The following is a 54,316-nucleotide window of genomic DNA, read 5'->3' on the forward strand; positions in this document are numbered from 1 at the left end:
AGGCGCAGCAGTGGCGCCTGAGCAAGGAGACCCTCCAGGCGTTCGGCAAGTGCGCCACGTCCACCGGCGGCGCGGTCACTCTGTCCGCGTGCAGCGGCAGCGGAAACCAGAAGTTCGTCTACCGCTCCGCCGACAAGACCCTCCACCACCCCGCCACCGGCAAGTGCGTGGAGGTCCCCGGCGCCAATTCGGCCAACGGCACCGACCTCACACTCGCCCCCTGCTCGGCCGGCGCCACGCACCAGCAGTGGAGCTTCACCGACACCACCACCTACCTCTACGACGCCGACGGCAACCGCCTGATCGAGAACACCGGCGCCACCCGCACCCTGTACCTGGGCGACGCCGAGGTCACGGTCGACTCCACGGGCAAGGCGATCGACGCCCAGCGCTACTACGCAGGCCTGGGCGGCCCGACGACAGTCCGCCACACCTTCGGCAAGACCATCGGCCACGACCTCAAGCAACTCCTGTCGGACCACCACAACACGGCCACCACCTCGGTGGACCAGGGCCCGGGCCAGGCCCTCGCCCGCCGCAAGTCGGACCCGTACGGCAACCTGCGCGGTACCCAGCCCACCGGCTGGCCCGGCAACCGCACCTTCCTGGGCGTGGGCGTCGACGACACGACCACGGGCCTCACCCACATCGGCGCCCGCGAATACGACCCCACCACGGGCCGCTTCATCTCGGTCGACCCGATCATCGACAACACCGACCCGCTCCAGATGAACGGCTACACCTACGCCAACGGCAACCCGATCACCAACTCGGACCCGTCTGGATTGCAGCTCGCCGACATCGGCGGCAGCAGCCGGCCCGCCAGGGGTTGGGTGGACGAGATCGTGGTGGACGATTCCGGCTCCGGCAGCGGCTCCGGAGGCAGCAGCAACAGCGGCAACTCAGGGTACAGCGGCCTGCAAACCGGCAAGACCACCGTCGTTATCAACAACGTCAAACTCCTGACCGAAAAAGAGCTCCACGCCCTCGGATACTCCCCGAAGAAGTCCTACGAGCAGAATCTCCAACGCTGGGCCGACAATAAGTGCTACCGCAGCCACCCCTCGACTGACGAGTTCTGTTCAACAGCGAAGGAAATCGGTCTCCGCGACACCACGACCGGTGACTGGATGGAGCTCCTGGGTATTCGGAACGCCTACAACTGCGCCACCAATCCTGGTCTCAAATCATGTGCTTGGGCAGCAGCCGAGGTAACGATCACCGTAGCGACGCGCGGTGGCAGCAGGCTCGTCAAGGGAATCGCCGGCGGTTCCAGGGGCAAGTACCAGTACGCCATCGACTGCCTCAACAGCTTCGTACCTGGTACTGCCGTCATGACGGCAGATGGTTCAGCGAAGAAAATCGAGGACCTGACCACCGACGACCAAGTGCTGGCGACCGATCCCGAAACGGGGGAGACCGCAGCCAAACAGGTCACAGCGACCATCTTCACTGCAGATGACAAGGACTACGTCGACCTTGCCGTCCAGACCCCGGACGGCATAGAGACCATCACGACGACGGCCCACCACCCGTTCTGGTCGGAATCCTCCAAGGCCTGGTTGGATGCCGCCGACCTCAAGCCCGGCATGACCCTCCGCACGGACTCCGGCACCACAGTCTCCATCCATGCGGTGCGTGCGTACCAAGCCACCCTGGACACGTACAACCTCACGGTCGCGGACCTCCACACGTACTATGTGCTGGCGGGCGCCACTCCGGTCTTGGTGCACAACTGCAATGGATTCGACCCAGATTTTCCGACTATCGCGCTTGGAAATTATCGCGGTCGATTCCAAGCCACGTTGAACAAGAACGGCTTCAAGCGTCTGCCGGATGATTGGGATGCACATCACGCCATTCCGCAGGAGTACAGGAATCATCCGGAGTTTTCGGACTTCGATTTTGATGCGCCGTCCAACATGCGCGGCGTGCCGGGCAGTCGAATGAAGTCCCGGGGGGCTAATGTTCACCAAAACATCACCGACCAGTGGCGCTACTTTCGGGACATGAATCCGAATCCAACTCGGGCTCAAATCGAGGACTTCGCCGGACAGATTGATAGGGGTTATGGTGACTATTTCTGGAGAGAGTCTAAGTAGCTGGATCCGGGAAATGGCTGACCTCTCCTCGAAATTCATGAGAGATTTCGAGGAGAGGAACGGCTACGAACCAGGAGAGAATTGCGTGGTCGAGGCAGCAGTGGGCGGACCCGGTGTACTCAAAAGACACCCTGCTTTTAGGGACTACGGTGACCTCCTTGATTTCTACGCGCGCATCGAGAAGGTGACGCTCCCCGATGTGGGCAACGGTTTCTTCGTGGATTCCGTCGACGACGTAGTCGAAGGTAGAGGGGATTGGCAGCCGGCAGAGGTTAGGGGTGCTGTCAGTGATTCCGTTGTTGCCTTCGGGTCTGATGGCGGCGGTGGTCTGTTTGCTGTCAGCCTTACATCTGGCAAGGTGTATCGGCTAAGTGGCGGTTCAATGGAAGGTGCGGCCTATGAGGTCGGGGAATCGAACGTGGAGGTGATTGCAGATGATCTCTGGGGATTTCTGCAATACTTGCATGGAGAGTTGCTCCGGGCTGTTCGGTGATTTCGATACGAATCACGCGCTACACCTCACGGATCTCAACCTCGCCGCCACCCCGCTGGAGGTCGCACCATTCGCACGTCGGATGGAGGGTGAGGTGTAGCCTCGCTGCCCGATCCCGGCACCTTCGTGTTGGATAGCAGCAGCAAATTTGAAGCCCCGCCAGGTGCGTCCTGGCGGGGCTTCTACGTTGGGTGACGGCAGTAGTTGACGGCAACGTCAGTGGACGGTGGCTCCGCACAGCGGCGGGTCGTCGCCTTCGTCGCGCGTCGACCGGTCGTTGGAGGGGCCATCAAGGGCGGCGCTAAGGGAGTCGATGGCGTCGCGCTGGAGGCGGAGTCGGACGTGGGCGTAGACAGTGGCGGTGACGCCGATGTGGGCGTGGCCGAGGAGTTCCTTGATCACGACGAGTTCGACGCCCTGTTCCAGGAGCAGCGTGGCGGCCGAGTGCCGGAGGTCGTGAAAGCGGATGCGGCGGAGTCCGGCCTTACGGAGGAGCGTGGTGAAGGTGCGGGTGAGGTTGGTCGGGTCGATCGATCCGCCCAGAGCAGTGGTGAACACGTGCCCGCTGTGCTGCCACGCCGTGCCTGCGGCCTTGCGCTCACGCTGCTGCTGTTCGTGGTGGAGCTTCAGCGACTGGACGCAGCGGGCGGGGAGGGCGACGCGGCGCTCGGAGGCCCGCGTCTTGGTGGGCAGCGTGGTGAGCCCGCCAGCGGTGGTGCGCTGAAGGGTGCGGCGGATGGCGGCGGTGCCAGCGTCGAGGTTGAGGTCTCCCCAGCGCAGGCCGAGCAGTTCGCCCTTGCGGAGTCCGGTGTGGAGGGCGAGTTCGAACAGCGCGTGCAGCCGGTGACTTCGCACGGCGGTGAGGAGCTGACGGGCTTCATCGGCGGTGAGGGGTTCGAAGCGTCGGGGCCGGGGTGTGCCGGTGCGGACGTTGCGGGCGACGTTGCGCGGGATCTCCTCCTCTAGGACGGCGTGCTCCAGGGCGGACTTGAGGACGGAGTGGATGTACGCCAGCGTCAGCGGAGAGAGCCTCTTGGAGCAGCACGATCCCGCGGCGCAGCAACGGGGCTGACCACGCCTGGCGTCGATGCCGCGCGCGCAGCACTGGCAGGTGGTGCGGAGCTGGTTGAGCCAGGTACGGACGTCCTTGGCAGAGAGCTTGGCGAGCTTCTTCTTGCCGAGGCCGGGGATGAGGTACCGATTGACGCAGGCGGTGTAGCGCGTGTGGGTGTTCTCGCGGAGCTGGTGGACAGCGACGGCCTCCAGCCAGTACGTCAGGTACGCGGCCACGCTGCCCTGCACGGAAGGGAGAGGGAGACCGCGGTTGCTGGCGGCGATCTTCTCGGTGAGCTTGTCCAGGGCGTCCTTGCGGGTGATGCCGTAGACGCGGACGCGCTTGCGGGTGTTGCCCGGGGCGAGGACGTAGCCGGCGGCTTCCCAGCGTCCGTCCTTGCGCTGGTAGACGGTCCCGTCTCCGTTCGCGCGGACGCGGTGAGAGGGGCTGGAGTCGCGGGGCGTGGTCATCAGGCGGCTTCCTGGTCGAGTCGGGCGCGGACGAAGTCGGTGAGGGCGTGGGCGGGGATGCGGCGGGCGCGGCCGAGAGTGATCGAGGCAAGCTGGCCGGTGCGGAGCAGGTCGTAGACAGCAGAGCGGCCGATCTGGAGGCAGGCCATGACCTGGGGGACGGTCAGCAGTTCCTGAGAAGTACTCGGCGCCTGGTGGGGCGCAGCGGGACGGTACGAGGTCATCGGCAGGCCCCTTCCGCCACGAACTGGCGCTCCAGCTCTCTGCGGTGCCAGACGTCAGCAGAGAGGAGTCCGGCGCCGGGGCTGTATCCCGAACCGAGGTAGGACCAGTGGTCGAGGACGAGGGTTGTCGTCGGGTCGAGGTCGGGAAGGCCGGCCTGGGCGCGGGCCTGCTCGGTACGCCAGGCGCGCCGGGCGTCGCGGAGCGCGCCGAGCGTGACCGAGTAACAGCGGGACTTGGTGGAGAAGTGACCCCGGAAGCCGAGCATGTGCGCCCACTTCCAGAGCTTGAGGACAGTGAACTCCGGCAGCTTGCCCAGCTCCCAGCAGGTGCGGATCATCTGCCGCACGTGCCGGGCCACGGCGAGCCGGGGCAGCGGCCGGGCCTGTCCGGTACCGCCGCAGGCGGTGCAAGGGAGCGGGGGCCCGTGGGGGAGGACGGTGGCGCGTCCCTGGCAGGGGCGGCAGAACAGGCGCGGTCGAGGGCGCCGGAGGCGTCGGCTGACTTGGTGGCGTACTTGGCCACGTAGGCGGCGACCGCCTGGTCGGTGAATTCGGCGTCGGTGCCGAAGGCGTTGATCTCGCGTACGTTGAGCTGTTCGCCCCAGGCGAGTTCGCGTTCCCCGATCGCGTCCGACACGATGGAGATTCGGACGCGGGAGGCGGCGGCCGGGATGGCGTCGGCAAGCAGGGCGACGGTGGCATCCGGCGGTGGGGGTGGGTGCCACCGTCGGGGCCGTCGAGCCGGATGACGGCGTGGAAGTGGACCAGGCCGCGCTTCTGGTACTCGGCGACCTTGGCGAAGGAGAGCCGCAAGACCTCGCGGGCGGCCTTCTGGGTGAGGCCGAGCCGGGCAGCGATCCTTCCAGACTGACTTTGCGGTCTCTCGCTCCCTGTCCTGCCGCTCCTTGTGATTCTTGAAGGAGCGGAGGCATTCGGCGGGGAGGGCGATGCGGCGTTCGGAGGCGCGGGTCTTGGTGGGGAGGTGGGTGAGGCCGCCGGTTCGGGTGCGCTGGAGGGAGCGGCGGATGGTCGCGGCCCCACTGTTGAGGTCGAGGTCTTCCCAGTGGAGGTCGAGGAGTTCCCCTTTGCGGAGCCCGGTGCGCAGGGCGAGTTCATACAGCGCGTGGAGCCGGTCGGCGCGGGCTGCGCCGAGGAAGTGGCGGGCTTCAGCTGTGGTGAGGGGCTGGAACCGCCTGGGCCGGGATGTGGTGGTCTTGACGTTGCGGGCGACGTTGCGGGGCAGCTCGTCTTCGCGGACGGCGTGTTCCAGGGCCGACTTGAGGACCGAGTGCACGTAGGTCACGGTCAAAGCGGACAGCCGCTTCTGGCAGCATTCGCCGATCGTGCAGCACTTCTTCCGTTTGGTGTCCAGGCCCTGGGCGCAGCACTGGCAGGCAGTGCGGAGCCGGTCGAGGAAGGTGCGGACCCTTGGCGGTGAGCCGGACGATCCTCTTGGTGCCGAGGTCGGGCATGAGGTGGAGGCGGACGCAGGTGGCGTAGCGGGTGTGGGTGTTCTCGCGGAGCCGGTGGACGGCAATGCTGTTCTGGGGATTGAAAAATCCCGACAGGCTGGGATCGATTTCTCTCCCGGGAGTGTGGAACTGAGGTTGCGGAAGCCGAGGGCGGAGCCGCGCAGCTGCGCCAGGCGGCCGTTGATCGCTTCGGTCGGCTTTGGAGCGGCTCGGGATGATGTACCGCCCAGGCCGGTCCACGACGCGACAGCCTGGCCCGCGGCTCGGCGGCGCGGCTGGTGTCCTGGCGCCACGCATGCCCACACCCGGTGCACCGGTACCGGCGGATCGTCACCAGCAGGGTGCTCGGTCGCCGGCCCAGCGGCTCGTGCGCCAGCTTCCGCGTGACGGTGTCCCGGGGTCTTCCTGCACACACCTGACCCAGGAGCCGGCTCTGGCGCGTTGGGCGGCGTCCCGAATAAGTGATTCGCTCTCTGGCGCGCTGTTTGGTGTCCGATGATGCGCGGGAGGTAAGTCGGGGCGGCGGCGATCGGGTGCATGCGTTCGGGCGGTCGAAAATGTTTCCGGGTCGCTCGATGGGGTGATGGGGGCCGGGCATATGCCGCCAACTGCGGTACGTTCGGCGCAAGTTGTCCCGTGCCGGAAATCGGGGCGGCCCCCGGGGGTGAGCCAACACCGTCCGAGGGCCTTCACCACGAGCTCCCACCAGCGAGCCCGAAAATGCCCTCCCACTCTAGCCTTGAGCGAGATGCCTCGCAGGCGCTTCCGCCACCTCCATCGCCACTGACAGCACCCGACCTTCGTCATCGGGTCCGTGTTGCCGCGCTTCCCGACGGCGTACGGAGGACGATGGTCAAGGTACCGCTTCGTGTCATCACCGGATCGTTTGATGACCTTGCCGTTGTTTACTACGCCAAGGTTGCGCACCTCGCCCGCAATGAGCGGGGGGAGTGTGTTGCCGATCTGGCCACCATCGCCGACTACCTCGGGCTGACCAACCGGGCCGGCCGTAAGGCGCCGGCTGCCCTGTATGACGCTCAGCGGCAGCTGGTTGAGGCCGGGGAGATGAGTGTGGTGCGGCGGACGCTGCCGGGTGGGCGGGGGACGTCCGCCGTGCGGCGCGTTCCGGGGCTGGGGGCGAAGGAGGAGTTCGCCGTCGTGCCGGTGGCGTTGCTCGGGGCCGCGCGCTCGCGGCACGTGCGCGCGTACATGGTGTGCGCCTACGCGCACGCCATGGGCAAGCCGATGACCGAGGAGGAGCTCGCGGGGCACCTCCTGCACTACTCGGGCCGCCGGGCTGGGCAGCCCGTGACCGTGCGGACGGCCGGCACGATCGTGGACGACCTGGAGCGGTGGGGGTGGCTGGAGGTACAGCGCCGGGCGGGCTATCAGGGGCGGAACGTGATCATCCCGCGTCGCTCCCCGTTGGAGGCGTCGGAGTCCGCGGAGCCTCCGGGAGGGCCGGAGCCCGTGGCACCTCCGGCACCCCTGCAGGAGTCTGCGGAAGAGAGGACCTCCGGTTGCGAAAACCAGCGGAGCTCCCTCGCGAATAGGGAATTACTACCCTTAGTTGACGTACAGGAGAAGAAGCCGCCAGACGTTGATTGTGGTTCCGGCCGTAGGGCGTCCTCGGGTGGTGGGCGCGCGGGCGATGCGGGGTGGAGCGTGGCGGCTGTTGCCCATCGGGTGCTCCACGGGCTGCCGTTGGCGCTCGGGTTGACGGATGGTCAGTACTGGCTGGCCGCGAAGGCCGTGGTACGGGCCGTTGCCGAGGCCGGCGGGGATTCGGAGCGGATCCGGGAGCGGATTCTCCGGCGGCTGGCGGAGGAGAGGGGGCGGCCCGTGCGGAGCGCGTACGGCTGGCTGGTCAGACGGGGGCTGCGGAACGATCCGTGCCCGGATCCGGCCTGCGAGGACGGCGTGACGTGGCCCGACGGGGTGGCGTGCCGGATCTGCCGGGAGCGGTGGATCGACCGGCGCGGGACCCCGCTGGTGTTCCGCAACCGGGCCAGACGCGTGTACGACGTGCGGTGGCATTGCTCGGGGTGCGAGCGTCCCGGAGTGCACGAGCCGCCGGATGACGGCCTGTGCGGGCGCTGTCACGACGAGCAGGGCCAGGGCCAGGGCCAGGGCCAGGGCCAGGGCCAGGGTCAGGGTGTGGGCGGCCGGGTCCCGGCGCGAGGGTCCCGATTCCGTTCCCGTGGTCGTGGAAAGGGTGGCTCGGCTGCGGCGAGTGCTGCGGGCCGCGAGGGCATGTCGCCGACCGACGGCGCGGCCTTAAAGATTCGCTCAAGCTTTCGCTGAAAGGGCCTGCCGAGGTGCCCCGGGGGCTGCCAGCATCCAGGGGCGACAGGGCGTGAGTCAGGGGGTCCAAGGGGATCCTGAGGATCTGGAGACGTAGGGGGAGCAGGGATGAGTGAGGTGGCTGAGAACGCCGGGGGCGGGAAGGTTGCCGGTGTGCTGGTCGGGGTTTCGGCGGTGCTGATCGGGTTGATGGCGGGGTTGTTCTTCGCCTACGACATCTCCGTGATGCCGGGGCTGGCGAAGACCGATGACCGGACGTACGTGGCAGCGATGCAGGAGTTCAACGCGGCCATTGACGGGAACGGGCTGTTCGGGAGTGTGTTCCTGCTCGCGTTCGTGCTGCCGGTGGTGGCGGCCGTGCTCGAGTTCCGCAGGGGGCGGCGGGCGATGGCGCTGTGGGTCGCGATCGCGGCCGTGGCGTACCTGGCGGTGCTGATCATCACCTTCGGGGTGAACATTCCGCTCAACAACGAGTTGGCCGACCTCGGTGACGCCGCCAAGGTGAAGGACTTCTCCGTCGTCGAGCGCTTCAAGTCCACCTGGGTGACGACGAACATCCTCCGGACGCTGCTCTGCACGGCTGCCCTGGGTTGCCTTGTCCGCGCCGCCTTCCTGAGTGGTCGGCTGCGCAGTTCTTGATCAACTTCGGGTAGGGTCCGGCTCACCTGCAGGTAGCAGGTCGATCTCGGGGGAGCCGGACGATGAAGCGTTGGATGAAGTGGGCAGCCGTCGGAGCGATGGGAGTGCCGACGGCACTCGCCGTGGTGGCCTGCGCCGGGGGGAAGTCCCTGGAGGCAGCCGCGAAGGGCACCTGGGACTGCACGATCGCCGCCGGCGGCCGCAGTATCTCCGCGACGGTGACCGTGGGGGACGGGACCTACCAGGTCAGCACCGGCGGCGAGGGCAGCTCTGGGACCTGGCAGCTCTCCGGCGGCAAGCTGGAGGTCAAGGGCGACGACGGCCCGTACCACGTGAGCGGTGTGCCCGGAGAGACGAAAGAGCTGATGGGCATGGAGTTCGGGGAGGGCAGCGGCAAGGAGCTGTCGCCGTGGAGCGTGGGCTGGAAGGGAGACACCGTCACCTTCCCGTACCACGGTGCCAAGGTCACCTGTAAGAAGATGTAGGGCCGCGAGCCCCGCTGCTGAGGTAAGGCCGTGGGCCGCGACGTACGGGAGGTTCGCGTCCGTCTGACGGTCATCAGGATGATGAAGCCGATCGTCGCGGCCACAGACCAGGGCCGAGAGCGAGACCGACCGACGGGCCGACCGCGTCGCCCCGCCGACCGCACCAACCCGCCGACCGCGTCGAGCGCTTAGCAGGACTCCAGCAGTGCCCACGCCAGGAAGCCCAGCGCCGCCGTGCACAGGACCGCGCGCCAGGCGTTGGCGCGGACCCAGGGGCGTTCGAAGGACCCGCGGACGGAGGCTGCGTTGGCGTCGGACATGCGCTCCGGGGCGCCGGCCGCCTCCAGGGCGTTGTTCAGCGGGATGTTCACCCGGGCGGTGAGGGCCATGGCCGCGGCGTACGTGACGAACGCGCCGATCAGCGGGGCCAGGGCCGGGCGGCCGTCGGCCGGGATCGCCAGGCCCAGGGTGGCGCCGGTGAACACCAGCGCGCCCAGGTAGCCGAGCATGAACCAGCCGTTGAGGATGGCCACGTTGATGCGCTGCATGGTCTCGATCACCGTCCGGTCGGCGGCGCGCGCCAGACCGGGCATGACGGAGACCGAGAAGCCGTAGAACAGGCCGCTCATCCACCCCATGGTGATCGTCGCGGCGATGAGCAGTGCGAGTCGTGCCGTTTCCACGCCGGTTCCCCCTGATCGTGGTCGTGGGCGCCGGTCGCCGTCTGGTGTGCCGAGTCCGCCGACCAGCGGCCGAAAGTTCGGTGCCGTAGGTGCCCGAGGTGCCGAAGGCTCGCCGATCATATTCGAACGCCGCTTTTGTCACCCCCTTAACAACACAACGACGCCATGTGTGTGTCGAATGGCAGCCTGGGTGACCGCGGGATGTCGCCGATGTGCCCGCCGGGTACCCCCGGAATGCCACCTCCATGCCATCGGCGTACGGCAGGCTGCTGCCCCGCCCTGGCACCGAAATGCCGCCGCGGGGCGATCCGTTGGGTTCCCCGGGCGCGGTAGCCTCCGGCTCGGAACGTATGTGATCAACGTGTGTGATCAACGTGTGTGATCAATGTGTGTGATCAGCGTGTGTGGGACGTGCCGGAACAACACCTTTGGGAAGGACCGCCGTGAAGGACACGAAGGACCCGCAGGCCCGGCTGGACGCGCTGCGCGCCGACACCGAGCGCCGCAACCCCGCCCAGCCCGAGTTCCACCAGGCCGTACGGGAAGTCCTCGACAGCCTCGCCCCCGTCTTCTCCGTACGGCCCGAGCTCGCCGAGCCCTCCCTCGGTCTCCTGGAGCGCCTCGTCGAGCCGGAGCGGCAGATCGTGTTCCGCGTGCCCTGGCAGGACGACCACGGGCGGGTCCACGTCAACCGCGGCTACCGCGTGGAGTTCAACAGCGCGCTCGGCCCGTACAAGGGCGGCCTGCGCTTTCACCCGTCCGTGGACATCGGCGTGGTGAAGTTCCTCGGCTTCGAGCAGATCTTCAAGAACGCCCTCACCGGACTCGGCATCGGCGGCGGCAAGGGCGGCAGCGACTTCGACCCGCGCGGCCGGTCCGACGCCGAGGTCATGCGCTTCTGCCAGTCCTTCATGACCGAGCTGCACCGGCACATCGGCGAGCACACCGACGTGCCCGCCGGGGACATCGGCGTCGGCGGCCGTGAGATCGGCTACCTCTTCGGCCAGTACCGGCGCATCACCAACCGCTGGGAGGCCGGAGTCCTGACCGGCAAGGGGCAGGGCTGGGGCGGCTCCGCGATCCGGCCCGAGGCCACCGGTTACGGCAGTGTGCTGTTCGCCGCCGAGATGCTCGCCGTGCGCGGCCTGGGCCTGGGTGGCCAGACCGCCGTGGTGTCCGGTTCCGGGAACGTCGCGCTGTACACCATCGAGAAGCTCCAGCAGCTCGGTGCCAACCCGGTCACCGCCTCCGACTCGCAGGGCTACGTGGTCGACGACAAGGGCATCGACCTCGCGTTGCTCCGCCAGATCAAGGAGGTCGAGCGGGGGCGGGTGTCCGAGTACGCCGCCCGCCGCGGCCCCTCCGCCCGGTACGTGCAGGGCGGCAGCGTCTGGGAGGTCGCGGCGGACGTCGCCTTCCCCTCCGCCACGCAGAACGAACTCGGCGAGGACGACGCCCGTACGCTCGTCCGGAACGGCGTCAAGGCCGTCTCCGAGGGCGCCAACATGCCCACCACCCCCGAGGCGGTCCGGCTGTTCCAGGAGGCCGGGGTCTCGTTCGGCCCGGGCAAGGCGGCGAACGCGGGCGGCGTCGCCGTCAGCGCCCTGGAGATGGCCCAGAACGCGTCCCGGACCGCCTGGACCCCGGCCCGGGTCGAGGAGGAGCTGGCCGCGATCATGCGGTCGATCCACACGGTGTCGTACGAGACGGCCGAGCGCTACGGAGCCCCGGGCGACTACGTCACCGGAGCCAACATCGCCGGCTTCGAGCGGGTCGCGGACGCGATGCTCGTGCAGGGCGTCATCTGAGGCTGAGGCTGAGGCTGAGGCTGAGGCTGAGGCCCGAGTCCGTCCGACCGGCTCGTCACGGGTGGCGGCGGCCGGCGGTCCGCGGCTGGTGGTCGGTGGCCAGGACGGTGGCCGCGACCGCCAGCGCGGCGGCCGCCGTCGCGCCCGCGGTCAGGAACGCGCGGTCGGACTGCCAGGACAGGGCCGACCAGCGGGACCGGGCGGACAGCACGGAACCCAGGCTCAGCCAGGAACCGGCGGACAAGGCGGAAAGGGCCGACCCGATCGAGCCGACCGACAGGGCGCTGCCGACCGAACCGACCGACAGGACCGATCCGACGGATCCGATCGACAGCACCGAACCCACCGAGCCGATCGACAGGACGGAGTCCCGGGACCAGAGGGACAGGGGCGAACCCGCGGCATGGTTCTTCGCCGTCTTCATCGTCTTCGTCTTCGTCTTCGTCGTCTTCGACATGGGGTGATCGTAGGCCGCCTCTCCTGGCCCGGCGGCCCCGTGCCTCGCGGCGGCCGCAGGCCGTAGGCTCTGAGCGGACCCGGTTGTCGTAGCAAGGGAGTTGCCGTCGTGCTCACCGCCTTGGAGGGGACCTTCGGCGACCGCCCCGATGCCCTGCGCGTCGCAGGCCGTCCCGGTTCGTACGAGGACCTGCTCGGCGCCGCCCGTGCCGTCGCGGCCGACATCGCCGGTGCGCCGGCCGTCGCCGTGAACGCGACCGCCTCCCTGGAGACCGTCGCAGCGGTGGTCGGGGGACTCCTCGCCGGGGTGCCGGTCGTGCCGTTGCCGCCCGACGCCGGGCCCGCCGAACGCGACCACATCCTGCGCGACTCGGGCGCTGCCGAGATCACCGTGGACTGGTCGCGGCGTGCCGGCGGCGGGCCCGTCGGTTCCCCCGCCTCAGCCCCCGCCACCACCGCGGGAGATCCGGCGCTGATCCTCTACACCTCCGGCACCACCGGCCCGCCCAAGGGCGTGGTCCTCACCGCCGCCGCCATCGCCGCCGACCTCGACGCCCTCGCCGCCGCCTGGCAGTGGACCGCCGAGGACACCCTCGTCCACGGCCTGCCGCTGTTCCACGTGCACGGGCTCGTGCTCGGAGTGCTCGGCGCGCTCCGCACCGGCAGCCGTCTCGTCCACACCGGACGTCCGACCCCGGAGGCGTACGCCGCCGCCTCCGGAAGCCTGTACTTCGGGGTGCCCACCGTCTGGTCGCGGATCGCCGCGGACCCGGGCGAGGCGGCGGCCCTCAAGTCCGCCCGGCTGCTCGTCTCCGGCAGTGCCGCGCTGCCCGCGCCCGTCTCCCGGACGCTCGAAGGGCTCACCGGGCACCGGCCGGTTGAGCGGTACGGCATGACGGAGACGCTGATCACCGTCAGCGGCCGGGCGGGCACCGTGCCGCGCCCCGGCACCGTCGGAACCCCGCTGCCGGGCATCCGTACGCGCATCGCCGCCGAACCGGGCACCGAGATCGGCGAGCTCCAGCTGACCGGACCGACCCTGTTCGCCGGCTACCTGAACAACCCGGAGGCCACGGCGGCCTCGTACACGGCCGACGGCTGGTTCCGTACGGGGGACATCGCCGCCATCGATCCGGAGGACGGGGTCCACCGGATCGTCGGCCGGGCCTCCGTCGACCTCATCAAGTCCGGCGGCTACCGGATCGGCGCGGGGGAGGTCGAGAACGCCCTCCTCGACCACCCCCAGGTGCGGGAGGCCGCGGTGGTCGGCGTGCCGGACGCCGACCTGGGGCAGCGGATCGTGGCGTTCGTCGTCGCCGAGGGCGTGAGCGGGAACGAGCTCACCGACTTCGTCGCCACCCGGCTGGCCGTGCACAAGCGGCCGCGAGAGGTCCGCTTCCTCGCGGAGCTTCCCCGCAACGCGATGGGGAAGCCGCAGAAGAAGCTGCTGTTGAACGGAGACTGAGCGGCCGACCGACCGGCCGAACAGCTCACCTCACCTCACCTCACCTCACCTCACCTCACCTCAGCGCGCTCAGCTCAGTGTCTGGATCAGTTCGCTGCGGTCGGCCGTGTGCACCACCCGGCCGAGGGCTCCGTTGACGAGCGGCAGGTACGGGGGCACGTGCCCGCACTCCACGTCCGCGATGACCGGTACGCCGAGCCCGCCCAGCGCGTCCATGACCGCCTCGTGCTGCGTCAGGGAGGGGGAGGCGGGGGCCTTGGTGCGGCCCACCAGGACGGCGTTGGCGGCGTCGAAGGTGCCGGCCAGGCGCATGCCGTGGAGCTGGCGGCAGATGGTGAAGGCGCTGTCCTCGCACGCCTCCACGTAGACGATCAGGCCCTCGGGGGCGTGCTGCCGGGCGAAGTCGGTCAGGTCGCCGTACGGGCTGCCCATGACGGGGGACAGCGTTTCGATGCAGCCGCCGATGAGGCGGCCCTCGACCATGATGTCTCCGTCGCCGTCGAGGCGTCGCCACCCGCCGGCCGAGTCCAGGATCAGTTCGTCCACCTCGGGGAAGGCCGCCCAGTCGTCCCAGCCCGTGCTCCGGTAGCGGCCCGGCGGGACCTGCGCGAACCGGCTCCCCGGCTCCATGGCCACCAGATCCAGCCAGGACGACAGCCCCTCCGGGGTCCGGTAGGGGGTGTCCATCAGGTTGTTGCCGTGCAGCGTGGCCCACCCGGTCAGCACGGTCAGCGGTGTCATCAACGTCGACATGTCCGAGTACCCGACCACCCAGGTCGGCTCCGCCTCCCGCAGCCGGTCCCAGTCCAGCAGCGGCAGCAGGTCGATCGCGGTCTCGCCGCCCCACGGCGGGACCACGGCGCGGATCGAGGGGTCCGTCAGCATCCGCATCAGCTCCTCGGCCCGCTCGGCCGCCGACGCGCTGACGTGGCCGGCGTCGCCGTCCATGCACCGCCCGACCACGACCTCGTACCCGCGCGCCTCGACCGTCTTGACGGCGACGTCCAGGCGGCCGCGGAGGGGCCCGGGCACGCCGCTGGAGGGGGAAGTGACGCCGATACGGTCACCGGGGCGCAGGGGAAGCGGATAACGGATGCTCATTTGGCCACTCTCACACACCACCTTGCGGAAGCTGTACCCGGTTTCCCACAGTGGGGCACCATGAGCGCTCTGACCCCCGCACCCGCCCCTGAGCCCGCCCCCACACCCACACCCGTCCCCACACCCACACCCGCCCCCACTCCCGTCGAACTCCTCCGGGCCTTCGCCCGGACCCGCGCCTCCCTCGACGGCAGCGAGGTCACCCTGCACTGGTCGGGTGACGTCTACACCTGGGGGCCGGGGGAGCCCTATCAGCGGATCTTCGGCTTCGAGGGCATCAACGTCGCCCGGTTGCAGGCAGACGGCGACGGCGACGGCGACGGCTTCCTCCTCCTGTCCCGGGAAGCGGCGTTCTACCTGGACCCGGGCACCCGGGAGATCCTGGAGACCTGGCAGGACCACAAGGTGGTGCACGTCTGGAACGACCCGGTGAACCTGCGGCTGCGGCCCTTCCCGATCCCCACCACCGACCTCGGCGAGCAGATCTGCTTCAGCATGGAGATTCCGCTCTCCTATCCGTCGCCGCTGCCGGTCGCGGACTTCCCCGCCCAGTCCGCCGACGACACGTACCGGGCGCTGGAGCTCTTCCAGTTCTTCGCCCCCGCAGGCGTCTTCACCAGCGAGGACCCCGGAGTTCCGTCCACCGTGTCCTGGGCCCGGATGTCCCCGTGGCTGCCGTGGATGGAGCAGGGGCAGCGCCCCGGCGGGCTCGTCTTCCACTGCCGCGGGCGCAAGCTGCCTTCGTACGCCGACGTACCCGAGCGCACGCGTGCGTACATCGCGGGCCACCACCCGGAGTTCGCCCATGCACCGGAGGTCTGGAGCGAGCCGAACGAGACGAGTTGGACGTACTTCAGGAAGCTCGCCGGACCCGCGGCCGGTTCTTGAGACGAAGAGCGGGAGATCTGTTGAAGTGGTGAAGATCTGACGATAGATCAGGATGTGGCTGGTGTCCGATGATCGTGCACACGTAACATAAAGGACACTCTCTTTTTATTTGTCTTGCCGAACAGACGGGGGAAACGTCTCATGGCAGAACCGAAGCAGGACCGGGCGCGGCGCACACGGCAAGTGCTCCTGCGGGCCGCGGCGGAGGTGTTCGACGAGAACGGCTTCAGCGGAGCCAGCATCAACAAGATCCGGGAACGGGCCGGGGTCACCGCCGGGGCGGTGTACTTCCACTTCCAGTCCAAGGAGGGCCTGGCCCGCGCCGTCATCCTGGAACACGCGGGCCACCTGCGGTTCCCGACCGGTCCGGGCGGGCTCGGGCACCTGATCGACATGACCCGCTACCTCGCCGAGGAAATGCAGGTCAACGTGCTGCTGCGGGCAGGGGTCAAGCTCGCCGTCGAGCAGGGCGAGTCCGGGCTGCGCGAGTTCGCCATCTACGAGTGGTGGATCGACAGGTTCGTACAGGAACTCACCGTCGCGCGCGAGCAGGGGCAGTTACTCCCGGACGTGGACGAGGCGGAGTTCGCCCGGGTGCTGATGGCCGCCTACACCGGCACACAGGTCATGTGCCGGATCTCCGAGCAGCACGCGGACCTCCCCGCCCGGATCGCGGTGATGTGGCGCTACCTGCTGCCGGCCCTCGCGACGCCCGAGGCCCGCGCGGCGCTGGAGCCACGCCGAGGCGGCTCCACGGCAAATTGATTGACACCGTCCAGGCCGGCCGGGTGTTCTGCTCCCGTGACTGATCTCCATACTGATCTCCGTGCTGATCTCCGTATCGAACGGGTCCACGGCGAGGCCGAGACCCTGCTCCAGGACTGGCAGCACGTCCACAACCTGATCATCCCGGCGGATCCGCTGCCCCTGGACGCCGTACGCGAGCGGTCCGGGCGCAATCACCTGGAGGTCGCCTACCTCGGCGACGTCCTCGTGGGGTGCTCCACGGTCCGCCCGCCCTCGGAGGACCCGGCGATCGCCACGGTGATCGCCCGGGTCCTGCCGGAGCATCGCGGCCGTGGGCTCGGCGCCCTGCTGCACGAGCGCAACATGGCGACGGCCCGCGGGTTCGGCGTCACGACGGTGGAGACCGTGGTGCTCGGCTCGAACCCTGAAGGCCTGCGTTTCGCGGAGGCCCACGGATTCGCCGTGACCGAGGAGTACCTCCTCGAACCGGGCGACACCGTGCCGTGGTTCACGCTGAGCCGCGCGCTCGCCGACGGCGACGTGCAGCGGTGAGCGGTTCCCCGGAGATGAAGGACACGAAGGCGGGCGGCGGCGTCGGTGCCGGCGCGCGCGCCGACGGCGTAGCCGCTGCCGCTGCCGTCGCCGCCGGTGTCGCCGACGGCATCGGCGCTGATCGCCGAGCCCTGGCCGCGGCGGCCGTCACCGTGGTGATGTGGGCGTCCGCGTTCGTGTCCATCCGGTCCGCCGCGGAGCATTTCGGCCCGGGCGCACTCGCCCTCGGCCGACTGCTCACCGCCTCGCTCGTCCTCGGCTGCCTGCTGCTGATCAAGCGGGTGCCGCTGCCGCCGCGCGCGGCCTGGCCGGGCATCCTGGCCTCGGGCACGCTCTGGTTCGGCCTGTACATGGTGGTCCTGAACTGGGGCGAGCAGCAGGTGGACGCGGGCACCGCGGCCATGGTCGTGAACATCGGCCCCATCGTGATCGCCCTGCTCAGCGGCTGGCTGCTCAAGGAGGGCTTCCCGCCCGGCCTGATGGCCGGCATGGGCGTCTCGTTCGTCGGCGCGGTCGTCGTCGGGGTGTCGACGTCCGACGGCGGCTCGTCCTCACTGCTGGGGGTGCTGCTCTGCCTGCTCGCCGCGCTCGCCTACGGCGCCGGCGTGGTCTCGCAGAAGCCGGCGCTGAAGCACGGGACACCGCTCCAGGTGACGACGTACGGTTGCTTCGTGGGCACGGCGTTCACCCTTCCGTTCGCCGGACAGCTCGTCTCGGAGCTGCCCGATGCGCCCGCATCGGCCGTCCTGAACATGGTCTACCTGGGCCTGGGGCCCACGGCGCTGGCCTTCACCACCTGGTCGTACGCGCTGTCGCGGACCACCGCCGGGAAGATGGGCGCGACCACGTACGCGGTGCCCGCCGTGGTGGTGCTCATCGCCTGGGCCACCCTCGGCGAGATTCCCGGCCTGCTGACCCTGCTCGGCGGTGCCATCTGCCTGGCGGGCGTGGCGGTGTCGCGACGACGGCCGGGGTGGCGGGTCGGCCGTACGGGCTGAACCGTACGGCGGGCCGGGAGTGCGGTCGCCGTCAGGCGCTGGGCACCGCCGCCAGTCGTCCCTCCGTGGTGATCCGCCGGGTCGTTGCCCGTTCCGGGTAGCAGCGCATGAACATCTCGGTGAAGTGCCGGCCGTAGTGGAGGGCCTCGGTGGCGTGGTGTTCCGGACCGCCGACTCCGAGCGGGAGCACCCGTGCGTCGAAGGACGGCTCGTGGAAGTAGGCGAGCGTGAAGCGTTCGCGGTCCGCCAGGCGGACCTTGTGCGGGGTGGACAGCAGCGCTCCACCCGTCAGCAACTGCAGGATGTCCCCGGGGAACACGGTCACGACCCCCGGCTCCGGCGTCACGTACCGCCAGCCCGGCTCGTACTCGGCCAGCCCCGCCGTACTCTCGCCGGCCCGCCAGTTCCGGGGCCGGTGCTCACCCTCCAGGGGCGGCCGGACGTACAGCCCGCCCACGTCGTCCTGCGCCGCGATCACCAGTAGGCCGTAGTCCGTGTGGGAGCCGATCCCGCGTTCCACGGTGGTGGTGCGCGGGGGGAAGCGCAGCACCCGCATGTGGTGCCAGCCCTCGCGGGTCAGCCGGTTCAGACGGTCCGCCTCCAGCCCCAGCCCGAGTGCGACCAGCCGCAGGATCCGCTCCCCGAGCGCTCCGACCTCCGCCAGGTACGCCTCCATCGCCGTACGGAAGGCCTCGGCCGGCCACGGCACCGGTCCGTGGCACGGCAGTCCCGCCCGCACCCGCGGATGGTGACGGTCGAAGTCCGGGGTGATGGTGAAGATCTCCGGCTGGTCGCGCAGACCTGCCGTGAGCTCCTCGCCGGACTCGATGTACCCGCTGTACGACAGGTCGTTGACGCAGCGCGTCTTCTGTTCGAGGGGCAGTCGGAAGAACGTGCGCGCCGCGTCCATCGCCGCCCCGGTCCGCTCCTCCAGCACGGGATCCCGCACGACCTGGAAGATCCCGTCACGCTGCCACGCCCGCACCATGTCCCGCCCCAGCTCCCGCTGGTCGGCGGTCCCCTGCACCTGGAACGTCGAGAAACCGGGCATCCTCGTCCCTCCTCCGATCGGAACCTCCGCGGACCTCCTGCATGGGAACACGAGCTCCGGCGCGCGAGGTTCGAACCGATCAGAGGCATCATGAGGAACGTGGCGGATGTGCGGCCGGGCGGTGACGGGTTCGCCGACCCCGGGATCCTCGACGTCGCGCCCACGCCCCGGACCGCTGTGGCGTGGGTGCCCCCGGCCGGGCTGTGGCCCGCCATCCAGAGCATCCGAGAGGTGCACGACCCGCAGATCCGCAGGTGGCCGCCGCACGTCAACCTGATCTTCGGGTTCGTCCCGGAGGAGGACTTCGAGCGGGCCATCCCGCTGCTGGCCGCCGCTGCCGCCGCACGTGCGCCCTTCGCCGTGCGGCTCAGCGGGGTGCACAGCTTCCGGCACCACGCCTACGCCACCGTATGGCTGGACCCCGCCGCCGACGGCCTGGCGCCCTGGACCGGCCTCCAGGGCGCGCTGGCGGAACCCTTCCCCCGCTGCGAGACCCGCTTCGCCCACTTCACGCCGCACCTGTCCCTCGGCCGGACCCGGGACCCGCGCGGCCTGGCCGCGGAGTGCGCCGCCCGGCTGGGGAGCACGTCGGCGCGCGTCGAGGAGGTCGTCCTGCTCTCCCGGCGCGGGGACGGGCCGATGCGGGTCCGCGCCGCGATCGCCCTGGGGGAGGGGACCGTACGGCATGTGGCGGAGGGCCCGTAGGGCAGCCGCCCGCCGCGCATGAGGGTCGCGAGCCCGTGCGGGCGGCCCAGTACGTCTCGGTCAGCTGCGCCTTCCTGATCACGCCGCAGCCGCAGGCCGCAGACTGCAGGCCGCACGCCGCCGCGGCCGGGTTCGGCGTGCGCCGTGCTGCTGTTCGCGTTCTGACACACCCGCGGCCCACCGTTGACCCCGGTCGGCGCCGACCGGCTACGGTCGGTGTCCATGAGCGACCGGTACCTCCAACAGGGGCACGGGGTACGGTTCGAGTGGGGGCCCACCGGAGCTCAGCGCCTGTCTCCCGCGCTCGCCTGCGTCGTGGTCGTCGACGTCCTGTCGTTCACGACCTCGGTGAGCGTGGCCGCCGACGCGGGCACCCGGGTGTTCCCCTACCCCTGGCGCGATGGAACCGCGTGCGCCTTCGCCCGGGAGCACACCGCCGAAATCGCGGTGGGGCGACGCCAGACGACCACGCAATCGCCCTGGTCGCTGTCGCCCGCCGCACTCCGCGCGGCCCCCTTCACCCCGCGCCTGGTCCTGCCCTCGCCCAATGGCTCGGCCATCTCCGCCGCGGCCGCCGGCCACGCCGTCGTCGTCGCCGGCTGCCTGCGCAACGCCACCGCCGTGGGCCGCGAGCTCACCGCACGGGGCTACGGGACCCCGGAACGCCCCGTCGGCGTGATCGCCGCAGGCGAGCGCCGGCTCGACGGCAGTCTGCGGCCCGCCCTGGAGGACCTGCTCGGAGCCGGCGCGATCATCGAAGCCCTGGGGGTGCGGGGCGCCGGCCCGCTCTCACCCGAGGCCGCACACGCGAGGAACTCCTTCACCGGCACACCGGACGTGCCGACCACCGTGACCGGCTGTACCTCGGGCCTGGAACTCATCCGGGAAGGATTCCCCGAGGACGTCGCCATCGCCGTCGAGCAGGACTCCTGCTCGACGGTACCGATCCTGACGGACGGCGCCTTCACGGCCGTAGGACGGCCCCGGCACCGGCTAGGGTCCGGAGAATGATCACCAACAGTGCCAACAGTGCCAACAGTGCCAACAGCGCCGACAGCGCCGACAGTGCCGACAGCGTGGACAGGGTCGACGAGGTCGAGGACACCAGCAGCGATCACGGCACCGCCGGCCCCCACCCCTTGCTCGCCCACCTCCTCGCCGCCGCCGACGGCCGCTTCCCCGAGATCGACGGCGGCGTGACCGTACTGCCCCCCTTCGAAGGCGGCCTGGAGTGCTCCTTCGCCTTCACCGGCCATGCCTTCGTCGCCACCCGCCTGCCCGCCGACGAGGTCCTCGCCCAAGGCCCCGACGGCTTCGGCCTCGCCCACGCCCCCGCCTTCCTGCTCCACCTCGCCGGCCCCGGCGGCTGGGTCGGCGTCACCGACGCCAGCCTCGTCGCCCGCGGCTCCGGCAGACCGGGCACCACCCCCGCCCTCGGCGAACGCGATGACGTCGACGACCACCCCCGGGTCCGGCACGCCCGTGCCGTACGCGCCGACGTACGCGTCCACGGCGACGAGCGCGGCTTCGTCACCGTGGGCCGCGGCCTGGCCGGACGCCACGAGATAGGCATCGCCCTCGACGAGTCCACCGGCCAGAAGGCCGGCCGCGGCGTCGGCCGCGCCCTCCTCCTGGACGCCCTCACCCTCGTCCCCGAGGGCGAGCCGGTCTTCGCCGCCGTCTCCCCGGGCAACTCCCGTTCCCTGCGCGCCTTCCTGGCCGTGGGCTTCACCCCGATCGGCAGCGAGGTCCTCATCCGTCCCGCGACCGGCTGAGCCGCCGGTCCAAGGGGCTGCTCCCCCCGGGCCGCTGGTCGGATCGTCGCATCGTCGGATCGCGGCCCGGACCCGATCGCCGCCATCCCCTGCTCCGTTCGGATGCCATTCACGTTTCGCGGCAGGGAAGCGGCGCGCTGTTGGTGTGCACTTGCCGCTGTTGGTGTGCACCTGCCCGAGATCCTGCACGGTCCCGCACTCGCCCGGATCCGGCGCGAGACCCACGGGACCGTGTGGCTGCCCATCTGAGGTGACCGAACATGCCTCCCAGCGAAGACGAAGCCCAGAGCGGCCCCGTTCCCCCGTACGGCCCGCCCATCCACGACGCGATCGCCACCAACGACCTGCAGCAGATGAAGGCGGTCGCCGAGGCAGCCAGAAAGGCCCTCTACGGGGTCGATTTCACACCCGTCACCCCGGACCGGTACGACGAGGTGAAAGCAGCACTGGAGGCCCTGGAGTCGGCGATCACCCGACTGGACCGGCCGGGCGGCGGGACGGATGGGTGATAGCGCCCCCGCCACACCCAACCGCTGGCTGACCGGCCCGGACGCCCGCGATCACCGGCCCGTACACGCCGTCTGGGAACTCACGCTCGCCTGCAACCTCAAGTGCGGGCACTGCGGGTCACGCGCGGGCAGCAAACGTCCGGCGGAGATGACGACCCGGGAATGCCTGGACGTCGTACGACAGCTCCGCGAGCTGGGCACCCGCGAGGTCACCCTGATCGGCGGCGAGGCGTATCTGCGCAAGGACTGGGTGGAGATCGTCAGGGCGGTCTCCGACGCCGGGATGCAGTGCACGATGCAGACCGGCGCCTGGCAGCTCACCGACACGCGCATCGCCCGTGCGGCCGAGGCCGGCTTGGTGGCCTGCGGCGTCTCCGTCGACGGCCTGGCGCCACTCCACGACCACCTGCGGGGCCGTCCCGGATCCTTCGACGCGGCGGTCGACGCCCTCGCCCGGCTCCGCGCGCACGGGATCAAGACGAGCGTCAACACTCAGATCACCGCGCCCGTCATCCCCCAGCTCACTTCCCTCCTCGCGGAATTCCTCGGGCTCGGCGTCCGCAACTGGCAGGTTCAGCTCACCGTCGCCATGGGCCGGGCCGCCGACAACCACCAGCTCCTGCTGCAGCCGTACCAGATGAACGAGCTCATGCCGCTGCTGGCCGAACTCCACACGAGGGCCCTGGCCGAAGGACTCCTCCTCCAACCGGGCAACAACATCGGTTACTTCGGCCCCTACGAGGCCCTGCTGCGCGGCAGCGGCAGGGCGGACCAGCACTGGACGGGCTGCTTCGCGGGCCGCAACGTCCTGGGCATCGAGGCCGACGGCACGATCAAAGGCTGCCCGTCACTGCCGACCACCAGCTACAAGGCCGGCACCGTCCGCGACACCACCCTCGCAGAGCTCTGGACGACCGCTCCCCAACTCTCCTTCGCCCGGAACCCCCGCCGCCAGGACCTGTGGGGCTTCTGCGCGACCTGCTACTACGCCGACGTCTGCGAGGGCGGCTGCACCTGGACGTCCCACTCCCTCCTCGACCGCCCGGGAAACAACCCGTACTGCCACTACCGAGCTTCAGAGCTGCGCAAACAGGGCAAACGCGAACGAGTGGTCCGCCGTCTCCCCGCCCCGGGCACCTCGTTCGATCACGGCCGCTTCGACATCGTCCTGGAGCCCGACCCGCACGCGGCCGACGACCCCCCGCCCCCGGACACCCCCCGCCCCCAGCCCCCACCGGCCCCGGAACGCTCCCACGACCACGACCACGACCACCCCCACCCCCACCCCCACTCCCCGTCCCTGGACCTGTGCCGCGGCTGCAACTGCTACGTGTACCCCGGCACGACCCTCTGCCCCCACTGCGGCGCGGACATCCCCGCCCGCCGCCGCGAATACGAAGACGCGCTGACCACTGCCCGCCAGGCCTCGACCCGCCTCATGCAAACGCTCCGCGACCACGACCTGGCCGGGCCCCTCGACGGCCGTCGGGTCCGGGGGCCGGAGGCCGGGGACGTCATCAGCGAGGCAGAGTGACGAGCCCCATCTCGTAGGCGGTGATCACGAGCTGGACCCGGTCCCGGGCGCCCAGCTTGGTGAGCAGCCGTGAAACGTGCGACTTGGCGGTGGCCACCGTGATGAAGAGGTCCTCGGCGATCTCGGTGTTCGACCGGCCGCGTCCGACCAGGGTCAGCACTTCCCGTTCCCGCTCCGTGATGCCCTCGACCGGCCGTGGGGAGCGTTCCGGAACAGCCGCGGGCCGCTCGATGAAGTCCGCGATCAGACGGCGTGTCACACCCGGCGCGATCAGTGCGTCGCCGGCGGCGACCACGCGGATCGCCGCGAGGATGTCGTCCAGCGCCATGTCCTTGACCAGGAAGCCGCTCGCGCCGGCCCGGAGCGCGCCGTAGACATGGTCGTCCTCGTCGAACGTGGTCAGGACGAGGACGCGTGTGGTTGCCGGACCGGCCGTGATCCGACGGGTGGCCTCAATCCCATCCATACCGGGCATCCGGATGTCCATGACCACGACGTCGGGGCCGGCGTCCCTGACCAGTTGGACGGCCTCGGCGCCGGTGGCGGCTTCCCCGACGACCTCCAGATCGGGGTGATCGGCCATGATCACACGAAGACCGGACCGAACCAACGGCTGGTCGTCGGCGAGCACCACACGGACGGTCATCGGGCCTCCACCGGAACGTCGACGGGCGCCGGCAGCGGCAGCCGGGCCGCCACCCGGAAGCCGCCCTCAGGGCGTGGCCCGATACTGAGGTGGCCGCCCAGCAGACCGACCCGTTCCCGCATCCCGATGAGGCCGAAGCCGTGGCCCGCGCCGTTCTCGGTGGCCCCGCGCCCGTCGTCGACGACCTCCACGGACAGCTCCTCGTCTCCGTAGTCGATGGCCACCCGGCAACGCCCGGTGTCCGCGTGCCGGACCACGTTGGTCAGCGCCTCCTGCACGATGCGGTAGGCGGACAGGCCGATGTCGGCCGGCACGGGACGCTGTTCCCCGCTGCAGCGCACGTCGACGCGTACCCCGGCGCCCGCGGTCGCCGCCGCCAACCGTTCGACGTCCGCCAACCCCGGCGAGGGCGAGAGCGGCGACTGCTCCGGGGCGTTCGCGCCCCGGTCGGTCTGACGGAGCGACACCAGCGTGCGCCGAAGGCCCGACAGGGTCTCCCTGCTGGTGGCCTCGATGGCGCGCAGGGCCTCGCGCGCCTCCGCCGGCTGGGTCCGGATGACCCGGCTGCCCACACCGGCCTGGATCGCGATGATGCCGATGCTGTGCGCGACCATGTCGTGCAGCTCCCGTGCGATCCTCAGCCGTTCGGCGGTCACGGCCTCGGCCACCTCCTGTGCACGCAGCGCCACCGCGTGCTCGCGGCGTTCGCGGCTCAGCAGACCGGCCAGGCAGGATGCGGCCCACGCCAGGAAGGCGATCACCCCGTTGACGGCCAGGCTGTCCCCGTGCGCGAAGACCCCGATCACCAGAAGCTGCACGGCGACGGACACGGCCATGGCAGCAATCGAAGCGCGCCGTGTGCAGGTGGCGACGATGAAGCCCAGAACGAGGTCCACCGCCAGATACGACAGGAACTCGCCCTGGTACGAAGCAGCCAGGCTCTCAGGGACGGAGCTCGGAGGGCCCACCACCACAGCGGTGGATCCGAAGAGTGCCACGGCCAGAGCCGGCAGCGGCATCCGTCGCACCACGCCGACGAGCAGGCCCACAGCCAGCAGTGCCCCGACACCGTGGACCGTGCCCGACGCCCGCGGCGCGCCCCCCACCAGCAGACCCACCACGAGGAGGTAAGAGGCACCCCCCGCCCAGGCCGCGGCCTTGGTTCTCGTCATCGGCGGCATTCCCTCCCGGGAACAACACCGCGGGGTGCGGCACGCACGGCCAAGGAAGTGATCATCATGGGGTTCACGCCGCGAGACTAACCGGCCACCGCCCGCGCCGCATTGGCCCGGGGACGTACGCCCACGGGCCGACCCGGCCGCACGATTGCCGCCCACGGCCCCATGCCGGGCCGGGGATCCGCTGGGCAGTGTGGGTGCCGTGATCGAAGTCAGCGAACTCACCAAGCGTTACGGCAGCAGGACGGCCGTCGACCATCTGTCCTTCACCGTGCGGCCGGGCCAGGTCACCGGCTTCCTCGGCCCCAACGGCGCCGGCAAGTCCACCACCCTGCGGATGATCCTCGGCCTGGACGCGCCCACCACCGGCGCCGCCACCGTCAGCGGCGTCCCCTTCCACCGCCACTCGCGCGGACTGCGGCACGTCGGCGCCCTCCTCGACGCCGGACAGATCCACGGCGGCCGCAGCGCCGCCGCCCACCTGTCCGCTCTGGCCCGCAGCAACGGCATCCCGCGGCGCCGGGTGGACGAGGTGCTTCAGGAGGTGGGGCTGGCCGAGGTGGCGAACCGCCGCATCGCCGGATTCTCCCTCGGCATGAAGCAGCGGCTGGGCATCGCCACCGCCCTGCTCGGCGACCCGCCGGTGCTCATGTTCGACGAGCCGATCAACGGCATGGACCCGGAGGGCGTGCTCTGGGTACGCCGGCTCTTCCGGCGCCTGGCCGCCGAGGGGCGCACGGTCTTCCTCTCCAGCCACCTGATGTCGGAGATGGAGAACACCGCCGACCAACTGGTCGTCATCGGCCGGGGCCGCCTCATCGCCGCCGAGCCGCTACGGGACTTCGCGTCCCGCAGCACCCGTAGCACCGTCGTGGTCGGGACGCCGCAGGCCGCCGAGCTGGAAGCCGTGCTGACCGCGGCGGGCGCCTCGGTCGAGCCGGAGGGCTCGGCGGGCGCCGAGAAGCTCGCCGTGACCGGGCTCCCGGCGGACCGCATCGGAGCGCTCGCCTTCGAGAACCGTATCCGGGTGGACGAGCTGACGACCCGTACCGCCTCACTGGAGGCGGCCTTCATGGAACTCACCGCCGACAGCATCGAATACCAGGCAGGACGGCCCTGATGACCACGCTCACCTCCGTTCCCCGGACCACCCCCGTCGCCGCGCCGCCCGCCCGCTTCCGCGACCTGCTCGCCTCCGAGTGGATCAAGACGCGGTCCCTGCGCTCCACCCCGTGGACGATCGGACTCACCCTCCTGTTCGTCGTCGGGTCCGCCGCCGTGGCCACGCTGGCGGACGAGGCCGCGGACTCCCTCCCGGCTGATTTCCGGCCCTACGATGCATATCCGCCGGCCGGTTACTGGACGCTGATCCTCGTCGCCGGCAGCATGGGCGCGCTCACCGTCGTGAGCGAGTACGGCAGCGGGCTGATCCGCACCACCACCGTGGCCGTCCCGGCCCGCGGCTCGGTCGTGCTGGCCAAGGCGGCCGTCACAGCCGCATTGTGGACCGCGGTCGGCACGGTCGCCTCCACCGGTTCCTTCCTGGTCTCCCAGGCCATCCTGAACGGGCGCGATGCCGGTGTTCCGATCACCCACCCCGGGGTGTTCCGGGCACTGGTGGGATCCGCGTTGCTGGCTCCGGTCTGTGCCTTGGTCGGCCTGGGCCTCGGCGTTCTGCTCCGGCACGCCGCCGGGACCATGATCACCAGCGTCTTCACCCTGCTGATGCTGCCCACCATGTTCTCGGAGAGCCATCGCTGGTCGGCGGACATCAAACACGCGCTGGTGTCGGCAGCCTGGAACCGCCTGGTCCAAACCTGGGAGCCGGATCCCGGATCTCCGGGCTACACCGCCACGGTCCCCGGCTCCTGGATCGTGTACACGCTCTGGCCTCTGATCACGATCGCACTCGCCGTGCTCGTCGTGAGGCGCCGCGACGTGTGACCGTGCCTCCGGGGGAGGGTGTCCGGTCTCACGGGATGAGCTTGTCGTAGGCCCGGTCGCTGTCCGAGTCGTAGATCTGCTTGCCCTGGGCGTCGTAGCCCTTGATCCGCGGGGACTTGGAGACGGGGCGGTTCAGGACGCCCGTCGCCGCGTACCAGCCGCGGTCGAGGGCCGCCTCGACGGTGTCACCGCCGTAGGAGACCGTGACCCGGGCGATCCGTGCGTCGACCGTCCCGATGCTGCCCCAGCGGTACGGGAGCTTCCAGGGGCCCTCGCCGCTCAGCCGCTGCAGGTACAGCTTGCCGCCGTTCATGTCCGGGACGACCGCGCCGGCCTCCGGGTCCCCGCTCCCGCCGACCGAGGAGTTGAGCCCGCTCGAGCCGCCGTCCTTGACGCTGCAGATCAGCCGGGTCGGCTTCGGGGCGTCCTTGACGGCGACGACGTGGTGCCCGTCACCGGGCGAGTTGCTGTTCCCGGTGCTGCGGTGGGCCAGCAGGACGCGGTAGTCACGGGCCTGGCCCAGATCTCCGCCCGGCCCGCCCATCGCGTGCGTGCGGTCGTAGGCCAGGCACTGCTCCAGTCCGGTCGCCGCCTCCTGCATCGTGAGGCCGTCGGCGAGTTGGCCGGGTGTCGCCGGAGCCGCCGGACCGGTCCGCTCGGACGCCCGCGGCGACGGGGGAGGGGCGCTCTTCGTCGGCGCGGCCGCCGGCTGCGTGACCTCGGACGGAGCGTTGCCGTCCCCGTTCAGCGCGATGGCCGTGGCCGGTACGACGGCCAGTACGCCCAGGGCCGCGCCCGCGACCGCCAGCCGGCGCCGGAGCAGCTGCTGTCGGCCCTGCCGCACGATCTCCGGATACGGCACCGCCGCCGGCCGCACCGCCGCCGCGTCCTCGGACATAAGATCCCGCAGGCCCCGCTCGAAGGCGTCATCCCGGGCGTTGTCGAACTGCCTGTTCACAGAGCTACCCCTTCGCTCGCCGCCATCGTGATCGTCGTCCCGCCCGTGCCGGAGGCCTTCGCGCCGTTCCGCGTCGCGGTCCCCGCACCGGCCGGGCCTGTCCGCCCGCCGCCGTCCATCGCGCCACCCAGGCCGGGGCAGGCCCGCAGTTTCGCCAGTGCCTTGGACGCCTGGCTCTTCACCGTGCCCACGGAACACCCCATGACGTCCGCCACCTCGGCCTCGGAGAGGTCCTCCCAGTAGCGCATGACCACCACCGCCCGCTGCCGGGCGGGCAGCTGGGCGAGCGCCGCCATCAGCGCGTTGCGCTCGTCGGCCCACTGCACCGCGGTGTCGCCCACCGACGTGTCCGGCACGGTCGCCGTCAGCCGCTCCGCGACCCGGCGCTTGCGGAACCGGTCGCTGTTGCAGTTGACCAGCATCCGCCGGACGTACGCCTCCGGATTGTCACTGCGCGAGACGCGCCGCCATGAACGGTACGCCTTGGCGAGCGCGGTCTGCGTCACGTCCTCCGCGTCGTGCGGATCGCCCGTCAGCAGATACGCGGTGCGCACCAGATGATTCCAGCGCGCGGCCACGAAGGCCTGGAACTGAGCTTCTTGCTCGGCTTGCATCGCAACCCCCTTCGCCTCCTTGACCACCTCCCGCCCCGATCGGGTTGCCCGGTCTCACGAACGACCACCGGAAGCTTCCTACGAGTCCTGTCACACCCGCGGCTGCCCAGGCTCCTCGCGGTTCAGAGCGGTGAACGGGCCGGAGCGCACCGCCCCGGCCCGCCTCCGCTCCGGCCCTCCTCCCCCCGGCCCTCCGCCCGCCCGTCAGCGCAGCGCGGCCGCCAGCAGCTCCGCCGTCCTCGCCACCAGCGCGTCGTCCCGCGGAGCCGCCTGCCCGGCCTTCGTGGTGAGGACGGACAGCACCAGCGGCGGCCGTCCCGGCGGCCAGGCGATCCCCGCGTCGTTGTTCGTCCCGTACGACCCGGCTCCGGTCTTGTCCGCGACGGCCCAGTCCTCGGGCAGGCCCTTGCGGAGCCGTTCCCCGCTGGTCGTGGTGGCCAGCATCCACCCGGTCAGCAGTTCCCGGTGCCGAGGGGCCAGCACGTCGCCGAGGACGAGCCGCGCGTACGTCCGCCCGATCGCGCGGGGGCTGGAGGTGTCGGTCACCCGCGTGGGCTCGGCCGAGTTCAACTCCGGTTCCCACCGGTCCAGGCGCGTCGTACGGTCCCCCACGGACCGGCAGAACCGGGTGACCGCCGTCGGCCCGCCCAGCTCGCGGAGCAGCAGGTTCGCGGCCGTGTTGTCGCTCTGGGAGATCGCCGCGGAACACAGCTCCGCCACCGTCAGCCCCCGCGCGATGTTGTCCTCCTTCTCCGTGATCTCGCCTCCGCCGGCCCTCGTCACCTCGTCCCGGGTGTAGCAGACGCGCCGGCCGAGGAAGCTGCCGTGCCCGTCCCGGTCCAGGTCCCGCAGCACGGCCGCCACGGCAACCGTCTTGAACAGCGAGCACATCGGGAACAGTTCGTCCGCCCGGTGCACCACGGTCCGCCCGGTCGCCATGTCCCGGGCGTAGACCCCCAGGCGCGCTCCGTGCTCCTGCTCCAGTTCCCGTAACTGCCGGACGACCTCCGGCACTTCCGCGGCCCGGGCCTCGCCCGTCCGCGGCAGTGCCACGGCCACCGCCGTCCCCGCTCCCAGCGCCAACACCGTACGACGACTCCGCACGCCGGCGTCTCCTCTCCTCGGTGGGGTCATATGGTCGCGAAGACGCCAAACGTGATCATGTCGGTTCCCCGCGGCCCGCCGCCGGAACGTAGGCCAGCCCGTGCGCACCCGCCTCCCCGCCACGCCGGACCGGCAGGGTGGTGAGCGTGCGCAGCGAGGGCAGTTCCACCACCGTGACCGTGGACGAGATGACGTTGGCGACGTAGGCCAGCGAGCCGTCGGGGGAGGAGGTGATGGTCAGCGGGAAGCGGCCCACCTCGACCCGGCCCAGTAACTCCGCGGCGGTGCCGCGCGGGGCGGCCCCGTGAAGGTCGGCTCCGAGCGGGGCGTGGACGTTGAGGACGCCGTTGGCCTGCGTGCCGAGGGCTCCGGCGCCCGCCCCACCGCCGGGCGGTGCCATGCGCAACTCGCCGGAGAGCACCAGCCCCTGGCTGGTGGTGTGGACGGGGAAGGTGATGCCCTCGGCCGGCAGCGTACGGACGACCCGCATGGCCGCGGTGTCGATCACGGCGATGCCCACCGCGGCAGCGGCCCCGGCGGTGTCGTCGGACGTCCTCGGGCCGGAAAGATCGCCCTTCGGGGTGGCCACGAACACGTACCGGCCGTCGGGCGAGATGTCGATCCCCTCACCGCCCGGCACCGCGATGCGCTCCAGCAGCCGGCCTGTCTCCAGGTCCACGACCGAGACGTACGGCGCCTCCTTGTTGGACGTGTACGCGTGGCGCCCGTCCGGCGTGACCGCGAACCAGTGCGGCCCGGCCGCATCCACGGGAATGCGGCGCACGACCTTCCGGGAGTCGGGATCGACGGCGAGCAGCGCGCCGGAGCCGGGGGAGCCGGGGGAGCCGGAGGAGTCGGAGGAGCCGGAGGAGTCGGGGGAGCCGGAGCCCGTCGGGTCCGCCGCCTCGACGCTGACGTAGAGGAGGTCCCGGACGCGGTCCAGGACGAGCCCGTGCGGCGCGTGGTCGGGGGCGAGGTCGATGACGTCGATGACGCGCCGGGCGTCGGGGTCGATCACGGCGATCTCATGGGCGCGCCCGGTGTTGCTGTGGTAGTAGCCGGAACGGTAGGTGATCGAGCAGTACAGCAGCCGGCGGCCGGGGTCGAAGCACAGCTCGTGCGGCTCGCTGGGCAGTTCGACCGTGCCGAGTTCGCGGTACGAGCCGACGGAGAAGAAGGTCACGTGCGGTCCGCTCTGGCTCACCACGGCCAGCACGTCTTCGTTGACGTGTTCGTTGATGTCTTCGTTGTTCCTCTGCATGTCCAGCACCCTGGACCGCCGGGACCACTGACTCCAGTGCAACCTCGGCAAGGTGCCATTGCGTCAGAGGCAATGGAACTGCTCGGCGCGGGTACGGCGACGTCGCGAAGTGAGGGGGGTCACAGAGGTGGAACACAGAAGGGCGGGGGCCGGGCCCTCGGCGGACGACATCCTCGTGCCGCCGCCCCCGGACCCGGTGTCGCTCGACATGAACCTGCTGGTGGCACTGGACGCACTGCTGGAGGAGGAGAGCGTGACGGGGGCAGCCGAGCGCATGCGGGTGACCCCGCCCGCGATGAGCCGCACCCTGGCCCGGCTGCGCCGCGCGCTCGGCGATCCCGTGCTCGTACGGGCCGGGCGTCACCTCGTACCGACTCCGCGCGCCCTGGAACTGCGCCCCCGCGTCCACGCCGTCGTACGGCAGGCCCAGGACCTGTTCGCCGCCGCCCGGCCCGCGGATCCGGCCACGCTGACCCGGCAGTTCAACGTCCAGGCGAGCGACCCGGTCCTCACCGGGGTCGCGCCCGCGCTGATCGGCGCCGTGGCCCGGCGGGCGCCCGGCGTCACCCTGCGCTTCCTGCCCGAGGCCCTGGAAGGCGGCCCGGCGCTGCGCGAGGGCAGGGTCGACCTGGAGATCGGCGTCCTCGACCACACCGACCCGGAGACCCGCGTCGAACCGCTGGCCGAGATCCGCCTGGTCGCGGCCGTCCGCTCGGGTCACCCCCTGGCCGACGGCCGGGTCACGGCCCGTGCCTTCGCCCGCGCCGATCACATCAGCGTCTCCCGCCAGGGCAGGCTCCACGGCCCCGTCGACACCCGGCTCGCCGAACTCGGCCTCCGCCGCCGCGTCGCCGTGGCCGTACCGGGCTACGCCGCCGCGCTGTTCCTGTGCCGGGACACGGACCTCGTCTGCCTGACCCCCGCCGGCTTGGGCGAACACTGCCCGGAGGCACTGGGCCTGCGCACGTTCGACATCCCGCTGGACCTCCCGCCCCTCTCCGTCGGCATGGCCTGGCACCCCCGCAACGACGCCGACCCGGCACACACCTGGCTCCGCGAACGGGTCCGCCGAGCGCTCCACCCGCAGGGTGAAGCACCTTGAGCACGCAGGCGGGCCACCGGCCGTGCCGCGCGAGAGGGCGGCACGGAAGCAGGGGCGAAGTGACAAGCAGGGGCGAAGTCACGAGCGGGGGCGAAGGGAGTGGGAAGCGGACTACGGGCCGAACCAGAGGGCCGCGAAGCCGTGGCGGTGCTCCGCTGCGAGGAAGTCCTCCCAGCTGATCACGCCGTCCTCGTCCGCGTCGATCACCTCGAACGAGGCCGCCGCCATCTCCGCCGGTACGCTCCTCAGGCTCCGCCAGACGATGTACTCGTGACGGTCCATCCGCCCGTCGCCGTCCCGGTCCGCCACGGTGAACTGCGCGTGCAGCACGGCCATGACCTCCGACACCCCGAGCGGGGCGCCGCCCGCTGCCGCTCCCGCGCCCGTACCGGCCTCCGCATCGGCCACCGCTCCGGCGGCCGCATCGGCCAGGGCGGCGAACCACTCCCGGTACTCGTCCCGCCCGATACGTCCGTCGCGATCGCGGTCCACCATCTCGGCCTGCCGCTCCCAGAGCGCCAGGCTCGCTTCGATCAGCGCGCGCCCCTTCGGCGAGCTCGGCCCCATGCCGTACGACTGGAGCAATCGCTCCGCGTTCCTCCGGTAGTCGTCCGCGACCACCACTCCGTCACCGTCCGCGTCCAGACGGTCGAAGATCTCGTCGGCCACAGCCGCCTTTTCGGCACCCATGCCGAGAGCCTAGGCGCCCGCTTCCCCCGTGCCCGAGATTCCGGCACCCGGGGGCGTGTCCCTCGATGCCGCCCCGGCGGTCCGTACGCCCTGGTCCGTACGCCCGGTTCGTACGTACGTCTGGTCCGTACGCCTTCCGTCCGCCTGGTCCGTGCTCCCTAGACGACGTCGTCCCAGGCCATGGAGCTCATTCGCCAGCCGGCCGGGGTACGGACGAACTGGGTCGTCTTGTGCCCCGCCCCCTCGAACCACTCGCCGTCGCGCCGCCCGGACTTGCGGTAGTGACTGAAGCGCTGCGCGATCGACCCGAAGATCTCCGTCCGCTCGGAGACCTCCCACTCGGAGAACTCGGTCAGCGTCCCGTCCGAGAGGATCCTCTCCCGGGGCTCGATGAACCCGTCGAGGTCGTAGACCACCGGATCGCCCCCGAGGTTCGAGATGATCATCCCCTCCGGTATGAACACCTCCCGTACGGCGTCGACGTTCGCCCGGTTGCCGCCGGTATTGGTGAACGCGCCGAGGAAGGTGCGCATCAACCGATCGAGCTCGGCCTTGACGTCGGACACTGCTGCCTGCCCCTCCCCTGGGTGAAAACGCATCAGGGCTGATCGTCACCCACACCCGCTGAGATCGGCAAGGCTCCTCGCGCTCCTCGCATCGACTTGCACTTCGTTCAATTCGCCACTTGCACGGTGTTCAAGTCCTGGGCTACCTTCTCCTTGTACTTAGTTCAAGTGAAGCGCCGGAAGCGGCGCGTACTCCCAGGAGGATCCGACCGTGAACACGTTCATCGCCGCCATGGAGCTGTCCGTCGCCGCCGCCTTCCTCAGCATCCCGGTCGTCCGGTCCCGTTACGGCGCCACCGCGACCGCCGCCGCCCACGCCGAGCTGAGCCGCCAGGGCGTGCGCACCACCGTCCTCGAGGAGAACGGGATGCGGTTCGACGCGGGCGGCCACGAAACCTGGGCGCCCGTGGGGATCGCCACCGTCCTCGCCGCCACCGCCACCCTCAACCTCACCGGCAGCTCCTGGGCCGGTGCGCTGAACTGGATCGTCTTGGGCCTCGTCCTCGCCGTCAACTGCCTGATCCTCTACAGCAACCTGACCGCGACGAGCTCCGTCCGCGCCGCCTTCGCCCGCAAGGGCGACCCCATGCTGGCCCGCATCGACGTCGCCGCCCTGCTGAAGGCCGCCGAGTCCGGCTTCCCGCGCTGGGTGTGGTTCCTGCAGAACGCCCGCCACGTCATCGTCTTCGGCGCCGTGGCCCTCGCCATGACCACGGCCGTCACGGCCTGACACGGATACGGCGCACCCGACCGGTGTCCGCCCCCTTACGATCTGCTCACAGCCGGCTCTGGCAGGATGCCGCGATGATCATTTCGATACCTGCCGTGGTTCCGGCCGGCCGGATGAGCGACACCGACCAGCCGGTGTTCCACCTCCCCAGCGGCTTCGAGTTGCGGCCGTGGCAGCGGGACGACGCCGAGACCCTGGTGGAGTCGTGCCACGACCCGGAGGTCCGGCAGTGGAACCGGACCGGCCTTCTGTCCCCGCACGAGGCCCAGGAGAAGATCGCGCGCTGGCGGGAGCGCTGGCGCTCGGAGGAAGCCGCGATCTGGGCGATCTCCCGCCCCGACGGCGGCGGCACGCCCAAGCCCGTCGGGCTGATCGGATTGGCCGACATGGACCTCCACGGCGGCGGCGCCGAGTTCCTGTACTGGCTCCTGCCGGCCGGCCGCGGGCACGGAGTCATGGCCGAGGCAACCCTCCGGATCAGCCGATGGGCCCTGGACGACCTGGGCCTGAACCGCCTCCGCATCACCCACTCCGTCGCCAACCCGGCCTCCTGCCGAGTCGCCGCGAAAGCGGGCTTCGCACTGGAGGGGACCATGAGGCGTGCCCTCCTGCACGCGGACGGATGGCACGACGAGCACCTCCACGCGCGCGTCCAGGGCGACCCCTGGCCCTCCCGCAGCCCGGAGTGAGCGGCACCCGGCCGGCGTCCCCGGCAGGTAGCCCGCACTCGTCGAACCAATTCCGAAGTTCAGTCGCTTCAGTCCCTGCCGCGCGCCCGAATACGCTCTGACCTGCACGTTCGTAGCAGCGACCGAAGCGACCGAAGCGACTGGGAGCGACTGGGAGCGACCCCGAGCGACCGAAGCGACCGAGGTCCGGGGGACTGTCGGCCCCGGCTAGTCGGTCCGCCCCTGGGCCTCTGCGGCCCGCCGGTCCGTGAGGGTCCGGTCCCACAGAGGGCTCTCGCGGAAGTGCACGTCGTAGAGCTCCTGCATCCCGGCCAGTTCCCGTGGCGAGAACTCCCCGCGCAGCACCTCGGGCAGTGCCCTGAAGTAGTCGAAGCGCCGTACGCCCGGGGTGATGAGGACCAGCAGTTCGACCGGTCCGTCCGAGGTGGCCCCGAAGGCGTGGACCATGCCCGGCGGCACCGCGACGAGACCGCCGGGCCCGATCGTCACGATCTCCTCGTCCAGCAGCATCTCCAGGACTCCGCCGATCACGTGGAACACCTCCCAGGACCGCTGGTGGAGATGGGGCCTGGCATTGGGGGTGCCGGCGGCGATCGTGCCGCCGGACACGCTCAGCGCACCGCCGAACGCGTCGCTGTCGGCCAGCAGCCGGATCGGACTGGGACCTGCCAGCACCTCGGCATCGGCGGCGTGGACGACCACGGCTCGGTGAGCGGGCGTAGGCGCGTGCGTAGGCGCAGGGGTGGGTGTGGGCGTGGGCATCATGGCTCCCGTTCGGACGGTTCCGTGTTCTGGGGGTGCCTGACCAGCACACCTCGGGAACAACCGCCGTCCAAGAAGCAGTTCACTGTCACAGTGATCACCGATCGTGATGAGTCGCGGAGCCGCGGCGCGAGCGGGGGAGGGGCCACGCGATGGAGATCCGGCAGCTTCGGTACTTCGTCGCCGTCGCCGAGACCGGCGGCTTCGGCAGTGCCGCACGCAGCCTGCACATCGTCCAGGCCGCCGTCAGTCAGCAGATCCAGCGCCTTGAACGCCACCTCGGCGTCGAACTGTTCGACCGGTCCACCCGGCGCGTCCGCCTGACCCGCGCCGGCGAACGCCTGCTCGTCGAGGCACGTGCCGTCCTGGCCGCCGTCGAGCGCACCCGCGCCGTCGCCGCGGAACTGACCGCCGAGACCGAACGGTCACTGCGGCTGGGCGTCACGCGTGCCTTCGACGCCCGCACGTACGAACTCCTGGACGACCTCGCACGGACCGCACCGGCCGTGGACGTCCGGCTCCATCGCCTCCCGCCGGACGCGCGCGTGGCCGCCGTACGTTCCGGTGAACTGGACGGCGCGATCGTCCGCGTGCTCGATCACGCGCCCGGCCTGGCCTTCACCCGACTGTGGACGGACGGCCTGATCGCCGCCGTTCCGCCCGGCCACGCCCTCGCCGAACACGAGCGCCTCGAACTCGGGCAGCTGGCGGGACTGCCCCTCCGCCTGGCACCGAGGCGCAACAACGCCGCGTTCCACGACCTGATCATCTCGGCCTGCCGCGACGCGGGATTCGTGCCGCCGCCCGGCCCGCCCTTCACGACGTTCGAGGCGACCCTGCACGGGATCGCGGCCGACGGGCCGCCGTCCTGGACGGTGTTCTATCCGCTCGGAGACCTGCCGTCGGCACCCCGTGCCGCCCTGCGTCCCCTCATCCGCCCCACCGCCACCGCCTACCTCGTCACCCGCCCCGGCCGGCACGGCACCCTGCCGGTCCGGCACCTGGTGACCGCCGCCCGAGACCGCCACGGCTGACCGGAGCACTCGTACGCGGAAGCCGGCCGGCACCACCGGCCGATTGTTCGACAATGCCCTGCGCCCGCCCGGCTCTTCCCCGATGATGTGATCATCGGGGTGGGGCGGTGCCCCGGTCGCGGCGGCAGCGCCATGGCGAAGGCGGGGGCGAGGGCGGGGGGAAGACGAACGCGTGGAGATCCTGCTCACCGGGGCGGCCGGACGCGTCGGCAGCCTCCTGCGCCCACGGCTCACCGACGTCCTCTCCCTCGCCACCTGGCTCAGCCCCGACGACGCCGCCCGCCTGTTCGACGCCTTGCTGCGCACCGAGGACCTCTCCTACGCGGTCGTCTACGGCATCTCGGCCGACACCCGCGCCTGGTGGGACCTCGCCCCCGCGCGCCGCCTCGGGTACCGGCCCCTGGACGACGCCGAGGACTACGCCGAGGCCGTCCTCGCCGCCCACGGCCGGCCGCCCGCCGCACATGACCTCGACGGCCCGGATACCGGCACCGATCCGCAGGCCGATCCGGCCGGCCCACCCGATCCGGCCGGCCCAGCCGACTCAGCAGATCCGGCCGATCCCGACACCCGCTACGTCGGTGGCCGCTTCACCCTCTGGCCCACCCCATGGACCACGGACCCGCCGACGCCGGCCCACCACCGGAACATCTGAGACAGAAGTGGAGCGCGATGTGAACGGATCCGCCGTCTTCGTCATGCCGTACTACGGCGACGGGAACGCCTCCGCGGAGTACCTGGCGCAGTCCGTCGCCGGCCTCCACGCCCAGACCGACCCCGATTGGCGCCTGGTCATCATCGACGACGCCAGCCCCCACCCGCGTCAGGACCGCAGCCCACTGCAGGCACTGCGCGACGCCTCCCCGGACCCGGACCGGATACACGTCCTCCGGCAGGACACCAACCGCGGGCAGGGTGCATGCCGCAACATCGGTGTCCGATGGGCCGCCGACCACGGGGCCGCCTTCGTCCTCTTCCAGGACGCCGACGACCTCGCCCACCCCCGCCGACTGGAACTCACCCGCCGCACCCTGACCGACCACCCCGACGTCGACTTCGTCTACTCCCCCTTCACCGTCATCGACGAACACGGCCGCGCCGTCCCCGAGGACCGCCTCACCCCCTCGATCCGAGAGATCCTCCACTCCCACCGCCACGCCCCGGTCGAGGGCGCCGACGCCTGGATCCGCATCGGCACCGAGACCGGCTACACCTCGCTGACCTCCACCGTCTCCGTCCGCACGGCCCTGGCCGTGCGACACCCCTTCCCCGAGGTCCGCGGTTCCGAGGACGCCCACACCTGGCTCCGCATGTCCGCCGGCGGCACGGGCTTCACGTACGTTCCGGCCATCCCGGCCCGCTACCGCATCCCCCAGCACACCGGCGGCTCCTCCGACCGCGACCGCATCGGCGCCGACTACTACCGCCGGAAGGCCGAGGTCGACACCGACGGTTTCCGGCAGGCCGTCTCCATCGCCCTCCGCCGCGGCGCCATCAGCCACAGCGACGTCCCCCGTCTCACGCAGGCGTTCCGCCGGCGCCTCGCCCTCACCCTGGCCCGCGAAGGCCGTCACGACCTGGCTGCCGAGCTCGTCCTGGGCATGGGCACGGGAACCGACGGCGGTACCAACCCCAACCCCAGCCCCAACCCCAACCCCGGAACTGCCCCCGCCCCCGCCACCGAGAACGCCGGCGACACCGCGCTGCCGCCCGCCGAGCCGGTCCGCTGACGTCCCGGACCCGTATCCGAGGACGGCCGAAATCCGACGCCGACGACCGGGGCCGGTCCGCCACGGCGCTATGTTGTCCCGCGTGGACGACGAGAAGGAACTCCTCGAGCTGGCCGGGGGCCCGGTGACCCGGAGCCGCCTCGTACGGGACCTGGCCGCGCTCGGCATCCGGCACGGCGACACCCTCATGGTCCACACCCGGATGTCGGCCATCGGCTTCGTCCCGGGCGGCACCCGGACCGTCATCGAAGCCCTGGCGGAGGCCGTCGGGGACACCGGGACGCTGATGGCGTACTGCGGCTGGAACGACGCCCCGCCCTACGACCTGGCCGACTGGCCGGCGGAGTGGCAGGAGGCGGCCCGGGCCGAATGGCCCGCCTACGACCCGCTGCTCAGTGAGGCGGACCACGGCGTCGGCCGGCTCCCCGAGGCGCTGCGGCAGTGGCCGGGGGCCGTGCGCAGCCGCCACCCCGATGCCGGGTGCGTCGCCGTCGGCCCCGCCGCGCACAGTCTGACGGACGAGCACCCGTGGGACGATCCGCACGGCCCCGACAGCCCGCTCGCCCGGCTCACCGAGACCGGCGGCCGGGTCCTCCTCCTCGGCGCCCCCCTCGACACGCTGACCCTGCTGCACCACGCCGAGGCCCTCGCCGAGGCACCGGGCAAGCGGTACGTCACGTACGAGCAGCCGATCACGGTCGACGGGAAGCGGGTGTGGCGGCGGTTCCGGGACGTCGACACCGAGACCGAGGCCTTCGACTACGGACGGGCGGTCCCCCCGGGCGTATGGCCGTTCACCGTCATCGCCAAGGACATGCTCGCCGCCGGCCACGGCCACACCGGCCGGGTGGGCGCCGCCCGCAGCCACCTCTTCGAGGCCCCCGACGTGGTCCGCTTCGGGGTCGACTGGATCGAGGCCCGCCTCGGCGCGCCGGCGCGGCCCACTGCCTGAGGAGCGCGGACGGGCGAACGCCGCCTCCGCCCCGTCGGCCGGAGCGGACCGCCTCGACAGGAGTCAATTCCCCGCGCGCCGGCACACCGGGCACCTACCCGCCGTTCGGATCACAGCAACAGATCCTTCCGGTGAATGCCGCACCCGGGGCGAGCACGCCGGCCGCCGCCGGGGTACGCCGTCCAGGCAGACGACGACGCACCCGGAGCCATCGAGGAGACCGGCGATGTACGCAGCAGTCCGGCGGTACGAAGGAGTGACCGATGCGGCCGAGGCGGCCCGCATCGTGCAGGAGGGCTTCGTGCCCCTGATGCGCGAGGTCCCCGGCTTCGTGGCCTACTACTGGATCGACGCCGGGAACGGAGTGATGGCCTCGACCAGCGTCTTCCAGGACCGCGCCGGTGCCGAGGAATCCATCGCGAAGGCGGCGGACTTCGTCCGCGAGCGCCTCGCGACCCTCCTCCCCAACCCGCCCCAGGTCATCGCCGGGGAAGTCGTCGCCTCCGCGTAGGCAGCGATCCGAACACCGGATTCCGCTCAGGACAGCGCCGGCGCCGCGGCTTCCCAGGCGAACCCGTCCGGGTCGGTGAAGGAGCCGACGGCGCCGCCCAGGGCGATGCGGTGCGAGCCGGCGCCGTCGGCGGGGACGCCGAGATCCTTGGCCAGGCTACGACGCTTGTACAGCGCCAGCTTGAGCGGGCCGGACTCGCCGGAGGCGAACTCGGCGTACTTGCCGCCGAAGCTCTTGGCCACGGTCAGACCCCGGTCGACGTAGAACTGCTTGGTGGCCTTCACGTCCTGGACCCCGAGCAGGAGGACGACCTCGTCGATCTCGCGGGTGGCCGGGCCGGTGTCCTTCTTCTCCGAGGTCGCGATCTTCCAGATCGTCCCGTCCGGGGCCTGGACGACACCGCCGTAGCCCCACAGCGACCTCGCGGCGGGCTTCAGCACCGTGGCGCCGGCGTCCACGGCGGCGTTGACGAAGCCGTCGACGGTGGCCGGCCGGGACACCGTGAGAGCCAGGGTGAAGCCTCGGAATCCGGTGGTCTCCGCCTCGGATGCCCGTAGGAGTACGTGCCTTTCCACCCCGAAGGCGGTGTAGAAGCGGCGGGCGGCCTCGGGGTCGGCCACTTCGAGGGTGACGGACGCGAGGGACGTGTGGGACGCGGTGGAAGCGGTGATTGCCATGGCCAACACGCTAGGCGCCGCCCCGCGACCGTGGCTTCTCGAATCCTGACCGGTCTTCTCACCCGCCGCGCGGGCGCCGGCGCCATCCGACCGGCCCGGTCCAGGCGGTGCGTGAGCTCCCGAGGTCATGCGTCGTGCGCGTGCTCGCGCGGTGGCTTCTCGGCCGGCCCCGCCGGCGACTGGATGGAGCCGTAGCCCGGCCGTGACCGAGGAACCGCCCCGACCCCTCACGGCCGGTCCACACGGAAGTGGTAGCAGCCGTACTCGACGGCCCGCACATGCACCTGGACCGTCTCCGGGTCGGCGAAGGCCTCGGCCAACGCACGGTCGAAGGCGGCATCGGCGTCATCGGGCAGCTCCACCATGCGGCCGCCGATGATGCGCCCCTGCCCGTCGTAGCGGCGGAAGGCGCGCAGAGCACCGGGCCGCGCCCAGGGGTAGCCGCTGTTCTCCGGGTCCGCGCCGAGGTCCGGCCCGCCGCAGTCCCGAGCGTGAACGAAGACCGGTCCCTGCTCGTCGTACGCCCCCGGCTCGGCTCCCGTACGGTCCGCCCAACGCCGCAGGGGCGCGTACGAGACGAGCCCGATCCGGTCGCCCACGACACTTGGCCGCAGACAGCAACGGAGCGGCGCGCCGCCTTCCTCGTCCACGTACGGGTCCAGGGGGCGCCCGGCGTCGTCACGGACGCGGAGCTCGGCGAGGGCGGCGGGGTCGATGGCCTGGGGCGCGTAAGTAAGGGTCATGCCGCTCATCGTGGCGTGCCGGCCCGCGGGACCGCTGGCAGGAATCCGACGATGCGCTCCGGCCGACCCTCCCTTCGCACCGTCTTCGGGACCACGGCCGTGGTCGATCCGATCGCGCCGCCCTACTCCTGCGGGGGCGTCAGGTCGGCGTCGAGCTGGTGGTCGGCCCAGACGTAGCTCGCGGGCAGCAGGTCCGTGATCAGGACGGTCCGGACGCGCTCCTTCTCACCGACGATGACCTTGAGGGCGGGGAAGTAGTCGAGAAGGGCCTGACGGCACCGGCCGCACGGCGGCACCACCCCCCGATCGCGGTCTCCCACGGCGACGATCGTGTCGAGCGCGTAGACGCCCTGGGCGGCCGCGGCACCGATCAGGACCAGCTCGGCGCAAGGCCCTCCGGTGAAGTGGTAGGCGTTGACCGCAGTGACGATCCGGCCGTCCGGAGCACGGCCGGCCGCCGCCATGGTGTGGTTGTCGCCCCGGCACCGCGTACGGGCGACCTCGGCCGCGGCCTCGATGAGCTCGTGGTCGACGTCGAGGGTCAGCGTGGTCATGATTCTGTTCTCCGCTTCGGTGAGACCGTCAGGTGACGATCATCCGATCGACGACGACGCGCAAGCGAATATCGCGGGCTGCCCGCCGCTCCACCAGCCGAGATGAGGCGGTGCACTCCCGGGCCCGGCTCCTAACCGATCGCACGTGTCACGGGGTTGACAAGAACGCCCCACCACACCACCCTTTCACTAATCAATTAGTGAAAGGGTGGTGTGAGCGTGCTGGAGTACCGCATCGACCGGCACAGCGGCATGGCCACGTACCTGCAGATCGTCCAGCAGACCAAACAGGCCCTGCGCCTCGGCCTGCTCAAGCCCGGCGACAAACTCCCCACCGCCCGCGAGGTCGTGGAGGCCACCGCCATCAACCCCAACACCGTCCTGAAGGCCTACCGCGAGCTGGAACGCGAAGGCCTCGTCGAGGCGAAACGGGGCCTGGGCACCTTCATCCGCGCATCCCTGGGCAACGACCCGGCAGCCTCCCCGCTCCGCGCGGAACTCGCCGACTGGGCACGGCGGGCACAGGAAGCCGGGATGGACCGGGACGACGTCGCCGCACTCTTCACTTCCGTACTGGAACAGCAGTTCAAGGGGGACCTCGAAGCATGACGGACAGTGTGATCGAGGCGGAGGGCCTCGGCCTGCGCTACGGCCGACGGCAGCGGGCAGCCTGGGCCCTGCGCGACTGCTCCTTCCGCCTGCCGGAAGGCCGGATATGCGCACTGGTCGGCCCCAACGGCGCAGGGAAGTCAACCCTGCTGCTCCTCGCCGCCGGGCTCGTCCGCCCCACCGAGGGCACCCTGCGCACGCAGCCGCGCGAGACCCTCGCCTACGTCGGCCAGGACAAGCCGCTCTACCCGCAGCTCACCATCGCCGAGACCCTCCGCATGGGCAGCGAGCTGAACCCACGGCACTGGGACGCCGCCACGGCCCTGCGCATCATCGAGGCCGGCGGCCTCACCCCGGACAGCCGGGTCCGCACCCTCTCGGGCGGCCAGCGCACCCGCGTCGCCCTCGCCCTCGCCCTCGGCAAGCGCCCCCGCCTGCTCCTCCTCGACGAACCGATGGCCGACCTCGACCCGCTCGCCCGCCACCAGCTCATGGGCGAACTCATGGCCGACGCCGCCGAGAACGGCACCTCGGTGGTGATGTCCTCGCACATCATCGGCGAGCTGCGCGAAGCCTGCGACCACCTGCTCCTCGTGCACGGCGGCCGCATCCGGCTCGCCGGCCCCATGGAGGAGATCCAGGCCGCCCACCGGCTGCTCACCGGCCCCGCCACGGCCGTCACCGACCTCGCCGGGCACACCGTCGTCGAAACCCGGACGGCGGGCCGCACGGTGACCGCCCTCGTGCGCCCACAGGGCCCCGTCGACGGCCGCACCTGGCAGACGGACGACGCCTCCCTGGAGGAACTGGTCCTCGCCCACCTGCGTTCCCCGGACGCCCCGCCCCTCACCCTTGACGACTCTCTCACCACCGCGGGAGCACAGGCATGAACGCACCGGCACTCAAAGGCCCGTACCGGGCCGCGGCCCGCCTGCACCGCCGCGCACTGTGGGCGCTGCCCGTGCTGGCGGCGGTCAGCCTCGCCGTGGTGATCGGCCTGCGCGTATGGGCGGCCCCGGGCCCCGACGCCGCCCCCTACTCCGGCTACGGGTTCCTGCGGATCTCCATGGAGTACGCGGGCCGCGGCCTGCTGTTCCTGCCGGCCTTCGTGGGAGCCTTCGTGGCCGGCCCGCTGATCGCCCGCGAGTCGGAGAGCGGCACCTGGCGGCTGGCCCTCACCCAGTCCACCGGTCCCGGGGCATGGCTCGGGGCGAAGGTCCTCGTGGCGGCGGCCGCCGCCGGACTCGGCTCGGCCGCGATGGTCGGGATCTACCGGATCGGCTGGACCCGCGTGGCCGACACCTACCGGCTCACCTGGGCCGACCGCGGCACGTACGAGGCCTCCGGCCCCGTCCTGGTCGGATACTGCCTGCTCGCCGTCGCGCTCGGCGCACTCGTCGGTCAGCTGGTGCGGCGCACCCTCGCCGCGATGGCCGTCACCGGCCTGCTGACCGGAGTGGTGATGCTGGTCGTGGGCTCCCTGCGCTGGTCCGTCCTGCCCGTCAAGACCACCACCATGCCGCTCTCCGGCAACATCGCGCAGCAGGCGCCCGTCTCCGCGTTCATCACCGACACGGGCCTCATCACCGGCTCGGGCGAACGCCTCCCCGAGTACGCCTGCTGGGAGCGGACCAAGAGCCTGACGGACTGCCCCGCGGACATGAACGTCACCGCCTGGTACACGGAGTTCCACCCGGCCTCGCACTACTGGCCCACCCAGCTCATCGAAACCTCGATCGCCCTGACCCTGGCCGCCCTCACCCTCTACGCCGCCTTCAGGCTCGTCCGCACCGGCCGGCCGGAAGGCCGCGGAGCCCCCGCAGCGACGCGTTGACCGTGCTCCATGGCCTGCCTACGGTGGCGGCCATGGACCACGACATCGTCCGCCTGCACCACGTCGGCCACATCGTGGCGGACATGGCGCAGGCGATACGCCTCTACGAGCGGCTGGGCTTCGTCTTACCGCCGCCCAGCTGTCCCGCGATGCCGCAACGGGAAGGGGCGGCGCCGGAGCCCTTCGGCGCCGCCAACACCCACGCGGACTTCGCCGGTTCCTTCCTCGAACTCGCGACCTGCGCGAAGGACGGCGACACCCTCCGCCTGCCCGCCGACGCCCACCTCGTTCCCCTGGACGCCCCGGCCGAAGTGCTGCCCGTCCTCGTGGAGCGGATCCGCGAGACCAGCGCCAACCTCGCGGCCTGCCTGGACCGCTTCGAAGGACTGCACATCCTCATGTTCTCCTCGCCCGCCATCGAGGAGGCAGCCGCACGGCTGACCGCCGCGGGCGTGCCGCACGGCGGGGTCAACACGGTGCGGAGGGCGGCGCCCGAGGGCGCGAAAGTCCCGGTGGAAACCGTCCGTTACCTGGAGATCGACGGCGAGGAACCCGGCACCGGTCCGGGCACCCTCGCCGAAGGACGGGTGGGCGTCGTCGCCGACCTGGACCACGACGTCCAAGGCGCCCGCCGCCTCGACCACCCCAACGGCGCCCTCGCACTCGCCGAGGCCGTCCTCTGCGTCGCCGACGAGGAACTGGCCGCGGTGCAGCGGCGCTACGAAACCTACCTCGGCCGGCCGGCCCGGCAGGAAGGCTCCGTCCCGGAAGGCGCCGTCCCGGAAGGCGCCGTCCCGGAAGGGCCCGCACGGACCTTCGCCCTCGACGGCGCCGCCCTGACCCTCGTGCCGGCCTCCGCCCTCGCCGACCTCCTCCCCGGCGAGCGGCCCGCCGCGCTCCCGGCGCTCGTCGGCTACACCGTCTTCGTACGCGACCTCGCGCTCACCCGCGACCTGCTGCGCCGCAACGGGTTCCCCCTGCGCGAAACACCCTCCGGCGACACGTTCGTACCGGCCGACGCCGCTCTCGGAACCGCCGTCGTCTTCCGCCCGGCGGACGGGTAGTCCACCGCGCCACCACCCCTCCCGAGCACCCGCACGCGACGCCTCAGGCATCCACCGGCGCCTGCGGCGCCGGGATCCCGTCGGGGGAGCCGTCGCCCGGCCCGGCGCCGATGTTGATGCCCGCCCGGCGCTGCCTGCCGGCCGGGCGGCGCGCGGGCACGGGTACGCCCAGCGCCGTGAGCTCGGCGGCGGACCACCCCGCCTTCTCGGCGGCCGCGTACGCCTTGCCGTAGGGGACCTCCGTCCCGGCGAGCGAGGCCTCCAGCCGCCTGCGTTCGGCCAGGATGTCCGCGAGCGGCTGCAGCGCCGTCTGCCGGGCTGCCTGGAGCTCCTGCGCCCTCTTGAGGATCTCGTGTGCGTCCATGCCGGGCATGATGCCCGCCCCGACCGGTGCTTCCGGGCGAGCGACACCGGACGAATACCGAGCCGCCGAACCCGGCGAATCGATACTTCTCCGGCATTGGAGTGAAAGGCAGTTCCGCGGCGCCCCTTCGCGATGTTTAACCGGCCGACGCGCGCGTTCGCCGACGCGTCGTACCGACATCCTCAAGGAGAGTCATGCGTATCCGCTCCGCCCTGACCACCACTGTCCTGGCCGCCGGCATCATGCTGGCCGGCGCCGGCGCGGCCGCCGCGGACGGCCATGTCGACATCGACCGCTTCTACACCGGCCACTCGGAGTACACGTCCACCTGCACCACCAGCGTGGCGGTTCCCCCGCTGACCGGTCCCGCGTACTCCTCCACCTGCGCCGCCGACGGCGCGAAGGACTGGGCCAAGGCCGGGCACCTGGGCGCCTGAGCAACGGGCAAGATCCGGCCCGCTCGCCTCCCCGCGATGGTGGTCACCGGGAGGCGAGCGGGCCGGGGCCGGGCCACCCCGCCGGGACGGCCGCGGACGGCGCGGACGCCCGGCACCTCACCGCCGCCCGCCGAACTCCCACTCGTGCACCTCCACGTCCGCGTACCCGTCCGCACTCAGCACGGCACGCGCCGCACCGGCATCCGCGGCCCGGACCAGTGCCGCCGTACCCACCCAGGTGGCACCGTCGTCCGACAGCAGCGGCCCGTACGCGATCAGCCCGTCCCGCTCCGCCGGCACGTCGAGGTCGACGGCCGTTCCCCCGCCGGAAGCGGATCCGAAGCCCAGCACGAGGTACCGGTCGCCACCGGTCCGGCCGCCGGGGAACTCCCACATCGTGCGCCCCAGCAGGTTGCGCCACCGGCGCAGCAACACGTCCCGGTACACCCCGGCCTGGTAACCGGGCTCCTCGAAGGCGAAGGCCCGCGCCGCGGCCGCATCCGGCAGGTCGACGATGTGCACGCTGCCGCTGGGCGTCTCACCGTCTTCGGCGAAGGTCGGACCGCGGGCGATCAGCTCCTTCTCGTACAGGTCCATGTAGGACCAGTGCTGTTCCAGCAGCTCCATGCGCAGAGCCGCCGATCCGGACCGGTCGCGGTGGTAACAGAAGAACTCCATGCCACGGACTCTCCCCGAGGGACCGGCCGCAGATCAACGGAATTCGGACGGCAGATCCCCTGGAACCCGCCGGGAGGACGCGTAGGGCCCTCGGTCGCCACGGCGGCCACGCCGATGCACCTCGGCGCGCGGGCTCAGTCCTCTTGCAACTCCGCGAGCCTGGCGGTGTAGACGACCGCGATCCGCGCGATCTCCTCCGTGCCGGCGGTTTCCAGCCGCTCCAGGTCGTCCACGGCGTCATCCCGGGCCGTGAGCCATTGCTCCACCAGTCCGGCGGCGTCGCCGGGCCGCTGACGGGCCGCTGCCAGACGGGCGTTGTACCGGGCGATCACCTGCTTCAGGGTGATCGCGGCGTCGGACACGGCGGATACCTCCTTGGTTCGTACCGGCGTGCTCGACCGGCCACGTGTCCGCGGCTTACCCGGGGTTCGCGCAGTACACGTGGCGATCATTGCGGCCGCGCACAGCCGCCGGAGCCCACCCCGGGGAACTTTGACGCATCCCTAACGCGTACTCCTCCGCACGCCCTGGGCCGGCCAGGTCGTGGCGGCAGCCGACGGCCGCCATCAGCACTATTCGGAGATGCCCGGACAGCGGCAAGTGCCTCGACGCCGCCTGGAGCAAGAGCAACGGAACGACCGTCGTCGAGTGGGACTGTTACGGCGGTGCCGCACAGGGGTGGACGAACCAGGCTCGGCGAGGGTTGATCCGCAGCCTGCAAACCGTCCTGACTTCCGCGCCCGCGCGGAGGTCAGGACGCGTCCCGCACCGCTGATCCGCATTCCGGGGCGCAGCCCCGAGGACATCTCCCGGCCGGCGGTACCGCCCCGCGCTAGGCGAGGTTCAGCGAGCGGAGCAGGGCCGCCAGGTCGGCCCGGAACAGCTTGGCGGGACTGCCCGTCTGCCCGCGCAGGTGCCCGTACACCTCCAGCGAGACCAGGCCGTGGAGGTGGCCCCACAGGCGGAGGGCCAGGGCGACGCCCGCCGGTGGCAGGTCGGGGAACTCCGGGCGGATCTTCTCCAGCAGCGCCGGGTCGAAGTCCGACCACTCGAAGCCGTCCTCGCCGTGGGCATCGGCCGCGTGCGGCCAGGCCTGCGCCGCCAGGGCCGTCAGGCCGATGCAGGCCCGTCGGGCGGCCTCCGGGGCGGGGCCGCCCTCGGGGGCCCGGTAGCCGGGGACCGGGTCGCCGTAGACGAGCCGGAAGCCGGCGGGGTTGGCCAGGGCCCAGGCACGGAGCGTCTCGGCCCAGCTCCGGATGCGTGCCGCCGGATCCCCGGCCGGTACATCGGCCCCGGCCGCGTCCAGCGCGTCCACCAGCGAGGTGTACACGTCCCGAACCAGAGCGGTCACCAGGTCGTCCCGGGTGGCGAAGTAGCCGTAGATGGCGTTCGCCGTCATGCCCATCTCGCGGGCGATGGCCCGCAGGGTGATCGCGTCCGGGCCGTGCGCGGCCATCAGGCCCAGCGCCACCGTCTTGATCTCCGCCGTCGTCTCGGCCCGCAGCCGCTCACGGCGCCCCGTCGTCGCGCCCGCCGTGCCGGCGTTCGTGCTCGCCGTGCCGGCGTTCGTGCTCGTAGTGCCGACTTTCGTGCCCGTCTTTCCCGTTCCCACGTCGGCGACCCTACCTCCCGGCATCTGCTTCCGTAAGATCACTTCACCTTTCACTTCACACCGTATAGTTTCCACACGTCGTGAAGAACCGTGCGAGCAGGGGGAGTTGCGCCATGCACATCGGAGTCATCGGGGCCACCGGGACCATCGGCAGCAGGATCGTCACCGAGGCCCTCGACCGGGGCCACCGCGTCACCGCGTTCAGCCGCGACGCCACCGCACCCGCCCGGGCCGAACGGCGGGACATCACCTGGCGGAGCCTGGACGTACTCGACCCCGACGGGGTCGCCGCCGTCCTTCCCGGCCTGGACGTCCTCATCAGCGCCTTCCAGCCCGGCAACGCCGCCCGCGACCTCGCCGACACCCTCACCCGTTCCATCGCTGACCCCACGGCGTACGCCCGCGCGGCCCGTTCCCTGCTCACCGCCCTCGCCACCCGTCCGCGGACCCGGCTGATCGTGGTCGGCGGAGCCGGCAGCCTGGAGATCGAACCGGGTGTGACCCTCGCCGACTCCGAGGAACTCCTGCACCAGGGGCTCGAATCGCTCGGCCTGCCCCGGGAGTACGCCGCCGCCGTACGGGGCCACCGCGACGCACTGAACGTCCTGCGCCTGTCGGACCGGCTGTGGACGTACTTCAGCCCGGCCGGAGACATCCGGCCCGGCGAACGCACCGGCCGCTTCCGGCTCGGCACCGACCAGCCGGTGACGGACGCGGACGGCCTCAGCCGGATCTCCGCCGAGGACGCCGCGGTCGCGCTGCTCGACGAAGCCGAACTCCCCCGCTTCGTCCAGCGCCGCTTCACCGCCGGCTACTGACCGGCCCCGGCGTCCACGCGGCACGCCCGTCGGCGTGCCGCGGGACAACCGGCCGCCGCCCGCTCTAACGTCGCCCGCGTCCACATCAGCTGCGCCCGCAGCAGGCCGGGTACGGCACGGAAGGTGACCAACCCATGACCGTCACAGCCAAGGCACACGCCCCCTCCGCCCTGCACGACCTGGTGCGCCCGGCCAGACCGACCCATGTCGTCGACGTCGGAGCCAACCCCATCGACGGGGACCCGCCGTACCGGAACATGCTGGAAGCCGGTCTGTGCCGGGTGACGGGATTCGAGCCCCAGACCGAGGCCCTGGCCGAACTGCACCGCCGCAAGGGGCCGTACGAGACCTACCTCCCCCACGCGATCGGCGACGGCGGCACCCACACGCTGCACATCGCCGCCGCCTCGGGAATGACCAGCCTCTTCCGGCCCGACCCGAACCGGCTCGGCCTCTTCAACGGCTTCGCCGAATGGGGCCAGGTCCTGGAGGAGCTCCCGGTTGCCACCCGACGCCTGGACGACGTCGAGGAAGTCGGCCCCTTCGACCTCCTGAAGATCGACATCCAGGGAGCCGAACTGATGGTCTTCCAAGGGGCGGGCGAGAAACTGGCCGGGGCGGTGGCGGTGCACACCGAGGTGTCCTTCGTCCCGCTGTACGAAGACCAGCCCGTATTCGGCGACGTGGACCGGGAACTGCGCTCGCACGGGTTCATCCCGCACTCCTTCGCGGCCGTCAAGCACTGGGCGATCGCCCCCGTCGTCTTCGGCGGGAACTTCCGGCAGGCACAGAACCAGCTGCTGGAGGCGGACGTCGTCTACGTACGCGACTTCGGGCACCTGGAGGCGATGACCGACGAGCAGCTGGGGCACCTGGCCCTGATCGCCCACCACGTCTACGGCTCGACCGACCTCGCCTACCGCTGCCTCGCCGGACTGGCCCGGCGCGGCGCCACCGCCCCCGACGCCCCACAGCGCTTCCTCGCCTCGCTGAACTGAAGCAATGGAGTGAAAACGGCCCCGGGCAGGCGTGGCCCGGGGCCGGCGTACGGGCAGTCGGCACTATGCGTGTCATCCGTGACGATTCTTACGCGGTTTCCTCAACAAGCGGCCGAAGGCGCCCAGTCGGAGGGAACACCACCGAGCGGCGTCGGCACCGGGGCCGCCACCCTGTGGATCTGGCCGGCGCTGACCGCGTTGCTCCTGTCCCTCATCGGCATCGACGACACTCTGCTGGGCACCGACGAGCTGGTCACCTGGGACGTCAGCAAGCGCACTCCGGCCGAGATCTGGGCCCTGGTCCACAACGTGGACGCGGTACACGGCACCTACTACTTCCTGATGCACGGCTGGACGGCCGTGTTCGGGGACTCGCACACGTCCCTCCGCACGCCCACCGTGCTGGCCATGAGCGGCACGGCGGCCCTCGTCACGCTGACCGGCCGCCGGCTCTTCGGGCAGCGCGCCGCGCTGTGCGCCGGGATGCTCTTCGCGCTGATGCCCGCGGCGAGCCGGTTCGCCCAGGAGGCACGCAGCTACGCACTGGTCATGCTGTTCGCGACCCTGGCGACGTACCTGCTGATCAAGGCGCTGGACGGGGCCGCCTCGGAGTCCCGCCGGCCCCTCGCGCGGGCGGCGCTGTGGGCGGCGTACGCACTGTGCCTGGTCGTCCTCGGGCTGCTGCACCTGATCGCGCTCACGCTCGTGCTGTGTCACGCTCCCGCGGCGGTCCTGCGGGCCCGCCGCGAGGGCCGCAGCCTGTGGTCCTTCCTCATCGCGGCATCGGCCGCCGCCCTGTGCGTCCTGCCCGTGGTCGTGCTCGGCCGGTCGCAGGTGTCCCGCCAGATCTTCTGGATCCCGGAGCCTGACGCCTGGGGCCTGGTCCAGATCTGGCCCCAGCTGTTCGCTTCCGCCCTGGGCACCGGAGTGGTCGTCGCGCTCGCGGCGCTGGCATGGCGGGAGGGGCGCGAGGGCGTGCTGCTCTGCTTCGCCGTCGCCGTGCTCCCCCCGCTCGTCCTGTGGATGGCCTCGCACGGCGAGGTCTCCTACTTCCGTTACCAGTACGCCCTGTTCACCGTGCCGGCCTGGGCACTGCTCGCGGGGGCCGGGCTCGCCACGGCGACGCGGTCCCGGGCGGCCGCGGCCGTGGTCCTGACCGTGGTCGCGCTGCTGGTACTGCCCGATCAGCGCAGCGTCAGAAGTCCCTACGAGCACGACGTGCCGCACGCCGCCGACTACGCCGGGGCGGCCCGGACCATCGAGAAGTACTACCGGCCCGGGGACGCGGTGGTGTACGTGCGGGGCGCCCCCTGGATGCTGGACCGGGGAGTCGGCTACTACCTCAAGCCCGGGACGAAACTGCGCGAGGTGTTCCTCGACAAGTCGGCGGCCGACAACAACGAGCTCTTTCCCGTCTACTGCTCGCAGCCCGTCCGGTGTCTCGGGAAGGAGAGCCGGGTCTGGGTCGTGGTGCCCGGCGGCAACACCGACGTGCTGGCGGAAATCCCCAAGCGCCAGGCCATGGCGCTGCGGACGAAGTACACCCCCTACGGCACCGAGTCCCTCAGCGGTCTGACGGTCGGGCTGCTGGTCAGCAGGAAGTAGGCGCGGGCCTGCAGTCCTGCAGTACTGCCGCGACTGCCGCGACTGCCGACCGGCCGGCAGACGCGGCAGGACCCCACCGCGACCGATGGTGCGTCCGGTGTGCTCAGGCCCCCAGCACCTTCCCGAGGAAGGCGAGCTGCGCCACCTGGTGGTGGGGGCCGCCGCCCTCGTGCGCGTTGTAGGGATAGACGTGGATCTCCTTGTGCCCGCCGTAGTGGTTGTGCGCGGCGTACACGGTGGAGGGCGGGGTGATCTGGTCCATGAGGCCGACCGAGAACAGGCCCGGCGCCCGCGAGCGTGCCGCGAAGTTCACGCAGTCGAAGTAGGACAAGGTGCGGAACACCCGGTCGACCTTGTCGCGGTGGGCACGGCAGTAGGCGGCGATCTCCCGGAACGGGGCCTCGTCGGTGACCTCGGCACCGCGGCTGAAGTGGCACAGGAACGGTACGTCGGCCATCACGGCCGCGACGTCCGGGACCAGGGCCCCCGCGACGATGGCCAGCCCCCCGCCCTGGCTGCTCCCGGCCACGATCACCCGGGCGGGGTCGACCCGCGGGGCGCAGCGGGCCGCGGTGACGGCGCGCACCGCGTCGGTGTACAGGCGGCGGTAGTAGTAGTCCTCGGGGTCGAGGACGCCCTGCGTCATGAACCCGGGGTGGGAGGGATCGCCCCCGGCGCCGTTGTCGGGGGTGTCCCCCGTCCGCCACCCGGACCCCTGACCCCGGTTGTCCATCACGAAGTGGGCGTAGCCGGCGGCGGCCCACAGCAGCCATTCGTGGGGCAGACCGCGGCCGGCGTTGTAGCCCACGTACTCGACGACGCACGGCAACGGGCCAGGGGCGTCCGCGGGCAGCAGCAGCCAGCCGGAGACGCGCTGCCCGCCCCACCCGGTGAAGGAGACGTCGTAGACCTCCAGGAGCTTGAGCGCGGTGGGATGCGGAACGAAGGCGGCGTCGACGGGGGCCGCGTCCGCGGCTGCCAGCGTCGTGTCCCAGAACCGGTCGAAGTCCTCCGGTTCGTCGCGGGCGGGCCGGTAGTCCTTCAGTTCCTCGGCGGATAGGTCGAACAGCGCCACGGTCCGTCCCCGTTTCATGGTCGATGAGGTGATGAGGCGATGCGGTGATGGGGTGATCAGGTGATGAGGTGATGAAGCCTCGGGTCGTGGGTGGTTCACGACCACCGGGCTGGTTCAGGTCGCCGGGTCAGGACCGGTCCTCGTACAGCACCGGGCAGAACTCCGGGTCCGCGTAGTCGGGATGACCCTCGTCCGTACGCCGGACCAGGTCGTTCATGTTGTGCGTGGCCAGACGCCCGTCGCTCAGCGGGTACGGCCGCCAGCGGTTGTCCCGGTCCTGGAAGCGCACGGTGACCACCCGGCGCGGTAGGCCGCTGACGTTGGGCCCGCTGCCGTGATAGGTGCGGCAGTGGTGGAAGCTGACCTGGCCGGTGCCTATGGAGATCGGGACGGCCTCCGCGCGCGTGCCGTTGTGGTGCGCGGTGGCGTGCAGCATGCCCTCCAGTTCCTCGGCGTCGCGCTGGGCGAAGTGGAGGCTGGTGCTGTCCGGGAGCGGCAGTTCCTCCCACCGGTGGCTGCCGTCGATCACGGTCAGGGTGCCGAAACTCTCGTCACACGCGTGCAGCGGGATGAAGGCGGTGAGCAGACTGTCGGACGTGCACATCTGCCAGTGGTGGCGGTCCGTGTGCCAGGGCACGACATTGGTCGGCTCCTGCGGCTGCGGCGGCTTGAGCGTGAGCGTGCTCGTCCACAGCCGCACCTGGTCGGTGCCCATCAGACGGGCGGCCACGGCGGCGACGAGCGGCTTGCACAGGATGCGCCGCGCGGTGAGGTTCTCGTAGCAGATGAAGTCGTTGTGCCGCAGTACCTCCCCGTGGCCGGGCTCCCAGTACTCCTCCCGGGGCGGCTTCTTCGGCAGGGCGCGGTCTCGGTGGCCGGCGTAGAAGCGCTCGTTGCTCCGGTCTACCTCGGCGAGTTCGCCGGGGGAGAGCAGCGGCTCGGAGAGGTACCAGCCGTGCTCCTGGTAGAAGCGGACGTCGTCGGCCGACGGCAGCAGCGCTCGTTCGGCCCGGGTCAGGGAGAAAGCTTCCATGGCTGTATCCCCTTCGGTCCGTAGTGGGGTGCCGGGTTCGCCGCGCGCGGGTGGAGCACCCGGTTGGCGCTGCCCGGCGTCGTCGGTGCGCCCGCATCACGTCGCGTCGCACCACGTCGCACCACGTCGCATCACGTCGCTTCGCTTCGCATTGCGTCGCGTCGCAGTGCGCCCCGTACGCGGCGGCGGGTGCGGTGCGCACCCTTGATCCTGGATCAGGCGAAAGCAC

At 71.3% G+C, this 54,316-nt stretch carries 59 protein-coding genes and 3 pseudogenes (1 of these 62 running past the window's edge); 34 read left to right on the top strand and 28 right to left on the bottom strand.

Going from position 1 to position 54,316, the window contains the following annotated elements; all coding sequences use genetic code 11:
• Positions 1-2,102: the final stretch of a ricin-type beta-trefoil lectin domain protein gene (locus AC067U_RS20595; RefSeq protein WP_478831180.1), read on the top strand. Its footprint begins 5,281 nt before the window's first position; 2,102 of the gene's 7,383 nt are visible here — the last part of the coding sequence; its start codon lies beyond the left edge, outside the window; the stop codon is at positions 2,100-2,102.
• Positions 2,103-2,115: 13 nt separating this feature from the next.
• On the top strand, positions 2,116-2,595 hold the full coding sequence (locus AC067U_RS20600) for a hypothetical protein (protein WP_478831181.1): 480 nt from the start codon (positions 2,116-2,118) through the stop codon (positions 2,593-2,595).
• 216 nt (positions 2,596-2,811) lie between these two features.
• Here the strand turns inward: AC067U_RS20600 and AC067U_RS20605 are convergent, their stop codons facing one another.
• The 6 genes and pseudogenes from AC067U_RS20605 to AC067U_RS20630 all read right to left on the bottom strand — a co-directional run.
• On the bottom strand, positions 2,812-4,119 hold the full coding sequence (locus AC067U_RS20605) for a tyrosine-type recombinase/integrase (RefSeq protein ID WP_478831182.1): 1,308 nt from the start codon (positions 4,117-4,119) through the stop codon (positions 2,812-2,814).
• Complete coding sequence (locus AC067U_RS20610) at positions 4,119-4,343, bottom strand: helix-turn-helix domain-containing protein (protein WP_478831183.1); 225 nt, start codon at positions 4,341-4,343, stop codon at positions 4,119-4,121. Before AC067U_RS20610 ends, AC067U_RS20605 begins: the two co-directional genes overlap by 1 nt.
• Positions 4,340-4,681, bottom strand: a complete 342-nt coding sequence (locus tag AC067U_RS20615; RefSeq protein WP_478831323.1) for a replication initiator — start codon at positions 4,679-4,681, stop codon at positions 4,340-4,342. The genes AC067U_RS20610 and AC067U_RS20615 overlap by 4 nt, the downstream gene beginning before the upstream one ends.
• A pseudogene (locus tag AC067U_RS20620) lies at positions 4,678-5,156 on the bottom strand (replication initiator). Before AC067U_RS20620 ends, AC067U_RS20615 begins: the two are co-directional and overlap by 4 nt.
• Positions 5,131-5,884: pseudogene (locus tag AC067U_RS20625) on the bottom strand (tyrosine-type recombinase/integrase); the annotation flags it as partial. The pseudogenes AC067U_RS20620 and AC067U_RS20625, both read right to left, overlap by 26 nt.
• Before the next feature lie 151 nt (positions 5,885-6,035).
• Positions 6,036-6,221: pseudogene (locus AC067U_RS20630) on the bottom strand (ISL3 family transposase); the annotation flags it as partial.
• Positions 6,222-6,664: 443 nt separating this feature from the next.
• On the opposite strand from AC067U_RS20630, the gene AC067U_RS20635 reads away from it, so the two are divergent.
• The 3 genes from AC067U_RS20635 to AC067U_RS20645 all read left to right on the top strand — a co-directional run bounded on the left by AC067U_RS20635 (position 6,665) and on the right by AC067U_RS20645 (position 9,243).
• Complete coding sequence (locus tag AC067U_RS20635) at positions 6,665-8,119, top strand: hypothetical protein (RefSeq protein WP_478831184.1); 1,455 nt, start codon at positions 6,665-6,667, stop codon at positions 8,117-8,119.
• A 117-nt stretch (positions 8,120-8,236) separates the two neighbouring features.
• Positions 8,237-8,758, top strand: a complete 522-nt coding sequence (locus tag AC067U_RS20640; RefSeq protein WP_478831185.1) for an anthrone oxygenase family protein — start codon at positions 8,237-8,239, stop codon at positions 8,756-8,758.
• Between the two features lie 62 nt (positions 8,759-8,820).
• Complete coding sequence (locus AC067U_RS20645) at positions 8,821-9,243, top strand: hypothetical protein (protein ID WP_478831186.1); 423 nt, start codon at positions 8,821-8,823, stop codon at positions 9,241-9,243.
• Between the two features lie 188 nt (positions 9,244-9,431).
• Here AC067U_RS20645 and AC067U_RS20650 read toward each other — a convergent pair whose 3' ends face one another.
• The gene (locus AC067U_RS20650; RefSeq protein WP_478831187.1) at positions 9,432-9,926 is read right to left on the bottom strand and encodes an anthrone oxygenase family protein; all 495 of its coding nucleotides are present in this window, start codon (positions 9,924-9,926) and stop codon (positions 9,432-9,434) included.
• Positions 9,927-10,369: 443 nt separating this feature from the next.
• On the opposite strand from AC067U_RS20650, the gene gdhA reads away from it, so the two are divergent.
• Positions 10,370-11,734 (top strand): NADP-specific glutamate dehydrogenase, encoded by a 1,365-nt coding sequence (gene gdhA / locus AC067U_RS20655; RefSeq protein WP_478831188.1) that lies wholly within the window; start codon positions 10,370-10,372, stop codon positions 11,732-11,734.
• Between the two features lie 55 nt (positions 11,735-11,789).
• On the opposite strand, the gene AC067U_RS20660 is transcribed toward gdhA, so the two are convergent.
• On the bottom strand, positions 11,790-12,158 hold the full coding sequence (locus AC067U_RS20660; protein WP_478831324.1) for a hypothetical protein: 369 nt from the start codon (positions 12,156-12,158) through the stop codon (positions 11,790-11,792).
• Positions 12,159-12,299: 141 nt separating this feature from the next.
• On the opposite strand from AC067U_RS20660, the gene AC067U_RS20665 reads away from it, so the two are divergent.
• Positions 12,300-13,655, top strand: a complete 1,356-nt coding sequence (locus AC067U_RS20665; RefSeq protein WP_478831189.1) for an AMP-binding protein — start codon at positions 12,300-12,302, stop codon at positions 13,653-13,655.
• A gap of 69 nt (positions 13,656-13,724) precedes the next feature.
• On the opposite strand, the gene AC067U_RS20670 is transcribed toward AC067U_RS20665, so the two are convergent.
• Positions 13,725-14,756, bottom strand: coding sequence for a S66 family peptidase (locus tag AC067U_RS20670; RefSeq protein WP_478831190.1), 1,032 nt, complete (start codon positions 14,754-14,756; stop codon positions 13,725-13,727).
• A 60-nt stretch (positions 14,757-14,816) separates the two neighbouring features.
• Between AC067U_RS20670 and AC067U_RS20675 the strand changes: the two genes are divergently transcribed.
• The 4 genes from AC067U_RS20675 to AC067U_RS20690 all read left to right on the top strand — a co-directional run bounded on the left by AC067U_RS20675 (position 14,817) and on the right by AC067U_RS20690 (position 17,941).
• Positions 14,817-15,644 (top strand): DUF1838 family protein, encoded by an 828-nt coding sequence (locus AC067U_RS20675; protein ID WP_478831191.1) that lies wholly within the window; start codon positions 14,817-14,819, stop codon positions 15,642-15,644.
• Positions 15,645-15,785: 141 nt separating this feature from the next.
• Positions 15,786-16,409: a ScbR family autoregulator-binding transcription factor gene (locus AC067U_RS20680; RefSeq protein ID WP_478831192.1), complete on the top strand. Its 624-nt coding sequence runs from the start codon at positions 15,786-15,788 to the stop codon at positions 16,407-16,409.
• A gap of 36 nt (positions 16,410-16,445) precedes the next feature.
• Positions 16,446-16,943 carry a GNAT family N-acetyltransferase gene (locus AC067U_RS20685; RefSeq protein ID WP_478831193.1) on the top strand — a complete coding sequence of 166 codons (498 nt, stop codon included), beginning with the start codon at positions 16,446-16,448 and terminating at the stop codon, positions 16,941-16,943.
• A gap of 131 nt (positions 16,944-17,074) precedes the next feature.
• Positions 17,075-17,941, top strand: a complete 867-nt coding sequence (locus tag AC067U_RS20690; protein WP_478831325.1) for a DMT family transporter — start codon at positions 17,075-17,077, stop codon at positions 17,939-17,941.
• 31 nt (positions 17,942-17,972) lie between these two features.
• Here the strand turns inward: AC067U_RS20690 and AC067U_RS20695 are convergent, their stop codons facing one another.
• Positions 17,973-18,992: an isopenicillin N synthase family dioxygenase gene (locus AC067U_RS20695; RefSeq protein ID WP_478831194.1), complete on the bottom strand. Its 1,020-nt coding sequence runs from the start codon at positions 18,990-18,992 to the stop codon at positions 17,973-17,975.
• Positions 18,993-19,091: 99 nt separating this feature from the next.
• Between AC067U_RS20695 and AC067U_RS20700 the strand changes: the two genes are divergently transcribed.
• The 5 genes from AC067U_RS20700 to AC067U_RS20720 all read left to right on the top strand — a co-directional run bounded on the left by AC067U_RS20700 (position 19,092) and on the right by AC067U_RS20720 (position 23,515).
• On the top strand, positions 19,092-19,697 hold the full coding sequence (locus AC067U_RS20700) for a 2'-5' RNA ligase family protein (protein ID WP_478831195.1): 606 nt from the start codon (positions 19,092-19,094) through the stop codon (positions 19,695-19,697).
• 222 nt (positions 19,698-19,919) lie between these two features.
• On the top strand, positions 19,920-20,708 hold the full coding sequence (locus tag AC067U_RS20705; protein ID WP_478831196.1) for a 2-phosphosulfolactate phosphatase: 789 nt from the start codon (positions 19,920-19,922) through the stop codon (positions 20,706-20,708).
• Positions 20,705-21,472: a hypothetical protein gene (locus AC067U_RS20710; RefSeq protein ID WP_478831197.1), complete on the top strand. Its 768-nt coding sequence runs from the start codon at positions 20,705-20,707 to the stop codon at positions 21,470-21,472. The genes AC067U_RS20705 and AC067U_RS20710 overlap by 4 nt, the downstream gene beginning before the upstream one ends.
• Positions 21,473-21,732: 260 nt before the next feature.
• Entirely contained in the window at positions 21,733-21,981 is a 249-nt protein-coding gene (locus tag AC067U_RS20715) for a DUF1843 domain-containing protein (RefSeq protein WP_478831198.1), read from the top strand.
• Positions 21,974-23,515, top strand: a complete 1,542-nt coding sequence (locus tag AC067U_RS20720) for a radical SAM protein (RefSeq protein ID WP_478831199.1) — start codon at positions 21,974-21,976, stop codon at positions 23,513-23,515. The genes AC067U_RS20715 and AC067U_RS20720 overlap by 8 nt, the downstream gene beginning before the upstream one ends.
• On the opposite strand, the gene AC067U_RS20725 is transcribed toward AC067U_RS20720, so the two are convergent.
• Both AC067U_RS20725 and AC067U_RS20730 read right to left on the bottom strand, forming a co-directional pair.
• Entirely contained in the window at positions 23,499-24,161 is a 663-nt protein-coding gene (locus tag AC067U_RS20725; RefSeq protein WP_478831200.1) for a response regulator, read from the bottom strand. The genes AC067U_RS20720 and AC067U_RS20725 overlap by 17 nt on opposite strands.
• Entirely contained in the window at positions 24,158-25,333 is a 1,176-nt protein-coding gene (locus tag AC067U_RS20730; RefSeq protein WP_478831201.1) for a sensor histidine kinase, read from the bottom strand. Before AC067U_RS20730 ends, AC067U_RS20725 begins: the two co-directional genes overlap by 4 nt.
• Positions 25,334-25,541: 208 nt before the next feature.
• Here AC067U_RS20730 and AC067U_RS20735 point away from each other — a divergent pair, with 208 nt between their 5' ends.
• Together AC067U_RS20735 and AC067U_RS20740 are read left to right on the top strand one after the other, a co-directional pair.
• Complete coding sequence (locus AC067U_RS20735) at positions 25,542-26,459, top strand: ATP-binding cassette domain-containing protein (protein WP_478831202.1); 918 nt, start codon at positions 25,542-25,544, stop codon at positions 26,457-26,459.
• Positions 26,459-27,283 (top strand): ABC transporter permease, encoded by an 825-nt coding sequence (locus AC067U_RS20740; protein WP_478831203.1) that lies wholly within the window; start codon positions 26,459-26,461, stop codon positions 27,281-27,283. The genes AC067U_RS20735 and AC067U_RS20740 overlap by 1 nt, the downstream gene beginning before the upstream one ends.
• Positions 27,284-27,311: 28 nt before the next feature.
• Here AC067U_RS20740 and AC067U_RS20745 read toward each other — a convergent pair whose 3' ends face one another.
• The 4 genes from AC067U_RS20745 to AC067U_RS20760 all read right to left on the bottom strand — a co-directional run bounded on the left by AC067U_RS20745 (position 27,312) and on the right by AC067U_RS20760 (position 31,220).
• The gene (locus AC067U_RS20745; RefSeq protein ID WP_478831204.1) at positions 27,312-28,241 is read right to left on the bottom strand and encodes a hypothetical protein; all 930 of its coding nucleotides are present in this window, start codon (positions 28,239-28,241) and stop codon (positions 27,312-27,314) included.
• Complete coding sequence (locus tag AC067U_RS20750; protein WP_478831205.1) at positions 28,238-28,855, bottom strand: SigE family RNA polymerase sigma factor; 618 nt, start codon at positions 28,853-28,855, stop codon at positions 28,238-28,240. The genes AC067U_RS20745 and AC067U_RS20750 overlap by 4 nt, the downstream gene beginning before the upstream one ends.
• Positions 28,856-29,059: 204 nt before the next feature.
• Positions 29,060-29,959: a class A beta-lactamase gene (gene bla, locus AC067U_RS20755; protein ID WP_478831206.1), complete on the bottom strand. Its 900-nt coding sequence runs from the start codon at positions 29,957-29,959 to the stop codon at positions 29,060-29,062.
• Between the two features lie 55 nt (positions 29,960-30,014).
• Positions 30,015-31,220: a YncE family protein gene (locus AC067U_RS20760; protein WP_478831207.1), complete on the bottom strand. Its 1,206-nt coding sequence runs from the start codon at positions 31,218-31,220 to the stop codon at positions 30,015-30,017.
• 127 nt (positions 31,221-31,347) lie between these two features.
• Here AC067U_RS20760 and AC067U_RS20765 point away from each other — a divergent pair, with 127 nt between their 5' ends.
• Entirely contained in the window at positions 31,348-32,322 is a 975-nt protein-coding gene (locus AC067U_RS20765) for a LysR family transcriptional regulator (protein ID WP_478831208.1), read from the top strand.
• Between the two features lie 111 nt (positions 32,323-32,433).
• Here AC067U_RS20765 and AC067U_RS20770 read toward each other — a convergent pair whose 3' ends face one another.
• Together AC067U_RS20770 and AC067U_RS20775 are read right to left on the bottom strand one after the other, a co-directional pair.
• On the bottom strand, positions 32,434-33,012 hold the full coding sequence (locus AC067U_RS20770; protein WP_478831209.1) for an EF-hand domain-containing protein: 579 nt from the start codon (positions 33,010-33,012) through the stop codon (positions 32,434-32,436).
• A gap of 158 nt (positions 33,013-33,170) precedes the next feature.
• Positions 33,171-33,578: a nuclear transport factor 2 family protein gene (locus AC067U_RS20775; RefSeq protein ID WP_478831210.1), complete on the bottom strand. Its 408-nt coding sequence runs from the start codon at positions 33,576-33,578 to the stop codon at positions 33,171-33,173.
• Between the two features lie 211 nt (positions 33,579-33,789).
• On the opposite strand from AC067U_RS20775, the gene AC067U_RS20780 reads away from it, so the two are divergent.
• Both AC067U_RS20780 and AC067U_RS20785 read left to right on the top strand, forming a co-directional pair.
• A complete protein-coding gene (locus tag AC067U_RS20780; protein WP_478831211.1) occupies positions 33,790-34,308 on the top strand; it encodes a hypothetical protein in 519 nt (172 codons plus the stop codon).
• Between the two features lie 74 nt (positions 34,309-34,382).
• Positions 34,383-34,997 (top strand): GNAT family N-acetyltransferase, encoded by a 615-nt coding sequence (locus AC067U_RS20785; RefSeq protein ID WP_478831212.1) that lies wholly within the window; start codon positions 34,383-34,385, stop codon positions 34,995-34,997.
• 207 nt (positions 34,998-35,204) lie between these two features.
• On the opposite strand, the gene AC067U_RS20790 is transcribed toward AC067U_RS20785, so the two are convergent.
• Positions 35,205-35,699, bottom strand: a complete 495-nt coding sequence (locus AC067U_RS20790; protein ID WP_478831213.1) for a cupin domain-containing protein — start codon at positions 35,697-35,699, stop codon at positions 35,205-35,207.
• 212 nt (positions 35,700-35,911) lie between these two features.
• Here AC067U_RS20790 and AC067U_RS20795 point away from each other — a divergent pair, with 212 nt between their 5' ends.
• The 5 genes from AC067U_RS20795 to AC067U_RS20815 all read left to right on the top strand — a co-directional run bounded on the left by AC067U_RS20795 (position 35,912) and on the right by AC067U_RS20815 (position 39,986).
• Positions 35,912-36,793, top strand: a complete 882-nt coding sequence (locus AC067U_RS20795) for a LysR family transcriptional regulator (RefSeq protein WP_478831214.1) — start codon at positions 35,912-35,914, stop codon at positions 36,791-36,793.
• Positions 36,794-36,965: 172 nt separating this feature from the next.
• Positions 36,966-37,448 carry a hypothetical protein gene (locus AC067U_RS20800; protein ID WP_478831215.1) on the top strand — a complete coding sequence of 161 codons (483 nt, stop codon included), beginning with the start codon at positions 36,966-36,968 and terminating at the stop codon, positions 37,446-37,448.
• A gap of 19 nt (positions 37,449-37,467) precedes the next feature.
• Positions 37,468-38,523 carry a glycosyltransferase family 2 protein gene (locus AC067U_RS20805; RefSeq protein ID WP_478831216.1) on the top strand — a complete coding sequence of 352 codons (1,056 nt, stop codon included), beginning with the start codon at positions 37,468-37,470 and terminating at the stop codon, positions 38,521-38,523.
• A gap of 82 nt (positions 38,524-38,605) precedes the next feature.
• Positions 38,606-39,475: an aminoglycoside N-acetyltransferase AAC(3)-VIII gene (aac(3)-VIII, locus tag AC067U_RS20810; protein WP_478831217.1), complete on the top strand. Its 870-nt coding sequence runs from the start codon at positions 38,606-38,608 to the stop codon at positions 39,473-39,475.
• A gap of 226 nt (positions 39,476-39,701) precedes the next feature.
• Positions 39,702-39,986: a hypothetical protein gene (locus tag AC067U_RS20815; protein ID WP_478831218.1), complete on the top strand. Its 285-nt coding sequence runs from the start codon at positions 39,702-39,704 to the stop codon at positions 39,984-39,986.
• Between the two features lie 26 nt (positions 39,987-40,012).
• Here the strand turns inward: AC067U_RS20815 and AC067U_RS20820 are convergent, their stop codons facing one another.
• From AC067U_RS20820 to AC067U_RS20830, 3 genes are all read right to left on the bottom strand, one after another.
• Positions 40,013-40,663, bottom strand: coding sequence for a glyoxalase (locus AC067U_RS20820; protein ID WP_478831219.1), 651 nt, complete (start codon positions 40,661-40,663; stop codon positions 40,013-40,015).
• A gap of 227 nt (positions 40,664-40,890) precedes the next feature.
• Positions 40,891-41,406, bottom strand: coding sequence for a DUF1203 domain-containing protein (locus AC067U_RS20825; protein WP_478831220.1), 516 nt, complete (start codon positions 41,404-41,406; stop codon positions 40,891-40,893).
• 122 nt (positions 41,407-41,528) lie between these two features.
• Complete coding sequence (locus AC067U_RS20830) at positions 41,529-41,960, bottom strand: cytidine deaminase family protein (RefSeq protein ID WP_478831221.1); 432 nt, start codon at positions 41,958-41,960, stop codon at positions 41,529-41,531.
• Between the two features lie 219 nt (positions 41,961-42,179).
• Here AC067U_RS20830 and AC067U_RS20835 point away from each other — a divergent pair, with 219 nt between their 5' ends.
• From AC067U_RS20835 to AC067U_RS20850, 4 genes are read left to right on the top strand one after another with little or no spacing between them, the layout of a single operon-like run.
• Complete coding sequence (locus AC067U_RS20835) at positions 42,180-42,569, top strand: GntR family transcriptional regulator (RefSeq protein ID WP_478831326.1); 390 nt, start codon at positions 42,180-42,182, stop codon at positions 42,567-42,569.
• On the top strand, positions 42,566-43,459 hold the full coding sequence (locus AC067U_RS20840) for an ABC transporter ATP-binding protein (RefSeq protein WP_478831222.1): 894 nt from the start codon (positions 42,566-42,568) through the stop codon (positions 43,457-43,459). Before AC067U_RS20835 ends, AC067U_RS20840 begins: the two co-directional genes overlap by 4 nt.
• Positions 43,456-44,403, top strand: a complete 948-nt coding sequence (locus AC067U_RS20845) for an ABC transporter permease (protein WP_478831223.1) — start codon at positions 43,456-43,458, stop codon at positions 44,401-44,403. The genes AC067U_RS20840 and AC067U_RS20845 overlap by 4 nt, the downstream gene beginning before the upstream one ends.
• A gap of 32 nt (positions 44,404-44,435) precedes the next feature.
• The gene (locus AC067U_RS20850) at positions 44,436-45,467 is read left to right on the top strand and encodes a VOC family protein (RefSeq protein WP_478831224.1); all 1,032 of its coding nucleotides are present in this window, start codon (positions 44,436-44,438) and stop codon (positions 45,465-45,467) included.
• Between the two features lie 43 nt (positions 45,468-45,510).
• On the opposite strand, the gene AC067U_RS20855 is transcribed toward AC067U_RS20850, so the two are convergent.
• The gene (locus AC067U_RS20855; protein WP_478831225.1) at positions 45,511-45,831 is read right to left on the bottom strand and encodes a hypothetical protein; all 321 of its coding nucleotides are present in this window, start codon (positions 45,829-45,831) and stop codon (positions 45,511-45,513) included.
• A 194-nt stretch (positions 45,832-46,025) separates the two neighbouring features.
• On the opposite strand from AC067U_RS20855, the gene AC067U_RS20860 reads away from it, so the two are divergent.
• Positions 46,026-46,268: a hypothetical protein gene (locus AC067U_RS20860; RefSeq protein WP_478831226.1), complete on the top strand. Its 243-nt coding sequence runs from the start codon at positions 46,026-46,028 to the stop codon at positions 46,266-46,268.
• Positions 46,269-46,385: 117 nt separating this feature from the next.
• Here the strand turns inward: AC067U_RS20860 and AC067U_RS20865 are convergent, their stop codons facing one another.
• From AC067U_RS20865 to AC067U_RS20875, 3 genes are all read right to left on the bottom strand, one after another.
• Positions 46,386-46,946 carry a YciI family protein gene (locus AC067U_RS20865; protein ID WP_478831227.1) on the bottom strand — a complete coding sequence of 187 codons (561 nt, stop codon included), beginning with the start codon at positions 46,944-46,946 and terminating at the stop codon, positions 46,386-46,388.
• A 134-nt stretch (positions 46,947-47,080) separates the two neighbouring features.
• On the bottom strand, positions 47,081-47,308 hold the full coding sequence (locus AC067U_RS20870) for a hypothetical protein (protein WP_478831228.1): 228 nt from the start codon (positions 47,306-47,308) through the stop codon (positions 47,081-47,083).
• Between the two features lie 470 nt (positions 47,309-47,778).
• On the bottom strand, positions 47,779-48,558 hold the full coding sequence (locus tag AC067U_RS20875) for a TetR/AcrR family transcriptional regulator (protein WP_478831229.1): 780 nt from the start codon (positions 48,556-48,558) through the stop codon (positions 47,779-47,781).
• A gap of 113 nt (positions 48,559-48,671) precedes the next feature.
• On the opposite strand from AC067U_RS20875, the gene AC067U_RS20880 reads away from it, so the two are divergent.
• From AC067U_RS20880 to AC067U_RS20890, 3 genes are all read left to right on the top strand, one after another.
• A complete protein-coding gene (locus AC067U_RS20880; RefSeq protein ID WP_478831230.1) occupies positions 48,672-49,376 on the top strand; it encodes an NAD(P)-dependent oxidoreductase in 705 nt (234 codons plus the stop codon).
• Positions 49,377-49,510: 134 nt separating this feature from the next.
• Entirely contained in the window at positions 49,511-50,374 is an 864-nt protein-coding gene (locus AC067U_RS20885) for an FkbM family methyltransferase (protein ID WP_478831231.1), read from the top strand.
• 78 nt (positions 50,375-50,452) lie between these two features.
• Positions 50,453-51,979: a glycosyltransferase family 39 protein gene (locus AC067U_RS20890; protein ID WP_478831232.1), complete on the top strand. Its 1,527-nt coding sequence runs from the start codon at positions 50,453-50,455 to the stop codon at positions 51,977-51,979.
• A gap of 103 nt (positions 51,980-52,082) precedes the next feature.
• Here AC067U_RS20890 and AC067U_RS20895 read toward each other — a convergent pair whose 3' ends face one another.
• Positions 52,083-53,054 (bottom strand): acetylxylan esterase, encoded by a 972-nt coding sequence (locus AC067U_RS20895; protein ID WP_478831233.1) that lies wholly within the window; start codon positions 53,052-53,054, stop codon positions 52,083-52,085.
• 127 nt (positions 53,055-53,181) lie between these two features.
• Positions 53,182-54,087, bottom strand: a complete 906-nt coding sequence (locus AC067U_RS20900; protein ID WP_478831234.1) for a phytanoyl-CoA dioxygenase family protein — start codon at positions 54,085-54,087, stop codon at positions 53,182-53,184.
• Positions 54,088-54,316 lie beyond the last annotated feature (229 nt).

It is taken from the genome of Streptomyces sp. NPDC043853 (genome assembly GCF_056436025.1).

Bases quoted from the DNA above. Each gene is read 5' to 3' on its own strand.
- AC067U_RS20600 (WP_478831181.1), top strand. From the start codon at position 2,116: ATGGCTGACCTCTCCTCGAAATTCATGAGAGATTTCGAGGAGAGGAAC.
- AC067U_RS20605 (WP_478831182.1), bottom strand. From the start codon at position 4,119: ATGACCACGCCCCGCGACTCCAGCCCCTCTCACCGCGTCCGCGCGAAC.
- AC067U_RS20610 (WP_478831183.1), bottom strand. From the start codon at position 4,343: ATGACCTCGTACCGTCCCGCTGCGCCCCACCAGGCGCCGAGTACTTCT.
- AC067U_RS20615 (WP_478831323.1), bottom strand. From the start codon at position 4,681: ATGATCCGCACCTGCTGGGAGCTGGGCAAGCTGCCGGAGTTCACTGTC.
- AC067U_RS20635 (WP_478831184.1), top strand. From the start codon at position 6,665: ATGGTCAAGGTACCGCTTCGTGTCATCACCGGATCGTTTGATGACCTT.
- AC067U_RS20645 (WP_478831186.1), top strand. From the start codon at position 8,821: ATGAAGCGTTGGATGAAGTGGGCAGCCGTCGGAGCGATGGGAGTGCCG.
- AC067U_RS20660 (WP_478831324.1), bottom strand. From the start codon at position 12,158: ATGAAGACGGCGAAGAACCATGCCGCGGGTTCGCCCCTGTCCCTCTGG.
- AC067U_RS20670 (WP_478831190.1), bottom strand. From the start codon at position 14,756: ATGAGCATCCGTTATCCGCTTCCCCTGCGCCCCGGTGACCGTATCGGC.
- AC067U_RS20675 (WP_478831191.1), top strand. From the start codon at position 14,817: ATGAGCGCTCTGACCCCCGCACCCGCCCCTGAGCCCGCCCCCACACCC.
- AC067U_RS20680 (WP_478831192.1), top strand. From the start codon at position 15,786: ATGGCAGAACCGAAGCAGGACCGGGCGCGGCGCACACGGCAAGTGCTC.
- AC067U_RS20695 (WP_478831194.1), bottom strand. From the start codon at position 18,992: ATGCCCGGTTTCTCGACGTTCCAGGTGCAGGGGACCGCCGACCAGCGG.
- AC067U_RS20705 (WP_478831196.1), top strand. From the start codon at position 19,920: ATGAGCGACCGGTACCTCCAACAGGGGCACGGGGTACGGTTCGAGTGG.
- AC067U_RS20710 (WP_478831197.1), top strand. From the start codon at position 20,705: ATGATCACCAACAGTGCCAACAGTGCCAACAGTGCCAACAGCGCCGAC.
- AC067U_RS20715 (WP_478831198.1), top strand. From the start codon at position 21,733: ATGCCTCCCAGCGAAGACGAAGCCCAGAGCGGCCCCGTTCCCCCGTAC.
- AC067U_RS20720 (WP_478831199.1), top strand. From the start codon at position 21,974: ATGGGTGATAGCGCCCCCGCCACACCCAACCGCTGGCTGACCGGCCCG.
- AC067U_RS20725 (WP_478831200.1), bottom strand. From the start codon at position 24,161: ATGACCGTCCGTGTGGTGCTCGCCGACGACCAGCCGTTGGTTCGGTCC.
- AC067U_RS20730 (WP_478831201.1), bottom strand. From the start codon at position 25,333: ATGACGAGAACCAAGGCCGCGGCCTGGGCGGGGGGTGCCTCTTACCTC.
- AC067U_RS20740 (WP_478831203.1), top strand. From the start codon at position 26,459: ATGACCACGCTCACCTCCGTTCCCCGGACCACCCCCGTCGCCGCGCCG.
- AC067U_RS20750 (WP_478831205.1), bottom strand. From the start codon at position 28,855: ATGCAAGCCGAGCAAGAAGCTCAGTTCCAGGCCTTCGTGGCCGCGCGC.
- AC067U_RS20760 (WP_478831207.1), bottom strand. From the start codon at position 31,220: ATGCAGAGGAACAACGAAGACATCAACGAACACGTCAACGAAGACGTG.
- AC067U_RS20770 (WP_478831209.1), bottom strand. From the start codon at position 33,012: ATGGGTGCCGAAAAGGCGGCTGTGGCCGACGAGATCTTCGACCGTCTG.
- AC067U_RS20785 (WP_478831212.1), top strand. From the start codon at position 34,383: ATGATCATTTCGATACCTGCCGTGGTTCCGGCCGGCCGGATGAGCGAC.
- AC067U_RS20795 (WP_478831214.1), top strand. From the start codon at position 35,912: ATGGAGATCCGGCAGCTTCGGTACTTCGTCGCCGTCGCCGAGACCGGC.
- AC067U_RS20815 (WP_478831218.1), top strand. From the start codon at position 39,702: ATGTACGCAGCAGTCCGGCGGTACGAAGGAGTGACCGATGCGGCCGAG.
- AC067U_RS20820 (WP_478831219.1), bottom strand. From the start codon at position 40,663: ATGGCAATCACCGCTTCCACCGCGTCCCACACGTCCCTCGCGTCCGTC.
- AC067U_RS20825 (WP_478831220.1), bottom strand. From the start codon at position 41,406: ATGACCCTTACTTACGCGCCCCAGGCCATCGACCCCGCCGCCCTCGCC.
- AC067U_RS20830 (WP_478831221.1), bottom strand. From the start codon at position 41,960: ATGACCACGCTGACCCTCGACGTCGACCACGAGCTCATCGAGGCCGCG.
- AC067U_RS20840 (WP_478831222.1), top strand. From the start codon at position 42,566: ATGACGGACAGTGTGATCGAGGCGGAGGGCCTCGGCCTGCGCTACGGC.
- AC067U_RS20845 (WP_478831223.1), top strand. From the start codon at position 43,456: ATGAACGCACCGGCACTCAAAGGCCCGTACCGGGCCGCGGCCCGCCTG.
- AC067U_RS20850 (WP_478831224.1), top strand. From the start codon at position 44,436: ATGGACCACGACATCGTCCGCCTGCACCACGTCGGCCACATCGTGGCG.
- AC067U_RS20855 (WP_478831225.1), bottom strand. From the start codon at position 45,831: ATGGACGCACACGAGATCCTCAAGAGGGCGCAGGAGCTCCAGGCAGCC.
- AC067U_RS20860 (WP_478831226.1), top strand. From the start codon at position 46,026: ATGCGTATCCGCTCCGCCCTGACCACCACTGTCCTGGCCGCCGGCATC.
- AC067U_RS20865 (WP_478831227.1), bottom strand. From the start codon at position 46,946: ATGGAGTTCTTCTGTTACCACCGCGACCGGTCCGGATCGGCGGCTCTG.
- AC067U_RS20880 (WP_478831230.1), top strand. From the start codon at position 48,672: ATGCACATCGGAGTCATCGGGGCCACCGGGACCATCGGCAGCAGGATC.
- AC067U_RS20885 (WP_478831231.1), top strand. From the start codon at position 49,511: ATGACCGTCACAGCCAAGGCACACGCCCCCTCCGCCCTGCACGACCTG.
- AC067U_RS20900 (WP_478831234.1), bottom strand. From the start codon at position 54,087: ATGGAAGCTTTCTCCCTGACCCGGGCCGAACGAGCGCTGCTGCCGTCG.